The sequence below is a fragment of the Methylomonas koyamae genome, from assembly GCF_019669905.1.
In the GTDB taxonomy this organism is placed as follows: Bacteria; Pseudomonadota; Gammaproteobacteria; order Methylococcales; family Methylomonadaceae; genus Methylomonas; species Methylomonas koyamae.
In genome coordinates, this window is record NZ_AP019777.1 from 4,815,819 (window position 1) to 4,860,954 (window position 45,136).

At 55.1% G+C, this 45,136-nt stretch carries 40 protein-coding genes and 2 tRNA genes; 17 read left to right on the forward strand and 25 right to left on the reverse strand.

Going from position 1 to position 45,136, the window contains the following annotated elements:
* Window positions 1-177: 177 nt before the first annotated feature.
* From dnaN to MKFW12EY_RS21710, 6 genes are all read left to right on the forward strand, one after another.
* The gene (gene dnaN, locus MKFW12EY_RS21685; RefSeq protein WP_221053756.1) at window positions 178-1,281 is read left to right on the forward strand and encodes a DNA polymerase III subunit beta; all 1,104 of its coding nucleotides are present in this window, start codon (window positions 178-180) and stop codon (window positions 1,279-1,281) included.
* A gap of 13 nt (window positions 1,282-1,294) precedes the next feature.
* On the forward strand, window positions 1,295-2,368 hold the full coding sequence (gene recF / locus MKFW12EY_RS21690; protein WP_054759702.1) for a DNA replication/repair protein RecF: 1,074 nt from the start codon (window positions 1,295-1,297) through the stop codon (window positions 2,366-2,368).
* Between the two features lie 114 nt (window positions 2,369-2,482).
* On the forward strand, window positions 2,483-4,888 hold the full coding sequence (gene gyrB / locus MKFW12EY_RS21695) for a DNA topoisomerase (ATP-hydrolyzing) subunit B (RefSeq protein WP_221053757.1): 2,406 nt from the start codon (window positions 2,483-2,485) through the stop codon (window positions 4,886-4,888).
* A gap of 73 nt (window positions 4,889-4,961) precedes the next feature.
* Entirely contained in the window at window positions 4,962-5,795 is an 834-nt protein-coding gene (locus tag MKFW12EY_RS21700; protein ID WP_245006388.1) for a DNA adenine methylase, read from the forward strand.
* A complete protein-coding gene (locus MKFW12EY_RS21705) occupies window positions 5,792-7,780 on the forward strand; it encodes an ATP-binding protein (RefSeq protein WP_054759704.1) in 1,989 nt (662 codons plus the stop codon). The genes MKFW12EY_RS21700 and MKFW12EY_RS21705 overlap by 4 nt, the downstream gene beginning before the upstream one ends.
* Window positions 7,781-7,791: 11 nt before the next feature.
* On the forward strand, window positions 7,792-9,135 hold the full coding sequence (locus MKFW12EY_RS21710; RefSeq protein WP_221053758.1) for a hypothetical protein: 1,344 nt from the start codon (window positions 7,792-7,794) through the stop codon (window positions 9,133-9,135).
* Between the two features lie 288 nt (window positions 9,136-9,423).
* Here MKFW12EY_RS21710 and MKFW12EY_RS21715 read toward each other — a convergent pair whose 3' ends face one another.
* The 9 genes from MKFW12EY_RS21715 to MKFW12EY_RS21755 form a co-directional block, all read right to left on the reverse strand.
* Entirely contained in the window at window positions 9,424-11,814 is a 2,391-nt protein-coding gene (locus MKFW12EY_RS21715; RefSeq protein ID WP_221053759.1) for a hypothetical protein, read from the reverse strand.
* Between the two features lie 52 nt (window positions 11,815-11,866).
* On the reverse strand, window positions 11,867-12,730 hold the full coding sequence (locus tag MKFW12EY_RS21720) for an esterase/lipase family protein (RefSeq protein WP_054759708.1): 864 nt from the start codon (window positions 12,728-12,730) through the stop codon (window positions 11,867-11,869).
* A gap of 22 nt (window positions 12,731-12,752) precedes the next feature.
* Window positions 12,753-13,811 carry a DUF6765 family protein gene (locus MKFW12EY_RS21725; protein WP_221053760.1) on the reverse strand — a complete coding sequence of 353 codons (1,059 nt, stop codon included), beginning with the start codon at window positions 13,809-13,811 and terminating at the stop codon, window positions 12,753-12,755.
* Between the two features lie 17 nt (window positions 13,812-13,828).
* A complete protein-coding gene (locus MKFW12EY_RS21730; protein WP_221053761.1) occupies window positions 13,829-14,725 on the reverse strand; it encodes a glycyl-radical enzyme activating protein in 897 nt (298 codons plus the stop codon).
* A gap of 15 nt (window positions 14,726-14,740) precedes the next feature.
* Window positions 14,741-15,394 carry a hypothetical protein gene (locus MKFW12EY_RS21735; protein ID WP_054759738.1) on the reverse strand — a complete coding sequence of 218 codons (654 nt, stop codon included), beginning with the start codon at window positions 15,392-15,394 and terminating at the stop codon, window positions 14,741-14,743.
* 13 nt (window positions 15,395-15,407) lie between these two features.
* Window positions 15,408-18,380 carry a pyruvate formate lyase family protein gene (locus MKFW12EY_RS21740; protein WP_221053762.1) on the reverse strand — a complete coding sequence of 991 codons (2,973 nt, stop codon included), beginning with the start codon at window positions 18,378-18,380 and terminating at the stop codon, window positions 15,408-15,410.
* A 362-nt stretch (window positions 18,381-18,742) separates the two neighbouring features.
* Window positions 18,743-18,818 (reverse strand) — tRNA-Thr (locus MKFW12EY_RS21745).
* A gap of 305 nt (window positions 18,819-19,123) precedes the next feature.
* On the reverse strand, window positions 19,124-19,417 hold the full coding sequence (locus MKFW12EY_RS21750) for an EexN family lipoprotein (RefSeq protein ID WP_157199224.1): 294 nt from the start codon (window positions 19,415-19,417) through the stop codon (window positions 19,124-19,126).
* Window positions 19,418-19,635: 218 nt separating this feature from the next.
* The gene (locus MKFW12EY_RS21755) at window positions 19,636-20,037 is read right to left on the reverse strand and encodes a hypothetical protein (RefSeq protein WP_054759714.1); all 402 of its coding nucleotides are present in this window, start codon (window positions 20,035-20,037) and stop codon (window positions 19,636-19,638) included.
* Between the two features lie 254 nt (window positions 20,038-20,291).
* Here MKFW12EY_RS21755 and metG point away from each other — a divergent pair, with 254 nt between their 5' ends.
* The 4 genes from metG to MKFW12EY_RS21775 all read left to right on the forward strand — a co-directional run bounded on the left by metG (window position 20,292) and on the right by MKFW12EY_RS21775 (window position 24,594).
* On the forward strand, window positions 20,292-22,340 hold the full coding sequence (gene metG / locus MKFW12EY_RS21760) for a methionine--tRNA ligase (protein ID WP_221053763.1): 2,049 nt from the start codon (window positions 20,292-20,294) through the stop codon (window positions 22,338-22,340).
* A 10-nt stretch (window positions 22,341-22,350) separates the two neighbouring features.
* Window positions 22,351-22,923 (forward strand): RnfABCDGE type electron transport complex subunit B, encoded by a 573-nt coding sequence (locus tag MKFW12EY_RS21765; protein ID WP_054759715.1) that lies wholly within the window; start codon window positions 22,351-22,353, stop codon window positions 22,921-22,923.
* Window positions 22,924-23,106: 183 nt separating this feature from the next.
* A tRNA-Arg gene (locus MKFW12EY_RS21770) sits at window positions 23,107-23,183 on the forward strand.
* A gap of 106 nt (window positions 23,184-23,289) precedes the next feature.
* Window positions 23,290-24,594 carry a DUF6538 domain-containing protein gene (locus tag MKFW12EY_RS21775; protein ID WP_221053764.1) on the forward strand — a complete coding sequence of 435 codons (1,305 nt, stop codon included), beginning with the start codon at window positions 23,290-23,292 and terminating at the stop codon, window positions 24,592-24,594.
* A gap of 569 nt (window positions 24,595-25,163) precedes the next feature.
* Here the strand turns inward: MKFW12EY_RS21775 and MKFW12EY_RS21780 are convergent.
* Complete coding sequence (locus MKFW12EY_RS21780; RefSeq protein ID WP_221053765.1) at window positions 25,164-25,508, reverse strand: hypothetical protein; 345 nt, start codon at window positions 25,506-25,508, stop codon at window positions 25,164-25,166.
* A gap of 121 nt (window positions 25,509-25,629) precedes the next feature.
* On the opposite strand from MKFW12EY_RS21780, the gene MKFW12EY_RS21785 reads away from it, so the two are divergent.
* Window positions 25,630-26,097: a hypothetical protein gene (locus tag MKFW12EY_RS21785; RefSeq protein WP_172680229.1), complete on the forward strand. Its 468-nt coding sequence runs from the start codon at window positions 25,630-25,632 to the stop codon at window positions 26,095-26,097.
* 116 nt (window positions 26,098-26,213) lie between these two features.
* Here MKFW12EY_RS21785 and MKFW12EY_RS21790 read toward each other — a convergent pair whose 3' ends face one another.
* The 7 genes from MKFW12EY_RS21790 to MKFW12EY_RS21820 all read right to left on the reverse strand — a co-directional run bounded on the left by MKFW12EY_RS21790 (window position 26,214) and on the right by MKFW12EY_RS21820 (window position 33,317).
* The gene (locus tag MKFW12EY_RS21790) at window positions 26,214-27,065 is read right to left on the reverse strand and encodes a hypothetical protein (RefSeq protein ID WP_054759727.1); all 852 of its coding nucleotides are present in this window, start codon (window positions 27,063-27,065) and stop codon (window positions 26,214-26,216) included.
* 28 nt (window positions 27,066-27,093) lie between these two features.
* A complete protein-coding gene (locus tag MKFW12EY_RS21795; RefSeq protein ID WP_157199226.1) occupies window positions 27,094-27,264 on the reverse strand; it encodes a hypothetical protein in 171 nt (56 codons plus the stop codon).
* Window positions 27,265-27,321: 57 nt separating this feature from the next.
* Complete coding sequence (locus MKFW12EY_RS21800; RefSeq protein WP_221053766.1) at window positions 27,322-27,915, reverse strand: recombinase family protein; 594 nt, start codon at window positions 27,913-27,915, stop codon at window positions 27,322-27,324.
* Between the two features lie 823 nt (window positions 27,916-28,738).
* On the reverse strand, window positions 28,739-29,917 hold the full coding sequence (gene mltB / locus MKFW12EY_RS21805) for a lytic murein transglycosylase B (protein WP_245006389.1): 1,179 nt from the start codon (window positions 29,915-29,917) through the stop codon (window positions 28,739-28,741).
* Between the two features lie 17 nt (window positions 29,918-29,934).
* On the reverse strand, window positions 29,935-31,068 hold the full coding sequence (locus tag MKFW12EY_RS21810; RefSeq protein WP_221053767.1) for a PilT/PilU family type 4a pilus ATPase: 1,134 nt from the start codon (window positions 31,066-31,068) through the stop codon (window positions 29,935-29,937).
* 16 nt (window positions 31,069-31,084) lie between these two features.
* Window positions 31,085-32,122, reverse strand: a complete 1,038-nt coding sequence (locus MKFW12EY_RS21815) for a type IV pilus twitching motility protein PilT (protein WP_054759731.1) — start codon at window positions 32,120-32,122, stop codon at window positions 31,085-31,087.
* 172 nt (window positions 32,123-32,294) lie between these two features.
* Window positions 32,295-33,317: an SPFH domain-containing protein gene (locus MKFW12EY_RS21820; protein WP_054759733.1), complete on the reverse strand. Its 1,023-nt coding sequence runs from the start codon at window positions 33,315-33,317 to the stop codon at window positions 32,295-32,297.
* A gap of 198 nt (window positions 33,318-33,515) precedes the next feature.
* Between MKFW12EY_RS21820 and MKFW12EY_RS21825 the strand changes: the two genes are divergently transcribed.
* Both MKFW12EY_RS21825 and MKFW12EY_RS21830 read left to right on the forward strand, forming a co-directional pair.
* A complete protein-coding gene (locus tag MKFW12EY_RS21825) occupies window positions 33,516-34,139 on the forward strand; it encodes a TPM domain-containing protein (protein WP_221053768.1) in 624 nt (207 codons plus the stop codon).
* Window positions 34,136-35,644, forward strand: a complete 1,509-nt coding sequence (locus tag MKFW12EY_RS21830) for a TIM44-like domain-containing protein (protein WP_221053769.1) — start codon at window positions 34,136-34,138, stop codon at window positions 35,642-35,644. Before MKFW12EY_RS21825 ends, MKFW12EY_RS21830 begins: the two co-directional genes overlap by 4 nt.
* A 149-nt stretch (window positions 35,645-35,793) precedes the next feature.
* Here the strand turns inward: MKFW12EY_RS21830 and MKFW12EY_RS21835 are convergent, their stop codons facing one another.
* Genes MKFW12EY_RS21835 through MKFW12EY_RS21850 form a run of 4 tightly spaced genes read right to left on the reverse strand, consistent with a single transcriptional unit; the run spans window position 35,794 to window position 37,639 of the window.
* Window positions 35,794-36,147, reverse strand: a complete 354-nt coding sequence (locus MKFW12EY_RS21835) for a YciI family protein (RefSeq protein ID WP_221053770.1) — start codon at window positions 36,145-36,147, stop codon at window positions 35,794-35,796.
* Window positions 36,144-36,653 (reverse strand): SRPBCC family protein, encoded by a 510-nt coding sequence (locus MKFW12EY_RS21840; RefSeq protein ID WP_054763274.1) that lies wholly within the window; start codon window positions 36,651-36,653, stop codon window positions 36,144-36,146. The genes MKFW12EY_RS21835 and MKFW12EY_RS21840 overlap by 4 nt, the downstream gene beginning before the upstream one ends.
* A gap of 22 nt (window positions 36,654-36,675) precedes the next feature.
* On the reverse strand, window positions 36,676-37,149 hold the full coding sequence (locus MKFW12EY_RS21845) for a VOC family protein (protein ID WP_221053771.1): 474 nt from the start codon (window positions 37,147-37,149) through the stop codon (window positions 36,676-36,678).
* 7 nt (window positions 37,150-37,156) lie between these two features.
* The gene (locus MKFW12EY_RS21850; RefSeq protein ID WP_054763265.1) at window positions 37,157-37,639 is read right to left on the reverse strand and encodes a VOC family protein; all 483 of its coding nucleotides are present in this window, start codon (window positions 37,637-37,639) and stop codon (window positions 37,157-37,159) included.
* Window positions 37,640-38,056: 417 nt separating this feature from the next.
* On the opposite strand from MKFW12EY_RS21850, the gene MKFW12EY_RS21855 reads away from it, so the two are divergent.
* The 3 genes from MKFW12EY_RS21855 to MKFW12EY_RS21865 all read left to right on the forward strand — a co-directional run bounded on the left by MKFW12EY_RS21855 (window position 38,057) and on the right by MKFW12EY_RS21865 (window position 41,022).
* Window positions 38,057-39,343, forward strand: coding sequence for an amidohydrolase family protein (locus MKFW12EY_RS21855; RefSeq protein ID WP_221053772.1), 1,287 nt, complete (start codon window positions 38,057-38,059; stop codon window positions 39,341-39,343).
* Window positions 39,344-39,434: 91 nt separating this feature from the next.
* Complete coding sequence (locus tag MKFW12EY_RS21860) at window positions 39,435-40,037, forward strand: hypothetical protein (protein ID WP_221053773.1); 603 nt, start codon at window positions 39,435-39,437, stop codon at window positions 40,035-40,037.
* A gap of 166 nt (window positions 40,038-40,203) precedes the next feature.
* The gene (locus tag MKFW12EY_RS21865) at window positions 40,204-41,022 is read left to right on the forward strand and encodes a PP2C family protein-serine/threonine phosphatase (RefSeq protein ID WP_221053774.1); all 819 of its coding nucleotides are present in this window, start codon (window positions 40,204-40,206) and stop codon (window positions 41,020-41,022) included.
* A gap of 7 nt (window positions 41,023-41,029) precedes the next feature.
* On the opposite strand, the gene MKFW12EY_RS21870 is transcribed toward MKFW12EY_RS21865, so the two are convergent.
* The gene (locus tag MKFW12EY_RS21870) at window positions 41,030-41,722 is read right to left on the reverse strand and encodes an FHA domain-containing protein (RefSeq protein ID WP_221053775.1); all 693 of its coding nucleotides are present in this window, start codon (window positions 41,720-41,722) and stop codon (window positions 41,030-41,032) included.
* Between the two features lie 347 nt (window positions 41,723-42,069).
* Between MKFW12EY_RS21870 and MKFW12EY_RS21875 the strand changes: the two genes are divergently transcribed.
* Window positions 42,070-42,234, forward strand: coding sequence for a hypothetical protein (locus tag MKFW12EY_RS21875; protein ID WP_157198268.1), 165 nt, complete (start codon window positions 42,070-42,072; stop codon window positions 42,232-42,234).
* 211 nt (window positions 42,235-42,445) lie between these two features.
* On the opposite strand, the gene hemL is transcribed toward MKFW12EY_RS21875, so the two are convergent.
* From hemL to gmk, 3 genes are all read right to left on the reverse strand, one after another.
* Entirely contained in the window at window positions 42,446-43,723 is a 1,278-nt protein-coding gene (gene hemL / locus MKFW12EY_RS21880) for a glutamate-1-semialdehyde 2,1-aminomutase (protein WP_221053776.1), read from the reverse strand.
* A 193-nt stretch (window positions 43,724-43,916) separates the two neighbouring features.
* Window positions 43,917-44,381 carry a hypothetical protein gene (locus MKFW12EY_RS21885; RefSeq protein ID WP_054763484.1) on the reverse strand — a complete coding sequence of 155 codons (465 nt, stop codon included), beginning with the start codon at window positions 44,379-44,381 and terminating at the stop codon, window positions 43,917-43,919.
* Between the two features lie 22 nt (window positions 44,382-44,403).
* On the reverse strand, window positions 44,404-45,018 hold the full coding sequence (gene gmk / locus MKFW12EY_RS21890) for a guanylate kinase (RefSeq protein ID WP_054763485.1): 615 nt from the start codon (window positions 45,016-45,018) through the stop codon (window positions 44,404-44,406).
* Between the last annotated feature and the right edge of the window lie 118 nt (window positions 45,019-45,136).

Consider the following 45,136-nt stretch of genomic DNA (forward strand, 5'->3'; position numbering starts at 1 on the left):
TGTGGACAAGTTGTAGCCATTTTGACCCTTGCCGGTTTTCCACAAATCCTCAACAAGTACGGCGACGGTTAACTTACATGTTCAATATGAAAAAAAGTTATTGATTTTGAAAGGTAATTACAGCTTATCCACAGGTTTTTTCTTCGATAGTAATAACAATAGAGAAAAGATATTGATATGAAATTTATTATTGGCAGAGATCAAATTCTCGCTCCGTTGCAACAAATCGTCAGCGTTATCGAGAAACGGCAAACCATGCCTATCCTTTCCAACGTGTTGTTGCAAGCCAGCGACGACCAATTGGTGATGACCGGTACCGATACCGAAATTCAGATTGTCTCGAAGATAAATATCGAATCAATAATAAAATCCGGGGAAATCACGGTTCCAGCGCGCAAGTTTCTGGATATTTGCCGCTTGCTGCCGCCTGCGGCCGAAATCAGTTTTGAGTTACAGGACGACAAAGTGAAACTGATATCGGGGCGCAGCCGGTTCTCGTTGAGTACATTGCCGGCCGAACACTACCCGGAATTCAACGAATCGAACTACGAATACGATTTCGCATTGAATGCCGGCAAATTAAAGAAAGCGTTGGAAAAAACCGTGTTTTGCATGGCCAACCAGGATGTTCGCTACTATTTGAACGGCCTGTTGCTACATATCAGCAATTCCAGATTGAAATTGGTAGCTTCCGACGGCCACCGCCTGTCGATTTACGAGGATGATATCGGCCAGGCGACCGGCTGCGAATCCCGCATCATTTTGCCGAGAAAAGCGGTACAGGAATTAAGCCGCCTGTTGGACGATACCGAAGCCGAGTTGAATATCCAATTCTCCAACAACCACATCAAACTTTATTACAAGGATGTGGTGTTCTCGTCCAAACTGATAGACGCTAAATTTCCGGATTTCAGCAAGGTGTTCAACCAGAGCTTCATGTCGCCGCTGCTGATTCAAAAACAGTTGTTGCGCGAGGCCTTGACCCGGGTGGCGATTTTGTCCAATGAAAAGTACAAAGGCGTTACCTTCGATATTGCCGGCGACTCGTTGAAGTTAAGTACGCACAATCCAGAGCATGACGAAGCCGAGGAAGAGTTGGTTATCGATTACCAAGGCGATCCATTGACGATTTCGTTCAATTCGCAGTACATGCTGGATGCAGTGACCAATCTGGATTCGGAAATGGCGGTCTTGACCGTTGCCAGCAATGCCAGCAGTTGCTTTGTGGAAGAGCCCGAACAAGCCCTATTCAAATTCATCGTAATGCCGATGCGGATGTAAACAGCTTCTCGGGATGACTTTGTTAAAGTTGGATGTTCTGGCGGTGCGGAACATCCAGTCCGCCAGCATTTCGCCGTCGCCGTCCATCAACTTGATTACCGGGGCCAATGCCAGCGGTAAAAGTTCGTTGCTGGAGGCTATCTTCATCTTGGGTCGAGCCCGGTCGTTTCGGACCACCCATATCAAGCAAGCCATCGCCTTCGATCAATCGCAATTGACTGTCGCTGCGCAAAACCGCCTGCAAAACGGATCGGTCAGCCATCTCGGTATTCAAATCGACAACAAACAATGCGAGATCCGCATCGACCAGGAAAACCGGCAGAAGGCGGATTTAGCTTACGCATTGCCGGTGCAATTGATCCATCCTAAGAGCTACCGTTTGCTCGATTCGGGGCCGCAAATCCGCAGAGAATTTCTGGATTGGGGGATTTTTAACCACAACAGGAATTTTCTGCCTTGCTGGCGTAATTACAGTAAAGCCTTGCAGCAGCGCAATGCGCTACTGAAGAGTCGGCAAGTTCGGCAAATTTCGGCTTGGGATCGGGAACTGGCCGAGTACGGCCGGATGATCAAGGATTTCCGTCTGAGCTATTTAAGCGCTTTGCAACCGGTGTTTCTGGAAATGGCCGGCTATTTTTTACGGAGCGACGATGTGGCATTGCGCATCCTATCCGGTTGGGACGACAAATTGAGTTTGGAGCAAGCGTTTAAAGCCGATCTGGAAAAGGATATGCGTTACGGCTTCACCCATAGCGGTCCGCACCGCGCCGATTTCCAAACTTACCTGAACAAACGGCTGGCTAAAGATTATTTGTCGCGCGGTCAGCAAAAGTTGCTGGTATTAGCTTTGCTGTTAGCGCAAGTGACTTTGTTGAATCGGGATAGCCCCAATACCTGTTGCATTCTGATCGACGACCTGACGGCGGAATTGGATGCAGATAACAGGGCAAAATTGCTAAAATACTTGGCCGAGCTTGAATGCCAAATATTTATCAGCAGTACTGGAATAGCCGATTTCGGCGATTTAAGTAACATCGACAACTACAAGTGGTTTCACGTGGAACACGGCGATATTAGCCAGGTTTGATGTTTCACGTGGAACGAATAATAAAAACTAGAAACCTCCATCACCAACGCATGATCTGTTGAATGCCCGAGCAAACGACAAACCACCGTGCGGTACAACACACTGGATACCCTCATGAGTGAACAATACGACAGTTCGAATATCACAGTACTGAAAGGTCTGGACGCGGTCAGAAAACGTCCTGGCATGTATATCGGTGATACCGATGACGGTTCCGGTCTACATCACATGGTGTTCGAGGTTGTCGATAACTCGATAGACGAAGCATTGGCCGGTTACTGCAAAGGCGTCGATGTTGTCATCCATGAAAACGGTTCGGTGTCGGTGTCCGACGACGGCCGCGGTATCCCGGTCGATATTCACAAAGAAGAAGGCCGTTCCGCCGCAGAAGTGATCATGACGGTACTGCATGCCGGCGGTAAATTCGACGACAACGCCTACAAAGTCTCCGGCGGCTTACATGGCGTCGGCGTTTCGGTGGTAAATGCACTGTCCGAAGAATTAACCTTGAAAGTCCGCAAGAACGGCAAACTGCACATGCAGAAATACGTGTTGGGCGAACCGGTTGCGCCGTTGGCCGTTGTCGGAGACGCCGAAGGCAGCGGCACCTATATCAACTTCAAGCCCAGCCCGACCATCTTTACCAACATCGAATTCCATTACGACATTCTCGCCAAACGCTTGCGGGAATTGTCCTTCCTCAACTCCGGCGTCAGAATCTCGTTGCGCGACGAACGTAGCGGCAAGGAAGACGTGTTCGAATTCGAAGGCGGCATCAGCGCGTTCGTGCAACACCTGAATAAGAACAAAACGCCGCTGTTCGAGAAAGTGTTCCACTTCCAGGCCGAAAAGGAAGGCGTCACCGTCGAAGTGGCGATGCAATGGAACGATTCCTACCAAGAAAACGTATTCTGCTACACCAACAACATCCCGCAACGCGACGGCGGTACCCACTTGGCCGGCTTTCGCGCCGCGCTGACCCGTACCATCAACCAATACATCGAAAGCAACGGTCTGGCGAAGAAGGAAAAAGTTGCCACCACTGGCGACGACGCCCGCGAAGGCTTGACCGCCGTGTTGTCGGTAAAAGTGCCGGACCCCAAATTCTCGTCGCAAACCAAAGACAAACTGGTGTCGTCCGAAGTGAAACCGTTGGTCGAATCGACGATGAACGAAAAACTGCAGGAATTCCTGCTGGAGCAACCGCAAGTTGCTAAAGCCATCGCCGGTAAAATCATCGACGCCGCCCGCGCCCGCGAGGCAGCCAGAAAAGCCCGGGAAATGACCCGCCGCAAAACCACGCTGGACATCGCCGGCTTGCCCGGCAAACTGGCCGACTGCCAGGAAAAAGACCCGGCCTTGTCCGAACTATTCATTGTGGAAGGGGACTCTGCCGGTGGTTCCGCCAAACAAGGCCGCGACCGCCGTACCCAAGCCATCCTGCCGCTGAAAGGTAAAATTCTGAACGTGGAAAAAGCCCGCTTCGACAAAATGATTTCGTCGGAAGAAGTCGGCACCTTGATTACCGCGCTGGGCTGCGGCATCGGCAAGGACGAATACAACGTCGAAAAGTTGCGTTACCACCGCATCATCATCATGACCGATGCCGACGTCGACGGCTCACACATCCGCACCTTGCTGCTGACATTTTTCTACCGCCAATTACCGGAATTGGTCGAACGCGGCCATATCTACATCGCCCAGCCGCCGTTGTACAAAGTCAAGAAAGGCAAACAAGAACACTACGTCAAAGACGACAACGCTTTGAACCAATACCTGATTCAAATGGCGCTGGATAAAGCCCAATTACAGACCGACCCGGACACCCCGGTTATTCAAGGTCCGGGTTTGGAAAAACTGGCGACTGAGTTTGCTGACGTCATGAACGTAATCCAACGCCTGTCCAGACGTTACGACGACCTGTATCTGGAACAAATGACCTACATGCCGGTATTGAACGCCGATATCAGAGCCAACCCGCAAATGCTGACCGCCTGGTTTGCGCAACTGGAACGCAACCTGAACGCCGGCGACCATAAAGCCGTATTCAGTAGCGAGCTGAGTTACCGCGACGGCGAAGATTTCGATGTCACCGTCAACAAACGCCTGCACGGCATCACCAAAACCTTCGTCTTGCACGCACCGTTCTTCTCCGGCCACGATTACCAAAAAATCGCCGCCTACGTCGAACACACCACCAACATGTTCGGCGAACACTCGGTCATGCGCATGGGCGAACGCGAGCAACACGTCGCCAATTTCAAACAAGCCTTCGAATGGATGATGCGCGAAGTCAAAAAAGGCCAACACATCCAGCGCTATAAAGGATTGGGCGAGATGAACCCGGAACAGCTCTGGGAAACCACGCTGGACAGCAACAGCCGCCGCCTGCTGCAAGTCACGATCCAGGACGTCATTGCCGCCGACGAAATCTTCACAACGCTAATGGGTGACATCGTCGAACCCCGCCGCGACTTCATCGTCAAGAACGCGCTGGATGTGGCGAATTTGGATGTTTAGCTGGCTGATTTCTTAATCCGTAACAGATTTGGATGTATGGAAATGGTGTCGTAAAACCATTCGGTATCCGAGTGTGAATGAAAAACCAACAATATTGCCGTTTTTAAAATGGGCCGGAGGGAAACGTTGGTTTGTGCAACGTCATGCGGATTTTATCCCTAAGAACTTTAGAAGGTATATCGAACCTTTTCTTGGTGGTGGATCCGTGTTCTTTTACCTTCAACCAACTTCCTCACTACTTGGCGATACCAATCCTGATTTGATTGCCGCCTATAGCGGTATTAAAGAGAACTGGGAGGAGGTGGTGAAAAGTTTGCAATATCACAGTAGTCAGCATTCGGATGAGTATTTCTATTTAATCAGAGGCTCACATCCCACAGATGTTATCCAACGTGCTTCGCGAATGATCTATCTGAACCGGACGTGCTTTAATGGAATTTATCGCGTGAATCTTCGCGGTGAGTTCAACGTGCCTCGAGGCACAAAGGACTCTGTTTTGCTAACCAGTGATCGTTTTGATCAGATAGCAAAGCTACTTGAAGGTGCTGATATTCGTTCTGCAGATTTTGAGATTCTTATAGACGAGGCGCAGGCCGATGATTTTATATTTGCGGATCCGCCCTATACAGTTAGGCATAACTTCAACGGTTTCGTTAAATACAACGAAAAACTCTTCTCCTGGCAAGACCAGGAAAGATTGGCAAAAGCTTTGATTCGAGCCAAAAATCGTGGAGTTCATATCCTATCGACAAATGCAAACCATTCGTCGATTCGGGAGCTTTACGAAGATTGCGGTTTCAATCTAAATACAACTTCACGTTTTTCTTCTATCTCGGCTTCATCAAAGCATAGAAAGCAGTTTGACGAAATGATCATTTCTTTTACCTCAGGCGATGGACAGTCATGACAGATCTTTTTCAAATGGTTAACGCTACGGCAACCCGGGGTAATCCTATCGAGGCGCTAAGAATTTTCTTAGACCGGGAGGCGCAAGTAGAGGCAGCTCGTCAGGTCGATAAAATGCGCTTTGTCGGTTACGTCTTGGAGTTAGGGTACGATGAGGCGAAGATCATTACCAGCGATCCGTACAAACTTGCCGTTGGAGGAATTCCGCGCGGTTCGTTTTTGATAATGACTCCTGTCAGTGCAGGGAATGCTCCGCCCCATTTCACTCTGCTCCGTGTGACTGGAGTATCCCCTACACCCTTGAGTAATCAAGTACAACAAACCTATTTCGAACTCCATAAAAAGTCCATGCCTGAGCTCGACCGTTGGACTCAAAGTGAACTTCAGTGGGGTGCTCTTGATTGTGATGTATTGGGTATGTTCTACGCGGATCCTACCAATATGCAGCGCTTAGCATTCTCGGGTGATGTGAATAACGTGGTCAGTGCTCATCGCTACAAGGTTTTTGCTCCAGATGAAGCCTTGCTCAAAGTGATAGTTAATGGAACTGTTAAGCCAGAACAGCAGTTTGAGATCGGCAGGCTACGCACTATGGAATGCGGTCTTTCCAGTAACGGCGGCATTAGCAATATTCCTGTCAACATATCGATCAGGGACTTCCGTGGCTGTCGAACCGCCATGTTCGGTAAAACCCGGCTGGGTAAATCCAATGTCGTCAAACTTATTGCTCAGGGCATCTTGGAATCAACGAAGTCTGACAACAGCATTGGGCAGTTAATTTTCGACATCAATGGCGAATACGCTAACGACAACCCTCAAGATGGGAATAAATCAATTCGTTCAGCTTACGAATCCCGATGCGAAGTCTATGCATTAACAAAGAGACCAGCGACCCCGTCGAAACCGCTCCGTCTTAATTTCTATGAAAAGCCTGAATCTTGCATCGAAATCATTGCCTCGATGCTGGAGCAGGACAACAAGATGTCTAACTATGTCCGCAGCTTTGCTAACGTGAAGCTGCCATCTATTGAATCAATCGCGACAATGGGGCCAGACGAAAAGACTCGGCCAATTAGAAAGATTCAAATGTATTGGGCAATCCTTAACAAAGCAGGATTCCAAGCAGATGAGTCACGTCTGCGTATCAAAGGTCTTACATCCAGAAACGCGAAAAATTTTGACCCACATTTCAATAATTCACTCCGAACTGCCGCATATCAGGCAGTTCGAAATTCCGCTCCACCCAGTGAACCACAAAGCCTCGATGCATTGGTAAGTGAGCTTGAGGTAATTGCTCAATTCCGACGAGAAAACCCGAACGATCCTTCTCTCCAGTCATCAAGCGGTAAAGCAATGTTCGATGCTGATGATGCAGCGTTGCTTGAGTTTTTAAGTCCGGCAAGCGGTTCGGGCCCTACGATTTTGCGCGGATATATGGCATATCACGCTCCTGACGCGGGTGATTTTATTGCGGATATCCTGACGCTATTGGATGCTGGAAAGACCGTAATTCTCGACCTTGGTAATGCAACAGACCAGATACGGCGTTACTTTGCTGATATGCTGTCCAAAGCGGTCTTTAGTCATCAAGAACGGAAGTTCGTTGGCAACAATCTTGGAGGACATTTTGTTCAGCTCTATTTCGAAGAAGCCCACAACCTATTCCCACCTCAGTCAAAAGATTTGACTGGTGTGTATGCCAGGTTTGCGAAAGAGGGGGCTAAATTCCACATAGGCATGGTGTACTCAACACAATCACCTTCAACGATCAATAGTGAACTTCTAGCACAAACTGAAAATTTCTTTGTTGGTCATCTTTCAAGCCAGGATGAAACAAGGAGCCTCTCTCGAGTCCAGATAGCATTTTCAGGGATTGAGGACGACATTCTTCGGGCTAAAACTCCGGGTTACATGCGAATGCTGACTATGTCACATCGATTCGTTATACCGGTTCAAGCGCATCGCTTCGAAGCTACCTCATCTTAGGGAGTATTGCGATGCCATATTCAGCCGGAGCAAGATTGCCAGGGGAATCAGCCTCAAAACTCGGCCACTTGGCGGTTATCCAAAGTGATTGGGTACGCGCATTAGTGAATGAGTTCGAAGCTGCCAAGACTGAGGAAAAGGATCCAACAAATACGCTTTGGGAGACCTACAATTCAGAGGGTGTAATACCACTACGAAATGTTTGGGCAGTTGATGGCTCGTTTGTTTCTATTCAATCAGAACAAAAGCCTCCGCGAGAAGTTGCATTTGTTAAAGCAGCCTTGTTGACTGTTGATCGCGTCCGCCTCGAAGCGATAGACAAAGACCATCCTCATCCACTACTGCTCCAGGATGTCCTGACCGGAAGTGCCGTCTTCCACGCTACTGTTTTTCCGTTGAAGAACGTTAGAACAGTACTTGGTACTAACTACGATGCGGTAAGGCATATCGTTCGCGATTCGATGAAAATTGACGAGGGTGGCGCCTTCTATGAAACGCTGAAGTGGATTGCTTATAAGAAATGGGACAAGGCCAGTAAATCTACTTCGCCAGGGTTTCAGTGTCCCCACTGCCACGAGGATATTGTCCAAGGACTGCCACACGATGCAGACGAAGGTGTATGTCCAAACTGCTCGAAGACAGTATTCTTGACCGATATGATCGGGTTTCATCTCGATATGGACGAGGAAAGTGCTCCCGATTCCGTGGCATCTGCCTACATGTTGATTATGGAAACCCTGATGCTATTTACTGCAATTCGCGTGCTGTGGGGACATACCGACAAAAGTCTTGTCACTGACACCCTGTTTATCAAGGACGGCCCACTTACGCTGCGAAGTCAGTACTCGAAGTTAGTCCCAAACATTCGAGCCTTTTTACAGCACGCGAAAGATAACGCTAGACCAGTACATGTAATAGGTCAGGAAAAAAGTGGTGCCTTTTTCGATCATTTGGCATCAATAGTCCGCTTTGCGCAGCCACATGAACGTGACCAATTGCCTTCGTTTGCCGTGCTGTCGCACGAATTTGTACGCCGGGAAGTTCACCGATCCCCGGATCTTGCTAATCCTTACGGGAAAAGAACTAATTGGGGTGAGAAGATCTACCTAAAGATTGATCCGGGTACATACATGGTTTTGAACATACCAACGGGAGAATATCTGGATGATGTTTCGATGCCAACTAAGGAGCAGCTAATTGGACTGCAACGCATAATTGCCACGATCCCGAGTCTGGTTAGTCATAAGTTTGAGGGAGCTTTGTTTCCAGTGGAACTTGCAAATGGAATCGCATCGATGTCCAGTTACCCCTCTGCTAGTATTCTACAGAGATTTATCAATGAGCAGACACCATAAATGCTCCAGAACTTACGGTTGTTGATTCAGTCGTTCCTGTTTTAGAAATAAATAGTCTACCCAGCCAGCATTTAGGCTGAGTAGTATAAGCAGCATCGTACTAGCAAGCCTTGGCGTTAATGTTGCCGTACCATAAGAGTAACCCAGTCAGAACTCCTTCCAAAAAATCTAATTTTTTACACAAGTTATTGATTTTTTTTGAGCATTAAACTTTAGTCAAGCATTTAAATCGAAGTTTATTGGTAGTACAAACTCCACAAATCCCAAAGAATAATCTCACGCGCAAGTTCAACCTAACGTATTGATATCGAACCCTATCGCCTGCCGGTGTTGCTCCCAGGTGTTGTCCAGCAATAAAAAATAACCGAATAACTGATACTGGTATTCTGCCGGGTCGGTGGCGGAGTGGAACGGTACCAGCAAGGCGGTGGAATAAATCAGTTGTCCCAGGAATAAGCCTTCGGCGATTTCCACCAGTTCGTCCAGGCAGGTGCCTATCGGCGCCGGACCGCCGATCATCGGGTAGCGGTAATGGAACTGGAATACTTTCTTAGGCCGATCCGGCCCGTTGTTCATCGGCAAAATCGACTCCCTGTCGTCCACGCCCAAAAAGCTGTAACCCTGTCTGACGAACGGCGAAGGGCCGGAATCGGCTAGGCGCTGAATGGATGGCAACGGCGGGTGGTAGTTCATGTCCAATACCCGAAACAGCGCGTCGGTCGGCAGGATGCGCGAGTCCTGGATGTTATTGCCGAATAGCCAATGCTCGGCGGCCTCCCGTTCCCAGAAGGCGCGGTCTGCTTTGGACATGCCTTGGTCCCAACTGCTGTTGAGGTGGGCGGCGTAAGCGCCGGGCTGTTGCCAATAATGTTCTCTATTTTTCTCGACTAAGGCGTAATGCGGATAGCTGGCCGGACGGGCTTTTAGCCCTGCGACCCGCTGCGGATAGCGCTGGGCCAGGTCGTCGCTTTCGTCCAGCAGCATGCTCAATTTGCGGCCGCTAATGCGTTCGAAAGATTTACCGGCCCACGGGAAAATAAAGCGGCCGATATTGGCCCACACTGCGTTCAGCAAGTTCGGCGCGCGCGGATCGTTTTGCAGCTTGTCGGCCAGCGCGGCCGGAATCATGCTGTGTTCCTGCAACGACCGGGCGATATTGGCGATAAAACTGTCGCCAAAACCCCAATGCAAATTCAATGTGGCACCGTGGTAATAATCGAATCCGCAGCACGGATCGCTCTGTCCGTACCAGTCGCGCGCTTCCGGCGCATCGAAGCGGGTGTTGTAGCCTTTACCCTGACCTTGGAACATGCCATCGGCAATGCGCGGCGCCACGCCGCTGCGAAACAGCCGATTCAACACTTCAAAATGGCGCAGGTGATCGTCGAAACCGCTGGCCGCGGAAATTTTGCCTTGTTGGCGTTGCAACATCTGCAAAATGGATTCGCCCGGTTGCAGCAGCTCGCGGACGTCGCCATCGTCGGCTTTCGGCGACGGTTCCAGACAAAATGTGGTGAATTTACGCTGCAACTCGGGGTCGTCGCGCCAGCCGCTCTTCCAATCGATGCCGTCCGCCACGGCGCCCGGTTTGGCCGGTGCCGGGTGGTCGTAACCCAGCTCCTTCCAACCGCGTTCGCCGGGGCGCGGCCGCAGGTTGGGAAAGGCCGAATCCGCAAACGCCTCGCGGGCGCGAGCGGTATCTATCATCAAAAAGAAGCCGTTATTCTGATAACCGTAATCGAGCGAGGTATCGCCGCTATAGGCTTCGCCCAGTTCCCATTCCGGCGGTGGATCGCCGAATAACGGTATCCGCAGTGTGCCCAAACTGTAGTGGTGGGTGGCCATCACCAATTGGCCCAAATAAACGCCGTCTTCTATCTGCACCAGTTCGTCGATCAGCCGCGTCATTGGAAATGCCGGATGCAAATCGTGCCAACGGTAGTTGAGCTGGTACACCGCTTTACCGCGCATCTCCCCAACCACCGATTTACCCGGCAAGGACAGGAAAATCCCGCCGGTTTTCACATACGGAATCGCTTTTTCCTTGGCCAGGTTTTGCGCAAGCAACTGGCTATCGAAGCCCTGCGCTTTAGTATCCAACGGCCTATCCTGCAAATTCCAGAACTGGGTCAGCACCGGCATGCCCAAGCTTTGAATGAAATTGGGATCGTCCGGTTCGCGGAAAAAATTCCGGCCGATGCGAGTCGTTTCCGGATCGTAATTAAATATAGCCACCGGATCGTGGCCGCACTTGGCAGCGAATACCTCTGCGGAAACCGGCTCGAAGGTCTTGCCCATCCATAAACCGGTGCTGGCATATGTGACATTCCACAGCGTTGCCATCCATTCCAGATGCGCCAGCATCGACCGGTTTTCGCCGTGCTTGTTGGCGGCTTCCTTGAAATAGTCGCTATCGCGGATGGACATCGACACCCCGATCATCGGCCCGTCCAGCGGCGTGCTGGTGCCGCACTTGAATAAAGTCAGCAGTTTTTCGTGGATACCGTCCCATTCTTCGCGGCGCAGGTTGTCGCCCAGAACCTTGCGAAAGCGGCGCAGCATAGGCAGCGCGCCGTCTTGCAGATCGTTGGCGAGAATGGCATCGAGCGCATTCGCCAGCGCTTGCTGTTCTTGCTCCGACGCGGTTGGGAAATTGGCGACATTGAGATAGTTGTTCATGGTCCTTCCCCTGTGTTCGTTATATTTTTTTAGGCAGGACCTAAGCGCCCTGCTAAAAGCCTTGTTGTTTTAGGTCGCTGACGATGTCGAGATAGGCCGCCGGGATATCGAAATGGGTCAGCAGCACGCCGCGATAATCGACCAAATCGCCGTGCGACAAGCCCCGGTCCGGATTGCTAGCGCCAACCAGACCGCGAAAGCTGCCCCATTGGCAGGACAAAGTGGAAACCATGCCGTCGTTGTCGCCTTCTATGCGCTTTAGCAAAACCTGCGTGGCGGCAAATACGGGATCGTCGATGGCCCGGCGCATCAGGGTGCCGTAGCTTTGGTAATACACGCCCGCCATATCCGGCACTTGTCGGTTAAATTCCGCCAGGTAACTGCGCGTCAATTGGCGAATGGCCATGCCGGCTTGCGGGCTTTTGTCGCCGGTGATTCTGGCCAGGATGTCCATCGCGGCAAATCCGAATCGCTGCGCCAGGCGTTTGAAGAAATTGATGCTCAACAGGTTTTCGGTATCGGGAATGTCGCCGGCCACCAAGTCCGCCACAGCCGAGCCGCGATGCGGCGTGCAGACCGTGGTCAGGCTGGCGACCTTATCGGCCATATCCAGTTTCGAAATCAGATAGCGCGCTTCCAGGCCGCCCTTGGAGTGGGCGATGATATTGACCTTTGCCGAGCCGGTTTGGCTAAGTATCCTCTCGATAGTGGGCTTTAGCGCCAGCGCGCTGCTTTGATGGCTATTCCAGGCGTCCAGACCGCCCTGAAACACGCTGGCGCCGGCGGCTTCCAAGCGTTTCGGAATCCGGCCCCAGGAATTCAGCATCAACATATCGTCGCGGTAACCGACCCCGTGCAACAGGACGATGGGGTATAGGGTCCGACAGGGTAGCTCGGTTGCGGTGTTGGCGGTCATGGCTAGTCTCCCGCTGATCGGCTTAGCCGGCGCAGATGCCGTACTTGGGCAAAATATCGTGCAGCACGGTCAAACGATGCAGTTGCAGCGCGTCGTGAAACAGCTTCCAATGGCTTTGCAAAAATTGCGGCGTGTATTTATGGACGCGCATGTCCCAACTGCTGCCCAGCGCTTTTTCCTTCCAGGAATTGGTGCCCTCGGCGGCATAGCCGATCTCGGCGCTACCGAAGCCGAATTTTTCGCCTTTGAATCCATTCTTGACGATCTCCAGCCATTTGCCATGGCGGGCTTTATCTTCCTTGATTTTTAAATCGCGAAAGATTTTTTCCAGCAGGGCTTTGTCGGCGGCCGGCAAACCGGTTTGCGCTTTGCCCAGATATTGCTGCATGACTTTACACATTGCATCCGCGGCTTTGCAGAAGTCGGTGGTGTTATCGCGCTCGATCCAAACCCCGCGCCCGTTCCGATATTGCCAATGCAAAAACGGCAGGTCGGGAAAATCCCTGGCCCGGCCGTGGCCCAGCGGCGGAATCACATCATCCAGCAAATCCTCCAGCACATGCTGCAACTGTTTGCTATACATGCCGGAGCTTTTCAATTCCCGCGCGTGTTCCACTTCGTTGATTTCGTGTATCACTCCGGCAAAACCCTGGTGCGACCAGGTATCGGCATAGACATGCAGCGCTATGCCCAGACGATGCAGACTGTAGGGTTTGCCCTTATCGTCGATCGCCGCTTGCACCATTTCCTTGGCCGGCGGACTGTCCGGTAGACAGACGATTTTCTGGATAAAGGTCCCGTCCGGATCTTCGCCCGGCCCCTTGCCGCCGTTGCCCGGCAGAAAATGGAACGGCAACCAGATCATCAGGTTTTGGTCGTTGTTCAAATTGCCGATGTCGGTGCTTTTGTGCGAGGAATGGATCCTGGCGTAAAAGGCGTTGTTATCGAAATGGACCAAGCCTTCGCTGACGGCGTCGTCCACGTATTGCGCCGAATAGGCAATGATGTCGGCTTCCTGGTGAGCGAAGCCGGCGGTGCGGGCGGTGACATAGGTCACGGCATGATGGAAATCGGTTTGCATGACGACTCTCCTTGAAATCAGCAGGCCTGCAAGCTATCTATGCAGCGTTCAAGCTCGGCATCGCTCATAAAGGCGCCGCACCGGTATTCGGTATCGATCCCAAAGCGCTGCAGCTTGTCCAGCCATAATGGGTTGTAAGGCAGGGCACTGACTTGCTTGATCTGGTGCTCGCGCAAGAACTTGGCGATACCGCGCAGATTTTCATCGGTGGCGGTAATGCCGGGAATTAACGGAATGCGTACCTTGACCGGAACCGCGGCGCACTCGGTCAGGCGCAACAAGTTGTCCAGTATGGCCCGGTTGGAATGGCCGGTATGGCGGATGCTGGCAGCTTCGTCGATCAGTTTCAAATCGAAATAGATCAAGTCCAGCCACGGCAGCAGCAGGCGGGCAAAGCGGCCGAAGTTGAACATGCCGTTGGTTTCGATGGCGGTGCGAATACCGGCGGCTTTCAGTTTTTTGAAAAATTCGTGCAAAAAATTCATCTGCATCGTGCATTCGCCGCCGGACGCGGTAACGCCGCCGCCGGTGGCGTCGAAAAACGGCTTGTCGATGGCGACTCGATAAAACAGCTCATCCACGCTCAGCCATTGCCCAACCTGTTCCAAGGCATGATTCGAGCACACCGCCGCGCAACGTCCGCATCGATTGCAACGCTCCCAGTCGAGCCGCAGGCTCCGATCCGCCAAGCTTATGGCTTTGGCGTTGCAAGCCTTGAAGCAAGGCAGGCCGCAGTCCTCCGGATGGCATAACTCGGCGCGAAAGGATAGCGAAGGTCCCGCAGCGATGCCTTCGGGGTTTTGGCACCAACTGCAACTCAGCGGACAGCCTTTGAAAAACACCGTGGTGCGGATGCCCGGTCCGTCCTCGCTGGCATTGCGTTTGATATCGAAGATGTAAGCTGTGCCGTTCATCTTCTTGCTCCCAAATTAGGCCGCTTTAGGCAGGTCCAACGACAATTGGATATCTGTGGCGATTGCGCCCAGTTTGAACAGATGACCGACGTGGCCGGTCAGTTGCACCAGGTTCTCCAGCAGCAAACCGACCACGTCGACGCCGGAACGGCCCAGCAGACCGACTATGGCTTGCACGTCTTTAAAGCGCACTACCAGATCGACCTTACTGGGATCGTTCTCGATTTGGTCCGCCTGGTTTTCGTCCAGCACTTGGGTATCGACCAAGGCCAGCGAGTTTAGGGATTGTCCGAACGGGGTCTTGATATACAGCGCCTCGGGATTGGGGCAAAACCTCAGCAACACATTCATATCGTCGCCGCGTCGGCTGGTGCGGATCAGAAACTTGCCTTGATAGTAACGTTTGCCGCCCGGCACCATCGGATCGACGATCACGAAGTTTTCCTCGAAAAAGGCCTTGGCCTTGGCGGCTTGCGCGGCATCCAGATGGCAATCGCGCAATAAATAGCCAAACCCGAGGCGCAAGGCTACCGCCATGCCGCCGGCCAACAGTCGGCCCTCGACTTTGTCCAACACCGCCGGCAACTCGCCGGCATCAATGGCGGCATTACTGCCCAAGCGTAAGGTTTTTTGTAAATTGGGAAATAAACAGGGAAATCCGGCATGCATGACAGTTCTCCTCTTAAATCGCGTTGAGCGTATGTTGCTCGACGCCGCTATCCAATCCGAAATTGGCCCGTTGAATAATCTCTTTGCGCATCTGCGGACTCAGCGTGACGAAATAGGCCGAATAACCCGCTACCCGTATCATCAGATCCTTGAATGGCTCCAGGGCTTTGTGTTCTTCCTCGCCGGCGCCAGCCTGGCCGGCGGCTGTGGCGGCGCGGTCGGCAGCGACCAAATCGTTGATCGATGACACGCACATTTGCACCAGCACGCCGTTTTGGTCGGCAAAGGCTTTCATGTAGCGCGAGAACAACTCGGTGTCTTCTTCGAAATGGCCGCGATCGCGGGTGGTCAAACTGAGGTTGTAGGTGTAGCCGTTCTGCACGGTGTTGGAGTTCACCGATGTGACCGACAGCATGTGATCCAGCAAATTGACCGGCTCGCCGTTGGCTTTGACCACGCCCGGACACGGCGTGATGCCGCTGGCAAACGACTCGCCGCTACGCCGGCCGTTCGGCGTGGCTTTGGTCAACATGCCGAAACCGGCATGATTAGTCATGCTCCAGTAACCCGGCAGATAGCGCCCGCCACGATGGGTGCGGTATTGGCCGAACACTTCCTGTAACATTTCGGTCAACAGATGGGTGTATTTAACCGCTGTGGCATTGTTGTAAACACCGCCTGGGGTTTGATCGACGCCGGCGCCGTATTTGGGGGCCAGCCGGATCATCTCCTTGATTTTATTCAAGCGCTCGGCGCTTAAAGTGGGTAGCGGCAGCGGAGCGTCTTCGGGATGCAGCCAGTTTTGTAGCCATTCACGAAATGCCGCCCAGGCGCTTTTCGGTTGTAAGTTTTTTACGTCGAAATCGGCCTGCATCGCCGCCAGCAATTCGCCGGCCGAGATTTTGCCGCCGAACACCAAGCTGTCCAGCACGCAAAACGAATCGATCACATCGGCCAGACCGATCACCGCAATTCCCGCTGAATTGTATTTGGCGCCGCCGGCGGTCAGATCCCTAAAACTGGCGCCGTCGCTGTCCGGGGTGTTGGTGGGGCCGGTAAACAAGCCGGACAAAAATGGCGACTGCCGGGATTGCTCGTAGAAACGGCCGAAGTAATTGTTGCATTGCACGACGTGGCGGGCCATTTCGTTCAATTGAAATTTAAAGGCTTCGATAAACGCCTGCATGCTGTCCAGCTTGGTCAACGGCGAGGTGGTATAGCGTTCATTGCCGTAAAACAGATTGGGCGATTTCGGCGCCACGCCGTCGCTGCGATGTTTGCCGCCGTACAAGGCCAGCTCCAACACGGCCGGCAACACCATCAAGGTCGAGCCGGTGTTGCCGTAATGTTTGTGTGCGGCGTTTTCTTCGATGCAGCCGATGGAGGTGTAGTCGTAGGCATCGGCCAAGGCTTCTTCTGGGTTGATGCCGGCATGGGCGGCGTAATAACTGGACATCGCCGGCACTACGGCGGCGTCACCATGCAAAGCCGGCGTGGCGCGAGTCAGAATATTGACCTGGCAAATCCGTTTTAGATACGGGTCCATCACCTCGGCCGGCAGCGGATTGCCTTGGGCGTCGCGATGATGCACGTCGCGGTGGTAACGGGCATGCACGTTGGGGTCGCGGATCGACAAAATCTCGGTAGCCTTGAGGATGATATAGGTCATATCGTTGACCGCATCGAGCACCTGGCCATTCTGGTAACGGGTGCCGCCGACGGTCAGGGCCTGATTGGAGCCGCTACCGGCGAACAGCGTTTCGGAACCGGAGGTGGACAGTGGTACATGATCGGAACAATGCAGGAAGAAGTGGCTGACCAGTTCTATCGCCCGGCGAGTGCAATCGTCCTGTGCCTGGGGGCTATCCAGTTTTTGCCAGTCGGCCAGATAGAACGGATTGAGGATTTGATCCAGCCGGCCGATGGAAAAACCGAAATTGGTGTTTTCCTGCATTAACAGGTGGTAACAAATCCAGACCACCGCCAGCGCTTCGTGCAAGGTTTCGGCAGGTTGGGCCGGAACCTTCCGGCAGATGGTCGCCAGTACCTGATTGCCGGCCTGATCGGCGGCTTCGGCCAAGTGTTGGGCGTAAATTTTGGCGCCTTCGTAAACCTCGATCACGCCTTGCAGAAACTCTTTTTGCTGGGGCGTGGCGGCCGCGCCACTGGCGATGTCTTGCCGGGCACGGTCGATCAAACCGTCAAAACCGTATTTCAAAACCCGCTCGAAATCCGGCACCGTATGCGAAACGCAGGTGGCTTTGTCGGACAGGAAGAAGGCTACTCGCTCCATCAATTCCTGGGCTTTCGGGGTTTCTCCGGCCCTTTTCCGCAAGGGCGGATCTATCGATTCCGGATAATCGCCGCCGATCCGGTCGCGGTTTTCATAAGCAGCGCTATCGTAGTCGCTGTAACGAGCCAGTTCCTGTATCGGTTTTTGTTCCAGCCAGAACGGAAAAATCTCCCGATTCAGGCGGTCGGCCACTTCCGGGCGAATCTTGAACGGATTTTGGCTACGGGTGGTGACGGTTTTCAGTTCCGGCCAGATGCAATAGCCTATGGTGTCGGCGTAGACCACCGGACCGACAAAGCTGGTGGTGGTTTGGCCCGGCAGCAAGTCGTCGGGTTTAACGATTGCAGTTTTATTGGTGAAGATATGGCGTATTGCTTTGGCACGCCGGGTATAGGGTGGCAAGGCCTGATTTTCGGGCTTGCGCAGGAATTCGGTCAGCAAACGCGGCAGCTCGTCGCAAATCTCCGGCGTTCCTTCCGGCGCAAACAGCTTTTCGCGCCAAGCGCTGACTACCGGGAATTGCTCCAGCGTGATGTGGCGTAGCGCCAAGTCCTTCAAGGTTTTGACTTTCTCGAAGTCTGGGTTGGCGATGGGAAATAAATCGACTTTGCCGGACTCTGATGCCGGTCCTGCGGAACCCTTTTCGAGTTCTACCGAAATACCGCCGTCGGATGATGGATATGGAACAGACATGTTCGCTCTCCTTACAACTAGGCGATCCCTCGAAAGCGTGTGCCGACAGCTTGCGGCGTGATCGCCAGCTCCCTGCCTCGGCCATTTTTGTGATGGGCATCTAAATTATAGCGCAATCCTCAAGAAACGTAAGGAAATGCTTACCGCAAGTTTCCTCGATTGCCGCGAACCGGAAACTGCATAGCCGGACCGAAAATCGGAACCGCCTGCGAATAAAGCTTGGATGCGTTCATCCCGAGAGTCGGCTTAGCCTAACCCTGCGGCCGTTATCAGCGTTCAAGGTGGGTAACCATGTGGAAAGCGAGGGCGAAACGCTTACGCTTGGCGATTTTCAGATAATGTAAGATGTTGAAAAAACTAAATGGTGCCGGCAATAGGAATCGAACCTACGACCTTCGCGTTACGAGTGCGCTGCTCTACCTGCTGAGCTATGCCGGCTTTGGGATGCTTGAGACTGACTTTAGAGGGTAAACGGTTGACGGAACGTGCTATCGCACGCATCGTGCTGACCAATTTTAATCAAAACGGCGACGCTACCGCAATGCAATCGACGGTGCGCTAAATTGCAATACCTTTCGACAATCAACAGCCGCTATATTCTAACGCATTTGGCGGAGCCAGAAAAACATAAGGTAGGGTTCGATGGAAAAGTGGGGCGAAAAAATCTCCAGCCTTTGATAACGCGACATCGCGTAGGGGAGGCGCGAACTCGCGATGTCCGGAAAGGCTGGAGTAAGAGCGTATTAGTTTCCGCCTTTGAAAGTGATTTCTAACGCATGCAGCGCATTCGCGCAGTTTTCGTTGCTTTGGTTGCTTGGATTGTCATGGCAGACTTGGTTTTGGACTTTGGCCTCCTGGATATTGGCCACGTACCAAGCGACCGATTTTGCGTCTTCTTTGCCCGACTCATTGGCAACGGTCACATTCAGGGCAGCGGTTGAACCCAGCAGAACAACTGCGGCGGCTATCAGCATCACGTGTGATTTTTTCATAAAGACTCCTTGGCTAATTGGATTATCGGGAATGATTCCGCTCATGCGCACCTGCATGAGGTGGCGATAATCTAGCAAAGACGCCTAACGTTTAAAATGTGGCCTATTGCCGCGCGACAATATGTCTCTACACTGCGTGATATCACACAATTTTCGCTTAAGGCATCGGCATTGCAGCCGACTTGATACGTTAGATTTGCGGTGTGTGAAAAAAAGGAAGAAGGAGAAGCGCAATAAGCTGGGTTATTGCGCTTAAAGTGGACTTACTTGATTTTCAACAGCTCTTTGCCGTCGCTGGAAAAATGGCAGATACCGGCTGCGAAGTAGTTGCATTCTTCAGACTGGTCGAGTTTGGCGCCGTTCGGGGTAAGGTGGACTTTTACGGTACAGGAACGCGCTTCGCCTTCGATGTGCTTTTTCAAGACCAGCTCGTTTTCGCCGGCCGCTTTAGCGTCGCCGGATACTTGCGCGGAGCATGCGCTTTTGCCGACTTCATCGGGATTCGGTTCGAAATCCACATCGGCGGTTACGTTGTATTCGTTGCCCAGCTTGGTGACTTTCAAATGCTGCACATGATTGCCGTCGCGCAAGATGTAATGGTCGGTAGCGGCAAACACAGAGCCGGACGCCAGCAGAGCGACGGCCATAATCAAGCCTTTTTTCATGTTGTAACCTCATCTCTTTTTAAAATTATTCAAGCGGCGCCAGCCAGGCCCGGTTTGCTAACCGGCAGACTGGTGCAATGCTTGAGCGGGAAGCCTCGGCGATTGTACCGCACCGTTCGGCATAACCAAAGACTGGAAACCCCCGGCAACCGCAGCCGATGCGGCGGACGCCGCCACGCCGCTGGCGGCAATCCATGAAACCCCCGGCGATTTGTGCCATAATCCGCCCTCATTTTTTCCGGCCGATTTCCCCCATGTCCAAGCGAAAAATCCTAGTTACCAGCGCCTTGCCTTATGCCAACGGCCCGATTCACCTCGGCCATCTCGTCGAATACATCCAAACCGACATCTGGGTGCGTTTTCAAAAGCAACGCGGCCACGAATGCTTTTATGTTTGCGCCGACGATACTCATGGCACGCCGATCATGTTGCGCGCCGACAAGGAAGGCATTACGCCGGAACAGTTGATTGCCGACGTGGAAAAACAACACCGCGCCGATTTCGCCGAGTTCGGCGTCGGGTTCGACCAGTACCACAGCACTCATTCTCCGGAAAACCGGGAGTTTTCGGCCTTGATTTACCAGCGCCTGCGCGCCGGCGGGCATATCAGCCAGCGCAGTATCACCCAGGCCTACGACCCCAAAAAAAACATGTTCTTGCCGGACCGCTTCATCAAAGGCGAATGCCCTAAATGCGGTGCGGCCGATCAATACGGCGATAGCTGCGAAGCTTGCGGCGCGACCTATTCGCCGACCGAGCTGAAAAACGCGGTTTCAGCCATTTCCGGCGAGCGGCCGATCGAAAAAGAATCGGAACATTACTTCTTCGAGTTAGGCCATTTCGAGCAAATGTTGCGGGAATGGACCACTGCCGGCCACTTGCAACCGGAAGTCGCTAACAAAATGGCGGAATGGCTGGAAAACGGCTTGCAGCAATGGGATATTTCCCGCGACGCCCCCTATTTCGGTTTCGAGATTCCCGATGCCCCCGGCAAATACTTTTACGTCTGGCTGGATGCGCCTATCGGTTATATGGCCAGCTTCAAGCATCTGTGCGACCGGTTGGGCTTGAACTTCGACAGCTTTTGGCAGAAGGACAGCGACGCCGAGTTGTACCATTTCATCGGCAAGGACATCATTTACTTCCATGCCCTATTCTGGCCGGCGATGTTGACCGGCGCCGATTTCCGCACCCCCAGCGCCGTCTTCGCCCACGGTTTTCTGACGGTGAACGGCGAAAAAATGTCCAAATCGCGCGGCACTTTCATCAAGGCCCGCACCTACTTGGACCATCTGAATCCGGAATATTTGCGCTATTACTTTGCCGCCAAACTCGGTGCCGGCGTCGACGACATCGACTTGAACTTCGACGATTTTTGTCTGCGCGTCAATTCCGACCTGGTCGGTAAAGTCGTCAATATTGCCAGCCGCTGTGCCGGCTTTATTCACAAACGCTTCGCTGGGTTGTTGTCGAATACCTGCGCCGAACCGGCTCTGTTCCAGCAATTCGTCGACGCCAATACGGCGATTGCCGAGCTATACGAACGCCGCGAATTCGGTAAGGCGATGCGGGAAATCATGGCGCTGGCCGATAAAGCCAACCAGTACATAGACGAGAAAAAACCTTGGGTTATCGCCAAGGAAGAAGGCAAAGACGCCGAGCTGCACGACGCCTGTAGCATGGGCATCAACCTGTTCCGGATGCTGGTGGTTTACCTGCGGCCGGTGATTCCGGCTTTGGCCGCCAACGCCGAAAGCTTTTTAAATATTCCGCCGCAGGTGTGGCCCGACGTGGTGGAGCCGTTGCTCGGCCACCAAATCAATGCCTTTACGCCGTTGATGACGCGAGTGGAGCCGGACAAAATTGCAGCCATTGTCGAAGCGTCCAAGGAAAACCTGGAAAAAACGCCACCGGTCACACCAAAATCGGCAAAGGCGGAAGCATCAGAGCCGGCCGCCGGCATCGAACCGATCGCCAGCCCGATCGAGATCGACGACTTCGCCAAGATCGATTTGCGCGTCGCCCGCATCGTCAAAGCCGAAGCGGTAGAAGGTGCCGAGAAACTGCTGCAATTGACCGTGGATTTGGGCAACGAAACCCGCAATATTTTCGCCGGCATCAAATCGGCCTATACCCCGGAACAACTGGAAGGCAAACTCACCGTTGTCGTTGCCAACCTGCAGCCGCGGAAAATGCGCTTCGGCACCTCGGAAGGTATGGTGTTGGCGGCCGGACCCGGCGGTAAAGATATTTTCGTGTTATCGCCGGACCAAGGCGCACAGCCGGGCATGCGGATCAAATAAAGCCAAGGGCATGACTGCAACCGAAACCGCGCTAGCCGACCGTATCGACGCCGTTCTGCCGCAAACCCAATGCGGCAAGTGCGGCTACGCCGGCTGCCGGCCTTACGCGGAAGCCATCAGCAGCGGCGACGCGGACATTAACCAATGCCCGCCGGGCGGCGCTAACGGAATTCGGTTGCTCGCGGACGTGCTTGGGGTTGCGGCCAAACCGTTGAACCCGGCATTTGGCGTCGAGCGTCTACGGCTGATCGCGGTGATTAACGAAGCCGAATGCATCGGCTGCACCAAATGCCTGCCGCCGTGTCCGACCGATGCCATTTTGGGCGCCGCCAAACATATGCATACCGTCATCACCGAGCTATGCACCGGTTGCGAATTGTGCGTTGCACCATGCCCGATGAATTGCATCGCCATGGTGCCGGCCGATAATGCCGATTGGACTCCGGAGGACGCCGGCCGCGCTCGCGTTCGTTATCAAGCGCGCAACCGACGCTTGGCCAGGCTGGAAGCAGAAAAGGCCGAGCGTCAGCTGCGGCAAAAACAGATGCTGGCAAAACTGCGCTCGGCAAAAAAAACCGCTTAAGCGCAAGCCGGCCATGACTTTACCGGCTTTTGCCCGTATAATGGCGGCCTTTCTAAACACCTTTAGCTCACACTGGAACGAGCTGATTTACTTTCGGTAAACACAGCGCCGAATTGTAGGTTTTAGAATTACGGTCGAAGCCGATTGACCATATTAAATTATCGTTAGACCGCAAATCACATAGCGCCCGTAGCTCAGCTGGATAGAGCGCAGCCCTCCGGAGGCTGAGGCCAGAGGTTCGAATCCTCTCGGGCGCGCCATTTTATCAGTCTAACCCACTGATATTCCTGATTTTTCAGTAGCTTGCTAGGTATCGAGGTGTCACAAAAGGTGACACAAGGTCGGCATCTGGCTATGCTTGTTCGCATGAAATACCTTCATCAAAAGCACCCCAACGGCGTCTATTATTTCCGTAAGCGTGTCCCTGGTGACTTAGTCGAGAGGGTTGGTAAACGCTTGTGGATGCAGAGCCTAAAAACGAGCGACTTAATAAAGGCGCAGCTTGCCGCTAAACGCCTGGATCGCGATCTCGAAGCAACGTGGGCTAAGCTCCGCCTGCCTCCAGAAAGCCCCATAGTTGAGGCTCAGCGCATCTTTGATGCCTTAACAACACCCGAAGAAAACGCCGGTTTGGCTTTCGATTACATCGATCACCTAGCTGAAAAGCAGCCGCTTGCTTTAGTGGCTGAGTACGAAGGCTCCGCCCGAATGTTAGATGCTCCCACGGCTAACTTGACCCACACTGAGAAGAAAGTACTCGACCTTATAGCTGGCAGGCCGATCACTCTAACGGATGCCGTAACGTATTACATCGAAGTCAGCGGTAAGCGTGACGACCGGAAGTTCACGCAGTCGGTGCAGCAGGCCTTAACGTTCTTCGTTGATTACCTCGGCGATAGGCCGATCGACCAATATAAGCGCCGTGAGATTGAGGAGCGACTGGTTAGCGGTGTTCAATCAGAGGGACTGAAGACGGCGACTGTATCCCGACGCCTATCCTCCATAAAGTCAGCGGTAAATAAGGCGATCCTCAATTTCGAGTACTCATTTAAAAATCCATTCGAGAAGCACACCATCCCAGGTCTCAGAGATGATGAAGATTCCCGTACCAGCCTCACCCCAGAACAGCAGGCCGCCTTACTCGCCTTGCTTGGCAAGTCGGAAAACAGCGATACATTGAATGGTCTCCGCATCCTGTTCGATACGGGGATGCGTGTTTCCGAGTGCGTGGGCTTGCGGGTCGAGGATATACACCTAGAAGCCGATATTCCCTACATTAAATTACATCGTAACCCTTTGCGAAGGCTGAAGACCAAACAAAGCCAACGCTTAATTCCCTTGATTGGTTACGCCTTGGTAGGCATTAAACGCCAGCTTGAACTTAGTCAAGGCGGCGAGTGGCTGTTTCCCAAGTATGTCGATCTGAAGCGCGAAGAGGTTAAAAACGATGGTGCCTCCAATGCCATGAATGGGCGCTTGAAGTCACTCGGGTTTACATGCCATTGCTTGCGGCATAACTTAAAGGATCGTCTTCGTCTTGCGGACGTTTCAATGGATCACATACGCGAGCTTCAAGGCTGGAGCCGGGGGGATCAGGCCAGCCGGTACGGTGAAATGACGCTCCTCGGGGTGCTACAAGACAAGCTAAAGAGGATCGAAATTTTAAGCTGATTTCTGGGGTTGGGGGGTGTCTGTCTGTTAGTTCCCATAAATGGGATAAGTCATTGAAAAACAAGGATAATAATTGACGAATCCGCCTTAAATCGCGTAGTCTGTTATCTCACTTTAACAACTAGCTGGGGGACCTATGAGGTGGTATTTTTCTATAGAAGTTGAGCCAAGATCGTTAATCATTGGCCGCCATGATTTTTACCTTGTTGTGCATACGGAAGGGGTCAGCCTGCCGTTTCAAATAGAACGGGGTCGGCCCGGTGAGATTAGCTTCCATTGGCGCAGGCATACGCTTCATTACTGCAACAACGTAGTCTTCAACGCTCGGAAAAAGGCGGCGGAAATCTGCGCATAGTTTGTAACCTTCAGGGCTGTTCGCTGTCGTTCGTTCACGTTCAGCCCTGCCTTGGGTAGCCTGCCGGCCTCCTCGGGCTTCCTGGTGTATTCTCAACTAAGCCTGACTATGGGCCCCGCTTCGGATGGTGCCGACGGCCCCCGCATGGGGGACTTTGCGGTTTCGTCGGTATTCAGAAGACCACACGGAAATTTTCGACAAAATCAGGTTGGCTTCAATATTTAGGTAACAGGAGTGATGCGTTCCAGGTGGGAAGTACTCCGCCATACCAAGCCCCTTGTTTTTCATTACTGCGTAATCCTTTCCGGACTGGCTTGGCGTTATCAAGGTACTCAGTTAGCGCGCTCGGTGTTTTGTTGAGTGACGCCATAATGTCCGCCTCAGCTTGCCCAAGCATCGCCTCAAGTACCTCCCTTTGGGTTCTGCCTTGATGGCGCGCGAGTCGCTCTAGCTGGCGCTTGGCCGTGACACTTAGGATGATATTTAGGCGCTCGCCTAGTGCTTGCTCGCGCTGCCTGTCTCGGTATGCCTTCTGGATTTCTGCGTTACTTTTAGCCATATAGTCCCCTTTGCCAGTATTACTGCGTAATGTACAGCATGCGGTTATAAGTGGCTAGTATCAGTTGACTAATTCCTGTCCAAGCTTGAATATTAGGGACTTACTCAATATTGGGGGGTATATGTTGGAAAAGGAAGATATAGAAGGTTTAAGGCGGGCACGGGCTCAGTTAAGCGACTCTCTTTACCATGCTACAGCGCAGCGGTTGACGACCTTTCGCCATGTTTCTTGGGGTGTACTCGCTGGGGTGTTCCTTACTGCTGCGGTGATGGATGCGCCAGAGAAGATGGTACCGCGTTTGATCGGTGGCTTTGCCTTGTTCCTGTTTGTGACTTATAAGCTTTATGCACGTTCGGAATATAAAAGCAATTGGCTACAGGCTGAGCGGCTTTGCCCGCATAAAGTGCTTTATCCTGAGTCTTACGTGGAATTGCCCCCGGCGTCGCGCCCAAGTTCATCAACAGTTCTTGAAAAGCCAGAGAGTGGCCCACGCTCCAAAAATGGGGGCTGTCTATTTGAAATTGTTGTTGGCCTGATATTGCTGTACGGAGTTTATCTGGCAATTTATTCATTCGCACACCACAAATAAAACCCACAGATGCCTGGAGGCAGGCAAACTGCGGGCTTGAGGTTGCTCAGTTAGGTCCGGCTACCTGTACAAATGTACAGGCTAAAGGGATGTACAGCAGGTGCTCTGGTGGGTAACTAAAAGCCATACTCCATATCTCCATCTTCGGCTTCCCTATCGGTTTCTTCCTTGAGGAGCGTCTTTAGTTGTCCCACCAGTTCTGGGCTGTATTTCTCCAGAGCCATAAAGGTTATGACAGGATCGGCAGTCAATTGCTGCTTAAAATGGGTGCGTAGTTTGTCGGCTAGTCTTTGTGCCTTGCCTTCCATGATTGCCCGATAATCCACATCTTCACCATTACCCGGCCCCTGCTCATACCATCTTTGGGCATGTGTCCACCGCTCTAGTGGGGGCTCTGCGTATGTCTCGCGTAGGGTTGCAAGTACGTGAATCATTCTGCCGACAAGGCTGGTCGAACGGTTGGACATCTTGGCTATTTGTGACTTAGAGTAAACCCGTTCGCCGTTCTCCTTGGTAAGATTGACCAGCTCCCAAGCGTATTGGCTTTTATCCTTGTCGGACATGGGACGCTTGTCTTTTACGTTGGCGTCCCCAGCTTTGGCAAAGGCATCATAAATGCTACCCTCAAAGACCTTTACGGGGATGTTATCTTTCCAGGCCATCGCCTTGTAAGCTTCGTACCTGTGGTGGCCGTCGATACATGCCCAGGCATCGCCTACCCAGTAAATTAGTATTGGTGCCAATGGGTTACCCTGGTTGTGCTTTAGTGCCGACTCCAGCGTTTTAACGTGCTTTCGCCCGTCGATGGTCCCCAGGGTGCCCCCCGCCCTATGTTGAAATACTTCCTCAATTATCTCGATTTTCTTTAATGGTAGCTTAGTGGGCTGTTTGGTAGGGGGCTGGCCCTTCTCAATGCGTCGCTTGAGTTCTTCCAGGGCTGTAAGCCGTGCGGTTTTATTAGCGCTCATTCTGCTTCAGTGGCTTCAATAGGTCCCACTATCGGGCTTGGTTGTCGGCCTTGTGCTGTTCCAGTATTAAGGTCAGGCACTGATTATTGTTCAGGTGTACCCGATGTTCCCTTTCGTATTCCCGCTGGAAGTCCTTCAGGTAATCGAAGGCGGCAAGCGGTAGCGCAAAGGCTCGATAAATCTTAGGTTGCTGGCTCATTCTGCATTCCATGTAACATATTGAAAAAAATGGTGTTCTACTGCTAGAGGAGCCGTTTCAGGTCTTTGTTTCTGTGGTTGCTGCCTTCATCATTCGTTGCAGCGTGGATAGCGAAATATCCAGCGCCTTGGCTGTGTTTCGCCAGGATGAACCGGACGCGAGTAGGTCCTTGGCTCTGGCTTTTAGTTCGGCATTATCCACCTTCACAGGGCGCCCCAACTTAGCGCCGTCTGCTTTCTTCTGAGCCAGTTTCGCCTTGGTGCGCTCGCTGATAATTTGCCGCTCAAACTCAGAGATGGCGGCGAGCATGTTGAGTGTGAGGTTGGCTTGCGCGGAGTTATCCAGTGTGCCCAAGCCGAGTACATCAAGGACCGCGCCGCGATCAATCAAGGCCCTAACGGTCGCGATCACGTCCAGTATATCCCGTCCCAGGCGATCCAGCTTAGTGACTACCAGCGTATCCCCTGCGCTGAGTCTATCGTTTAACCGCTGGAATTGCTCCCGTTGCAGGGCTGGGACTTTGCCGCTCACGCCTTGTTCCGTAAAGACGCGATCCGGTTCTACCGTGTAGCCGGCTCCGGCGATCTGGGTTAGTTGTTGCTCGGTGGTCTGGTCCTTAGTTGATACCCTGAGATAAGCAAAGGTCGGCATAGTGGGTGCTCCCGTTATGTACTGAAAACGGGGTGTATTATCTCGGTACAGTGTATCTGTGTCAATACCCCATTAATGAACACAGTTTGAGTGTACCGATCCACGTGGTCAAAAACGAACGTTAAAGAATACGCTCGGTGCGGCTTGCTGCTGGTGAAGGTATCTCCAACGGGCGCGCTTGGCGCTTTATCTCGATTTGGTGTGCCGTTATCGATCCACTAGAACTTGGGTGGGAGCGCGGGCGGGGTTATGGGGGGCTTTCTGCGATCCTCGATATTCAGAAGACCACGCGGAAATTTACGATACTTTCGGTTGTTGCCTCTTTAGTTTAAAGGTAACACAACGGTATACACATAGCGCGTTGACTTACTGACTGGTATGTTTAAAATGCCTTTATCTTTCAATCACCTAGCTTGACGAGAAATCGTTATGCCGTGCTTCTCGGGCGCGCCATTTTATCAGTATAACTTACTGATATTCTTGATTATTCAATAGATTGCCAGGTACCAGGTGTCACAAGGGTGGCTCCGGCTATACTTGTGGACATGAAATACCTTCATCAAAAGCAGCTCAACGGGGTTTATTACTTCCGCCGCCAAACAGGCCTCTAACTCGACGCCTGGAAAGTCAGCCTTCGCACGTTAGACCACCCTTCCGCTGATTTGGCTAATATCGAAAATGAAGCCGCTGGCTTCGATAGCGGGCAGGCCGAACGGTCGGAAAAGGGTGCGAATTTAGTAAGCTGCTACGCCATTTCGCGACATAGTTTTAGGGAACGCCAAATCGATATCCGCAGGCGGCGTAAATGCCAACTTCGCCTCGATCAATTCTCGCCTAAGTTTGCAGGGGATCCGGCGAGTCGTTGGTAACCGCTCTTGATGGCCTGCGCCAGTTCGTGCACCGCCATTGCGTAATGCGTACTGTGGTTATAGCGGGTAATCACGTAGAAATTCGGATGGCCCAGCAAATATTCGTCGTTGCTTTGATGCCGGAGCAACACCAGCCGCAGCGGATAATCGCAGCCGCAATGGCCGGCCGGTTCGATACCGGCTTGGGCCAACGTGCCGAGCGGATATTCGTGGTCGATACCCGGTTCCAGGCTATCGATGCCGCTATAGCTGCCCCGGGTCCGGCTCACCACCGGTTGGCCGTCGCGCCAGCCGTGCTGGGCAAAATAATTGGCGACGCTGCCGATCGCATCCTCCGGATTCCATAAATCGCGGCGACCGTCGCCGTTGAAATCCACGGCCCACTGCAAAAAGCTGCTGGGCATGAACTGGCCCAACCCCATCGCTCCGGCGAATGAGCCGACCGGTTTGCCGGGATCGATACCTTCGCTACGCGCCATCAGTAAGAAGCTCTCCAGCTCGCTTCGGAAAAATTCGCAGCGGCGTTGGTAATCGAAACCCAATGTGGTCAGCGCATCGATCACCCGGTGGTTGCCGACGAAGCCGCCGAAAGTGGTTTCCACTGCCATGATGCCGAGAATGTACTCGGCCGGAACGCCGTATTGCTGGCTGGCGCGCTGCAAGGCGGCCTGGTGTGTGCGCCAGAACGCTACGCCGCCATCAATATGCCGGGTATCCAGAAACTGGGAACGGTAGCGGGTCCAGCCGCCTTTACTCGGTTTGCCTTTCAAACCTTGGTCGGATTTGGCCAGATAATCCAGCGTCCATTGCTTGCGCTTGGCTTGCGAGAACAAACCGTTCAAATATTCCCTATCGAAACCGTGCTTTTGCACCATCTGCTCGATAAATTGCGTCAGCGCCGGATAGCCGGCGTAATCGCCGCTGACCGCGCCGGCGCGGTAGCCGCCGACGCTGGCAAAAGGTCTCAGGTCGGGTCGGATATGGGCGGATTGGCTGGGCGGATTGGGTTTGACCGCTGCCGAGGCCCGCGGTTGGTTACGCGGCGGCTCGGAGGCGCAGCCGACCAGTGCCGCGGCCAACGCCGCGGCAGCGGCAAATTTGAATATCGGGCTAACAGAGATTAAGTGTGGCAAAAGGGCTGAATCCGGGTTTATTTATAAAGGCTGCCTCCGTCTTCGTCGTTCTCGGCCAGCGACATGCCGGCGGTTTCGAAATTGACGTTCTCGGCCCCCAGTTTGATCATCAGGCGGACTTCGTTGCGGGAGTCGGCAGCGTGTAGAGCATCTTCGTAACTAATTTTACCGGCTGTGTACAGATCGTAAAGCGCCTGGTCGAAAGTCTGCATGCCATGCTCGCGCGAGTTTTTCATCAGCTCCTTCAATTTATGCACTTCGCCTTTGCGCACCAGGTCGGCGACCAACGGCGTATTCAACAGAATTTCGATGGCCGGATAGCGGCCCTTGCCGTCGGCGCGTTGGATCAATTGTTGGGCGACGATCCCGCGCAGATTCAGCGACAAATCCATGAACAACTGGCTGTGCATGTCTTCGGGGAAGAAATGTAAAATCCGGTCCAGCGCCTGGTTGGCGTTGTTGGCGTGCAGCGTGCAGACGCAGAGATGGCCGGTCTCGGCGAAGGTAATCGCGTGTTGCATCGTCTCGCGGGTGCGAACCTCGCCGATCAGAATCACGTCCGGGGCCTGGCGCAGGGTGTTTTTCAAAGCCACTTCGAACGATTCGGTATCCAGCCCCACTTCGCGCTGGGTAATGATGCAGCCCTGGTGCGGATGGATGAACTCGATCGGATCTTCGATGGAAATGATGTGGCCGCTGCTGTTTTCGTTGCGGTGGCGAATCAAGGCCGCCAACGAGGTCGATTTACCGGTACCGGTCGCGCCGACGAACATCACCAGGCCGCGCTTGTGCATGATCAATTCTTTCAACACCGGCGGCAGATGCAATTCTTCCGCGCTTGGAATCGTGGTTTCGATCCGGCGCAACACCATGCCGGCGGAATCGCGCTGGGTGAAGGCGCTGACCCGGAAGCGGCCGAGCTTATGTGCGCTCAACGCAAATTGGCATTCCTTGGTGTTTTCGAATTCGTCGCGCTGGCGCTGCGACATGATGCCGAGTACCAGTTTCATGGTTTGGTCGCTGGTCAGCGGCGTCTTCGAGACTTCGACGACTTTGCCGTTGACTTTCATCGACGGCGGCCGGCCGGCGGTGATGAACAAGTCCGAAGCCCGTTTTTCCACCATCAATGCCAATAGCGCGTTAAAGTCCATCGGTCCTCCTCGCCAATTAGCGGAACATGTCTTTATTGACGGCTCGGGTCATCGCCGCTTTGGCGGTAATCAGGCCCTTGTCGACCAACTCTTTTAAATTTTGGTCCAGCGTCTGCATGCCGTCCTTGCGCCCGGTTTGAATCGCCGAATACATCTGCGCCACCTTAGCTTCGCGGATCAGGTTGCGGATCGCCGGGGTACCGACCATGATCTCGTGCGCAGCGATCCGGCCGCCGCCCACTTTCTTCAACAGCGTTTGCGATATAACCGCTTGCAACGATTCCGATAGCATGGCGCGGATCATGTCTTTCTCGGCCGCCGGGAACACGTCGATAATCCGGTCTATGGTCTTGGCGGCGGAGGTGGTGTGCAGGGTGCCGAACACCAAGTGGCCGGTTTCGGCCGCGGTCAGCGCCAAACGAATGGTTTCCAGGTCGCGCATCTCGCCGACCAGGATGATGTCGGGGTCTTCCCGCAACGCGGAGCGCAACGCTTCGTTGAAACCCAAGGTATCGCGGTGCACCTCGCGCTGGTTGATTAGCGACTTCTGGCTTTCGTGGACGAACTCGATCGGGTCTTCGACGGTCAGGATGTGGGCATAATCGTTATTGTTGATATGGTTGATCATCGCCGCCAACGTGGTCGATTTACCGGAACCGGTCGGTCCGGTCACCAGGATCAAGCCGCGCGGTTTGGTACACAATTCCTGGAAAAACTTGGGTGCATCCAGCTCTTCCAAGGTCAGGACTTTCGACGGAATGGTGCGGAATACCGCGCCGGCGCCGCGGTCCTGGTTGAAGGCGTTGACCCGGAACCGGGCCACGCCGGGCAAGGCGAAGGAAAAGTCGGTTTCCAGAAACTCCTCGTAATCGCGGCGCTGTTTGTCGTTCATGATGTCGTAAATCAGCGCATGCACTTCCTTATGGTTCAGCGCCGGGATGTTGATCCGGCGAATATCGCCGTCCACCCGTATCATCGGCGGCAAACCGGCGGAAAGGTGCAAGTCGGAGGCTTTATTCTTGACGGAAAACGTCAGCAGTTCGGCGATATCCATGGTCGATTCCCAACGGTGTAAATGTCGTTGCCAAGGATAGTACACAAATGGAAACAGGCGGCCGCCCGGGCCGCATTTTTCCGCCGCTTAGTCGGCTGTTCGGGCTTTTTAACCGGTATGGCATCGCCGGCCGGCGCCGCAGCGGCAATGGCGGCCGCGCTGCCGGTTCGCCTTACAAACCGTCCAAAATGCTTTTTTTCTTCTCGGCGTAGTCTTCGGCGGTGATCAATTCGGCTTCGAACAGTTTTTTCAGTTGCGCCAGTTTTTCCATCGGATCGGCGGATGCAGCCTGGGTGGGTGCGGCCGGCGCCGCGGCGGGTTGGTTCATCGCTTGCGCCATGGTTTGGCCGAAACTGATGCCGGCGCCCAAGCCCATACCCATGCCCGCGCCGCCGCCTTCGTTGCGGGCGGCTTCGCGCATCGCCTCCAATTGCTGGATGCGGGCGTAGTCCAGACCGACTTCCTTGGCGGCCTGGGCCTCGGCGGTCATATCGGCGATGCGATTGACGCGTTTCAAGGTTTCTTCGTCGAAGTCGGTGCCTTCGATCCGAAAATCGGTGAGGGCGAAGCCGAGCTCGGCGAACTGCGGCAACAACTTTTGCATCACGCCGGCGGCGATTTCCTCGCGGTTGGTGTCGATGTCCAGATAGCCGAAACGGCTGGTGGCCAGAAAATCGGCCAGCGGCTGGCTGAGGCGGGCGACGATGACGCTACGCAACTGCTCGGTGGTAAACAGGTTTTGTTCGCCGACCACGTTGACGAAAAACTGGGCGGGTTCGGCCAGGCGGTAGCTGTAATTGCCGTAAGCGCGCAGCCCAACCGGAAATTTGTAGGTCGGGTCCAGGTACTTGATCTGCGAGCTGGTGCCCCACTTCTGGTCCAGAATCACGGTCTTGCGGTAGAAATAGATGCCGACCTTGTACTGGCTTTCGAAGAATTGCATGAAGCTGGCAATCGTGGTCCAGAACGGGATGTTGTCGGTTTGCAGATTGTAGGAACCTTCGCTGTCGAACACCGCCTGCACCTTACCGCGGTAGACGAAAATACAACCCTGGCCGGGGCCGACGATTAGCGTCGAGGCGTTTTTGATTTCGTCGCCGTTGTCGGTCCATTGTTCGAACAAGGCGTTCGGTGCCGGATTTTGCCATTCGATGACCGAACGCAATTGGCGTTGCAAACCGTCGAAAAGTCCCATGCGTCTCTCCTGTGGATTTTGAATTGGGTGTTCGCTTGGCGCGCCCGCCGCGTGCGCATCGGCAGGCCGATGCTTAACCACGCCGTTCGGCAAAACGACTAGACTTAGCTGCAGAACGGGTTTGCCCGCCCCGCGCAGTCGACGTTATTCGGCGCACCGGTCGGCAAGCCAGAGTATAGATCAAGCTGGAACAAGCCTATGAAACAGTATTTGGCGCCGGCCTACCAAAGCCGGTTGTGGGACGCGATCCAAAACTTGGAAAACGGCTCGCAGGCCGAAGCGGTGGTGGTATTTCGCGCCCGCTCCGCCGACTATAACTCGGTACCGTTGCTGTGGGGCTTGGCGGCGGCTTGGTTGAGTTTCACCGTAATGATGTACGCGCCGGTTTATTTCGAAAACTGGTTGATTTATTACGCGCCGCTACTGGCGTTTGCCGCGGCCGCCGGCTGCGGCTCGCTGCCGGCGGCCAAGCGCTGCAGCGTGCGCCGGCCAGTGCGCGACAAGTGCGTCGAAATCATGGCCAGGGCCATTTTCCAAAAAGGCGGGATTCAGCATACCAAGGACAAAACCGGCTTCCTGGTGTATTGCTCGTTGCTGGAACGGCGGGTGTTTCTGCTGGCCGACCGCGGTTTGCAGTTGGCGGTGCCGCAGGAGGTATGGCAGGAGTTGCAAAGCGAGTTCGACGGCATATTCGGCGACAGCCAACCGGAACAAAGCCTGCTGCGGGCGCTGGAAAAAACGGCCGCGGCATTCGCCCGCTACTTGCCGGTGCAAGACGGCGACATCAACGAACTGCCGGACCGGCTGGATATCGACTTATGAAAAAGCTGCTCTTGATCCTGGCGCTGGCCGGCCTGGCCGTTTCCCAACCTTTGCCGGCCCGGCCCGGCGGCGGCCACTCCAGCAGTTCCCACAGTTCGCATAGCTCGTCGAGTTCGAGTTTTTCCCATTCCGGCTCCAGTTGGAGCACGCACGACAGCTCGAGCGGCGCGTCGGGCAGCGCCCACCCGATGTCGTCTTTAGAAGCTTTGATCCTGTTCATCGTCATCGTCGCGATCATTATCATCGTGATCCGCAGTCAGGCCGGCGCACGCAGCGTCGTGACGGCACCACCGGCCCAATACCGCGCGCAACGCCAGCAAAGCATTACCGAACAAATCGCGGCTTTGAAACAGTTAGACGCCAACTTCTCCGCCGTGGTGTTTTTGGATTTTGCTCATTCGCTGTACTGCAAGTTCTACGAATATTCCACCAAGCCCGAATTCAGCTACCTGTCGCCGTTCTTGAGCACCGAGTTGCAAGGGCATTTCGAACGTTCGCAGCCCTGGACCGTCAGCGAAATCGTCGTCAATAGCCTGCGCTGGTTGGAGGTCGGCACGTCCGGCAGCGATAGCGATACCATCACCGTAGAAATCGACGCCAATTACACGCTGGATTTGCAGGGCCGGCGTTCGCGTTATGCCGTGGTCGAGCGCTGGCAATTTTACCGGCGCAAAGGCTTGCTGTCGGCGGAGCCGGAAAAAATGCAAAGCGTGAGCTGTCCCCAATGCGGCGGACCGGCGCATTTCACCGACGCCGGCGTCTGCGGTTATTGCGGTGCCAGCGTGCAAAAAGGCGGCGCACAATGGTGTTTGGGCAAACGCGTCGTGGTCAGTACCCGCGCCGTGCCGGCGGTGGAAGGGCTGGCGGCTTACGCCGAAGAACAGGGCACCCAAGCCGTCACGGTCAAGCAAGCGGATTTGATCGAACAGATGAACCGCTGGCAGCAGCGCTACGGCATCGCCGAGTGGCAGCAATTCTGGGCGCCGTTCGAGAACGACGTGGTGCGCAATTATTTCGCGGCGATATACGGCCACTGGAGCCGGCGCGACTGGCAGGCGGCGCGGCATCTGTTATCGGACCGGCTTTACGAAACCAATGCCTTTTGGCAGAAAATGTACGTCGAACGCGGCTGGTTCAACCGTCTGGATAATCTGCGCGTCGAGCAAATCGTGCTGGCAAAAATCGACAGCGATAAATTTTACGAGGCCATCACGGTACGCATTTTCGCCGCCTGCAACGACTACACCGAAGACGCTGGCGGCAAGATCGTCGGCGGCTCGAAAACATCGCTCAGGCGCTTTTCCGAATACTGGACCTTCGTCCGCCGCAGCGGCGCCCAACGCCATGACAAGCCCTACAGCCTGAGCCAATGCCCCAGTTGCGGCGCACCGGCCGACAACATGGGCCAAAGCGGCGAGTGCGGTTATTGCGGCAGCAAGATCAGCACCGGCCAATTTTCCTGGGTCTTGTTTCTGATCGAACAGGACGAGGTGTATTGCGGCTGAGCTGGATGCCGCTCAAGTTGGCAAATTGCCGATCTTCGCTATATCCGCCAATCCAGCATCGGCAGCTCGGAGACTGTCGGGCCTGAAACGCTCAGCAGGACACAGTCCCAGCCCCAATTCCGCGCGTAAGGCATCGAGGCCGGCCCGATTCATTGCGGCAAACCCTCCAATTCGATCAACGGCCGGACTTCGACGGTACCCTTGCGCGCCATCGGGATGCGTTCCGCGGCGGCCAAGGCTTGGTCCAGGTCGGGAACGTCGATCAGGTAATAGCCGCCGAGTTGTTCGCGGGTTTCTGCGAACGGGCCGTCCGTGACCAGACGCTTACCGTCCCGCACTCGCACGCTGGTCGCCAGCGCGGTAGGTTGCAGCGGGCTGGCGGCGACGAATTGGCCTTTCGCCGCCAAATCCTGTGCCAGTTGCCGCGATTCGTCGTAACAGGCTTGGCGTTCGGCTTCGGCCAGGTTTTGTTCTTGGAAATAGATCAGCAACAGGTATTTCATAACGGCGTCTCCCGGCCTTGCAGATAAGCCAGCATTTGTTCCAGCGCCTTGCCCCAGCCAGCCTCGAAGCCCATCGCCGCGTGTTGCTCGCGGCCGGCCGGGTCGGCGTGCAGTACGGTGGCTCGATACCAGGTGCCTTGCGGGTGCTCGCTCAGTTCGATGATGCCGGTCATCGCAAACCCGCCGCAAGGCGCCGCATCAGCGGAACCGAACTGCTTGGGCCGAAAGCCCGGTAATAGCGCGTTGGTCCAGACCAGGCGCCGGTTTTCGACGATTTCCAGGTAGCAGCCGACATTGGGAAATTCGGCGCCTTCCGGCGAACGCATCGTGGTCAGAAAGGCGCCGCCGGGTCTCAAGTCGATTTCGCAGACTACGGTCTGCCACGGCAGCGGGCAAAACCACGGCATCAGGTGTTTCGGCACGGTCCAGGCCTGCCAGATTTGCGCTTTGGGCAGGTCGACGCTGCGTTCGAATACCAGGTCGAGTTGCGGATTGAATACAGCCATTGGGTGTCTCCTAAAAATAATGTCAGGCCGCGGCGGCGGCTCGTTCCAGTGCGGCGATGTCGATCTTGGCCATTGGCAGCATCGCTTGCATCGCTCTCGCGGCCTTGGCCGGATAGGGGTCGCCGAGCAGGCGGCCCAGGGCGGTCGGTACGACTTGCCAAGGCACGCGGAAGCGGTCGGCCAGCCAGCCGCATTGGTTCGGTCGGCCACCCTCGGACAGTTTGTCCCAGTAGTAGTCCACTTCGTCCTGGGTATCGCAGTTGACGACAAACGATATTGCCTGATTGAAACCGAATGCCGGGCCGCCGTTCAACGCGACGAACTCCTGGCCGTTCAGCACAAACCCGGCCGTCATCAGCGTGCCTTCCGGCAGCGGCGCTCCGGCCGGGTAACGGCTGAGGTTCAGCACTTTGCCGTCTTCGAATACCGACAGGTAGAAATTCATGGCTTGTTCGGCCTGGTCGTTAAACCACAGAAACGGCGTGATTTTTGCCATCGCCGCGTCACGCGCAGTCGCCGCCGGCGGCGAGCAGCGCATCCATCTTCGCTTGAAATTCGCTGCCGTCGACATCGGCAATATGGGTCGCCAACATCCATTGGTGGCCGAACGGGTCGCTAACGACGCCCATCCGGTCGCCCCAGAATTGGTCGGCTGGTTCCATCACCGGCGTAGCGCCGGCCGCGACGGCTTGAGCGAAGCCGGTATCGACGTCGTTCAGGTACATGTGCAGTTTCACCGGCGTGCCGCCCAGTTTGCTAGGCGACGCCGAGCCGGCATTCGGGTATGCGTCGGAAATCATGAAATGCGATACGCCGATCGTGAATTCGGCGTGGCCGATTTTGCCGCCCGGCATAAGCAGGCGCATGGTTTCGATGGCGCCGAACGCCTGTCGGTAAAACGCCAATGCGGCCGTCGCGTCGTCGACGGTCAGATAAGGGGTGACGCTTTGGTAGCCTTCGGGGATCGGTTTGACGGGTGTATTCATCGCGGTGCTCCGGTGAGGTGAAAATTAAAAGGTACGCCGCCTAGTCGAACGGCATACCTCCAAATCGACAACCCAGCATTTTTTTTTCGGCTGTCCGCCAACCCGGCCGAAACTCAGGTAGTTGCGGCCGTATCCCGCTAATGCCATTCCTATGCCCGCAGGCCGCCAAATAGCCGATAACCGGGGACTGTCAACCGAGCCCGGACGCATTCGGCAAATAAATCCGTTTGCCATAACAAAGGCTCCGTTCCGCATAAAACCGCGCCAAGTTAAACCGATAAGATAGCCAGCGGCCCACCCAGCGGAAATCGCCTAGTAACGCCATGATTTTATTGCGATTAGCGCCAGGCGGCATCCGGCGGGACCCGCCGGCGTCTACTCCGGACATAACTAAAACCCAATCGACAAGGACTCCTTATGCCACGCACCCAGAGATCGTTTACTTTCAATACCCTGGCTTTGGCCGTATTGGCCGCCTCAGGCCCGGGCTACGCCGCTACTGCCACCACCCCGGTATCCTGCAAATTGATCAGCGCCGACCGGCTGTTCGACGGCAACGAAGTGCAATTCAATAAAAGCGTGCTGGTGGTCGGCGACAAAGTGAAAGCCGTCGGCGATTACGCCAGCCTGAGCGGCCAATGCGCAACCCGTTACAATCTGGGCGACGCGACCATCATGCCGGGCTTTATCGAATCGCACGCCCACGTCACCTTTCAGAACGTCAGCAAAGACAAAATCCTGGAACACGGCATTACCACCGTGCAGGATACCGGCGGGCCGTTGCTGCCGCCGCAAGGCGGTAACGGCAGCCTGCGCCTGCTCAGCACCGGGCCGATTCTGCAAGCTCAGGGCGGCTATCCGTTGAATGTGTTCACGCCGGACGATACCGGCGGCGGTTACGATAAAGTCGGCCTGGCCATTGCCGCCAACGCCACGGAAAGCCAGGTCAGGGCCGTCGTACAGAATCTGGCGGCCGGCGGCGCCTCCGCGATCAAGATCGCGCTGGAACCGGGCGGCGAGGCCGGTGCGCCGTGGATGATGTCGCACGGCCACGGCGAAGTGCCGGCTGCGCCATGGCCGATATTGTCTCAGCAGCAAGTCGCTTGGATCGTCAGCGAAGCCCATAACCAGGGCAAACGCGTGCTGGCTCACGTCGGCGAAAACCGCGGCTTCGAGATCGCCTACGCCGCCGGCGTCGACATGCTGGCTCATATGCCTTGCGCGGCGCTCGACGCCAATTTGTTGCACTCCGCGGTACACGACGGCATGGAATTCATGACTACGATCGACACCTTGGCCTCGTGCGGCGATGGCCTATACCAAAATGCCCACGTGGTGGGCCACGTTTACCAGGAACATGCCGGCGAGGGCTTGGCCTTTCCAATGGTTTACGGTTCGGAAATCGCCCACGATAACGTGCCGTGGGGCATCAACGGCGAAGAATTGCATCTGATGTTGCACATGGGCAGCGGCGATTCTATCGATTTCGGCGACGTATTGAACGTACTGCGCTCGGCTACCTCGGCCGCTGCCGCGCGTCTGGCAACCGGCATTCCCGGACTCGGCACGCTATCCGCGAATGCGCCGGCGGATTTGATCGCGGTTAAGGGCAATGCGCTGGAACGCTTCAAATTGCTGGAATACCCCGACATGGTGATGTCCGGCGGCAAACTGGTGGTGAATAAATTCTCCCCGACTCGCTAATCGCCGGCCCGACTGCCCGTAACCGCACCGTCCGCGGCGCGGCGGGCAGTTCGCCGCTTCCATTCTTCAATCGCTTTTATCCGATACGGCCATGAAAAAACCATACCTCGCATTTGTTTGTTTCGCTTTATCCATGCTGCAACTCGGCCGGGCCGATGCCGGCGTTTTGCATTTCGACGACGTTACCGCCGATGCGGAAGCCGCCATCGCCGACGGCTACGCCGGTTTGAACTGGACCAACTTCTGGGTGCAGAACCCGCAACTGGGCCAGGTCGCGAATTTCGATTCCGGCTTTTACAACGGTGTCGTCTCGGCCGACTATTCGGCATTCAATGCCGACGGCGGTCCGGCCGGCATTTGGTCGAACAGCCTGTTCGATTTCCGCAGCGGATATTTCGCTGCCGCTTCGCGCTGGGGCATGCAGATTACCGCTAACGGCTATCGCGACGGCAATCTGTTGTACCAACAGCAATTGCTGGTCAACACCGACGCCGCACAGTTGTTCTCTCTGAATTTTGCCGGCATCGATTCGCTGGAGTTCGTTGCCAGCGGCGGCGAGGAATATCTCGGCGCCGGTTTCCATTTCACGCTGGACAACGCCGACATCGCGGCGCCGGTGCCGCTACCGGCGGCGGCATGGCTGCTCGGCTCGGCCTTGGCCGGACTGCTGGGCTTGCAGCGACGTAAAGCGTAAACCCGCCGCGATACGCCAAACGTCGAAACCGCCTACGGGCGGTTTTTTTGTGCGGCTTGCGCCATAGCGGTCGGCATTTCGGCGTACCGGCCTTGACAATTCGGCCGCTTACGGCCACTTTTCGATACCGGACTCCGCTACCTTTCCCTAGCCCAAGGATATTGCCATGCCGGCCGTACGCATTTTCAACCGTTATTTCGTTCATGGCGCCAGCGATCCGGGCCGAGTGCGCGAAATCAACGAGGACGCTATGTTGCTCAACGCTGAAATCGGCCTCTGTTTGCTGGCCGACGGCATGGGCGGCCACGGCCTGGGCGATGTCGCCAGCCAACGCACCGTCACCGAAGTCGAGCGTTTGGTTGGGCGGCATTTACCGGCCGCCGCGACCGGCGGTTGGTCGGCTTGGCTGGGACGCTGGCGCAACAAAGGCCAGCGCCAGGCCGACAACGGCCAGCTTGCGCGGCAACTCTATGTACTGGCCGACATTGTCCGCGAAGCCAACCGCGCGCTTTACCTGAGCAACCGAGAGCACGGGGCGGTAGACGGCACCGGCAGCGGCACCACCTTGGTCGGTTGCCGGCTGCTGCCCGGCATTGCGCAGATGCAGATATTCCACGTTGGCGACAGCCGTTTGTACCGCTGGCGCGGCGAGGCGTTGCAGGCCTTGACCGCAGACCATTCGCTGTACCGGCAGTGGCGCGACGGCGGCCAAATCGGCAGGCAACCGCCGGCAAACCAGTTGTACCAGGCCATCGGCCCCAATCCGGCGATAGACCCGGAAATGCAACAGGTCGAAATCGCGCCCGGCGACGGTTTTCTGATGTGTTCCGACGGTTTGACCGGCATGCTGGAGGAAGCCGAAATCGCCGCCATCTTGTCCGGCCTCGCTCCGGCCAATCTGGCAGCCAAAACTCAGGCTCTGATTGATGCCGCCAATGCCGCCGGCGGCAAAGACAATATCTCGGTGGTTTTGATCTGCCAGTGATGCCGTGCTATTGCTCGACGAATTTCAGCAGCACTTTTTTCACCAAAATATTGTCGTCGTTACTCAAGCGGACCTGATGGCCGACTTCGCGCCCGTTCAGGCGGATATGCTTGTTGACGACCGGGGTTAGATAGTAATGGTCGCCGAGGCGGATGATTTCGGCGATCAGTTTCGGGGTAAACCAGCCGCCCACCCGCACGTTGCACTGTACGCCCTTGCCGATCGTGTAGTAATCCTTGTTCAGCAACAATTTATTGATGTTGCGGGCTTCGCCGTGTATCAGCAAGGCATGGTTGCCGGTCCGTGCCGCCGCTGCGCCCGGCCCGGAACCGGCCGCCGGGTTGACCAGCAGCGTCCGGTCGAAATCGGCCGCTTGCCCGGCGTGGGCGGAACTGCCGGCCGATGAGGTGGGTTGGTCGACGAATTTCAAATCGTGTTTGCCGACGGTAATCACGTCGCCGAAACGCAGCTTTTGCCGGCCGGCGATCTTGGCGCCGTTCAAATAAGTGCCGTTGGTGCTGTTCATATCCTCCAACCACCATTCGCCGCCTTGGCGGGAAATCGCCGCATGCACCAGCGACACGCCTTTGTTGCCGATATGCACCTGGTTGTAACTGGCCCGGCCGATGCTGCAGGCCTGATCGCCGATCTCGACCACGTCTTGCAGCGAGCTGTTGAAGTAAATCTCGACAAAACTCATGTCTCCACCCCGGATTGATTGCGCAAACGCCACAAGTATTGGCCGGAGTCGGCAAAATGTCATGTTCTAATTTGCCGGGCGGCGGCCCAAGGCGGCTTCGAAAGTCGTGATTGCCCGCGATTTTTTTGGCCGAAATTTGAACGAGCGCACAAATATTTGGCTGCCTTTCGGCCGGTGCTAGGCCCGCGCCTTGCGCAATGCCGGGTTAAACCGTAATACTCGCGGCGGAATTGTGCGGCAAAATATCGGCGCGCTATTGAAAAACCGGTCTGACGCCTCCATGTCAGCGGGCCGGCCCCAGATCAAGCTGAGTAGCCTCGAAGATTTAGACTTAACGGAGAAAATATATGTTGAAGAAATGCCCTCATTGCAACCGCGTCAGCGACACCGACGATTTTTGCACCTTACACGGCAAGGCCCGCGTGACGATGAAACCGGTGATCGATTTCAAATCCACGGCCATTCAAGAGCCTAAAGTGCAAAAATCGGCTTCCGATCAAGAAGCGCTCTAATCCGGCCGCCTGCCGAGACTTAAATCCCGCCGGCCGGCCGGTTCGGCGGCGATTCACTCTGGAGCAGCCCGCGGTCGCGGGCCGGCCCAATCATAACCCCAGTTGCAAGCCAGCAGTTGCGAATCCCCGCCGGCAGTTTTCCTACTTTGCCTATTCGCCGCCGCTCCGGCCTGTGTCGGATAAACGCACGCAGAGCAACCCGTTCCGAGCCCTAAGCCTTAAACGCCGCGGCAGCCGCCTCGATTGTGGCCTGCAAATCCTCATCGCTATGGGCGGCGGAAACGAAGCCGGCTTCGAACGCCGACGGCGCCAGATACACGCCTTGATCCAGCATCGCATGAAAGAAGCGTTTGAAGCGTTCGACGTCGCAAGCCATCACTTGAGCGAAGCGGCTGATGGATTTTTCTTCGCTGAAAAACAGGCCGAACATGCCGCCGACCTGGTTGGTGGCGAACGGGATGCCGGCATGGTCGGCTGCGGCCTGCAGGCCTTGCAGCAGTATTGCGGTTTTGGCGGACAAATCGTCGTAAAAGCCGGGTGCCGCAATCAATTCCAGGGTTTTCAGGCCGGCCGCCATCGCCACCGGGCAGCCGGACAGGGTACCGGCCTGGTAAACCGGGCCGAGCGGGGCCAGATGTTCCATGATCCTGCGGCTGCCGCCGAAGGCACCCACCGGCAGGCCGCCGCCGATGATTTTGCCCAGCGTGGTCAGGTCCGGCTTGATGCCGTAGCGGCCTTGGGCGCCCTGCAAGCCGACGCGGAAGCCGGTCATCACTTCGTCGAAAATCAACACGCTGCCGTATTGGTCGCACACCGCGCGCAGCGCTTCTAAAAAGCCCGGCTCGGGCGGGACGCAGTTCATATTGCCGGCCACCGGTTCGACGATGATGCAGGCGATTTGTTCGCCGAGTTCGGCGAAGGTTTGTCTGACCGCGTCGTTGTCGTTATAGGCCAGCGTGATGGTGTCGGCGGCCAGCGCGGTGGGCACGCCCGGCGAACTGGGTACGCCCAGCGTCAGTGCGCCGGAACCGGCTTTGACCAGCAGCGAGTCGGAGTGGCCATGGTAGCAACCCTCGAATTTGACGATCTTGTCGCGGCCGGTGTAGCCGCGCGCCAGCCGCAGCGCGCTCATCGTGGCTTCGGTGCCGGAACTGACCATGCGCACCATATCGATCGACGGCAGCAGTTCGCAGACCTTTTGCGCCATGACGGTTTCGATTTCGGTCGGCGCGCCGAAGCTGAGGCCTTTTTCGGCGCTGTGCTTGACTGCGTCTATCACTGCCGGATGGGCGTGGCCCAAGATCATCGGCCCCCAGGAGCCGACGTAGTCGATGTAGCGCTTGCCTTCGCTGTCCCAGACGTAGGCGCCCTGGGCGCGGTCGAAATACACCGGCGTACCGCCGACGCCCTTGAAGGCACGTACCGGCGAATTGACGCCGCCGGGAATGACTTGTTGGGCTTGGGAAAAAAGTTCGCTGGATAGTGTCATGGTCTGTGCAATCCGGTTGGGGTTGATCGAGCCTAAAGCGCAAGGCTGGCGGGAATATTTTTGGGTCGGCGGAAGCTGAAATACCGCCGGGGTTCCGCGGTCGGCGACCGGCCATGGCCGCCAACGGCAGCAGGGTCGAATCGGGCCGCCGGCGCCGGCGGTGTTGCCGGACGCAGCCGCGGCCCGTTTGCCGTTAGTTGGCGGAATTATCCGACGGTTTGCCGAACAAATGCGGACCTTTCGGCTGCGGTTTGTTTTGCAAGCAGAAATACGCGGCGGCATCGAATTTGATGCCCAGGGTCTGGGTATCTTCGTGGTCTTCGATGTATTTTTCGGCATCGATTTCCGACAGGTCTTTTTTGATATGTTCGGCGATGCAGTCGCAAGTTTCTTTAAAGCGCGGTTCGTCGACGTCCTTGTTGGTCGAATTTTTCAATTCGCGCTCGACGCATTTGGCCGAGAACTCCTTTTCGAACAGGCGTTTTTCCGAACCGGAGGCTTCGCCGGTATCGTCGCGGTGCACGGATTTCTTCACGGCAGCGGACTTGGCGGTTTTCGGGGCTTCGGCACCGGATTTATCGTCCGAGCATGCCGACAACAGCAACAAAACAGGAAGCAGAGCGAGGGCAAAAGCCCGTTTCAACGAAATGTTTTTCATGGTGTGTGCTATGTAATAGGTTTTAGTTGAGTAAGTCCTGTAATAACCCGACCAGATTTTGTTGCTGGACGTCTTGGCGCAAACGGTTGGCGACGATGATGCTTTTCAACTGACTCAGAGCCAGTTCGAAATCGTCGTTGACGACCAGATAATCGAACTCGGGATAGTGGCTCATTTCGGTCACCGCGTCGCGCATGCGCCGGGCGATGACTTCGGCATCGTCCTGGCCGCGGTTTTGCAGGCGTTGGCGCAGTACTTCGATCGACGGCGGCAAAATGAAGATCGATTGGCTGGCCGGAACCATGCGCCGCACTTGTTGCGCGCCTTGCCAGTCGATTTCCAGAATCACATCCAGGCCCGACGCCAGATTGTCTTGCACGGTCTGCTGCGCAGTGCCGTAAAAGTTGTCGAACACTTGCGCGTGCTCCAGAAACGCCTGGTTTTCGATCATGGCTTTGAATTCGCCGACCGAAACGAAAAAGTAATCGCTGCCGTGGCGTTCGCCGCTGCGCATCGGCCGCGTGGTATGCGAGACCGACACCGTCAAACCGTCCAATTCGGCAAACAGTTGTTTGACCAAGCTGGTTTTGCCGGCTCCGGACGGCGCGGAAATGATATAAAGTCTGCCCGTAGTCATTTATTTATTTGGGTTATCCATGCGGCAGCCATTCTTTTCTGATAACGCCCAAGAGTCAAGCCCTGCCGCGCGCTGTGGTATGATGCAGGGCTCTGCTAAGCCCCCTTCTTGAATGCCG

Excerpts from the sequence above, each read along its gene's own strand:
- dnaN (WP_221053756.1), top strand. The coding sequence starts at position 178 with ATGAAATTTATTATTGGCAGAGATCAAATTCTCGCTCCGTTGCAACAA.
- recF (WP_054759702.1), top strand. The coding sequence starts at position 1,295 with ATGACTTTGTTAAAGTTGGATGTTCTGGCGGTGCGGAACATCCAGTCC.
- gyrB (WP_221053757.1), top strand. The coding sequence starts at position 2,483 with ATGAGTGAACAATACGACAGTTCGAATATCACAGTACTGAAAGGTCTG.
- MKFW12EY_RS21705 (WP_054759704.1), top strand. The coding sequence starts at position 5,792 with ATGACAGATCTTTTTCAAATGGTTAACGCTACGGCAACCCGGGGTAAT.
- MKFW12EY_RS21710 (WP_221053758.1), top strand. The coding sequence starts at position 7,792 with ATGCCATATTCAGCCGGAGCAAGATTGCCAGGGGAATCAGCCTCAAAA.
- MKFW12EY_RS21715 (WP_221053759.1), bottom strand. The coding sequence starts at position 11,814 with ATGAACAACTATCTCAATGTCGCCAATTTCCCAACCGCGTCGGAGCAA.
- MKFW12EY_RS21720 (WP_054759708.1), bottom strand. The coding sequence starts at position 12,730 with ATGACCGCCAACACCGCAACCGAGCTACCCTGTCGGACCCTATACCCC.
- MKFW12EY_RS21725 (WP_221053760.1), bottom strand. The coding sequence starts at position 13,811 with ATGCAAACCGATTTCCATCATGCCGTGACCTATGTCACCGCCCGCACC.
- MKFW12EY_RS21730 (WP_221053761.1), bottom strand. The coding sequence starts at position 14,725 with ATGAACGGCACAGCTTACATCTTCGATATCAAACGCAATGCCAGCGAG.
- MKFW12EY_RS21735 (WP_054759738.1), bottom strand. The coding sequence starts at position 15,394 with ATGCATGCCGGATTTCCCTGTTTATTTCCCAATTTACAAAAAACCTTA.
- MKFW12EY_RS21740 (WP_221053762.1), bottom strand. The coding sequence starts at position 18,380 with ATGTCTGTTCCATATCCATCATCCGACGGCGGTATTTCGGTAGAACTC.
- MKFW12EY_RS21750 (WP_157199224.1), bottom strand. The coding sequence starts at position 19,417 with ATGAGCGGAATCATTCCCGATAATCCAATTAGCCAAGGAGTCTTTATG.
- MKFW12EY_RS21755 (WP_054759714.1), bottom strand. The coding sequence starts at position 20,037 with ATGAAAAAAGGCTTGATTATGGCCGTCGCTCTGCTGGCGTCCGGCTCT.
- metG (WP_221053763.1), top strand. The coding sequence starts at position 20,292 with ATGTCCAAGCGAAAAATCCTAGTTACCAGCGCCTTGCCTTATGCCAAC.
- MKFW12EY_RS21765 (WP_054759715.1), top strand. The coding sequence starts at position 22,351 with ATGACTGCAACCGAAACCGCGCTAGCCGACCGTATCGACGCCGTTCTG.
- MKFW12EY_RS21775 (WP_221053764.1), top strand. The coding sequence starts at position 23,290 with ATGAAATACCTTCATCAAAAGCACCCCAACGGCGTCTATTATTTCCGT.
- MKFW12EY_RS21780 (WP_221053765.1), bottom strand. The coding sequence starts at position 25,508 with ATGGCTAAAAGTAACGCAGAAATCCAGAAGGCATACCGAGACAGGCAG.
- MKFW12EY_RS21785 (WP_172680229.1), top strand. The coding sequence starts at position 25,630 with ATGTTGGAAAAGGAAGATATAGAAGGTTTAAGGCGGGCACGGGCTCAG.
- MKFW12EY_RS21790 (WP_054759727.1), bottom strand. The coding sequence starts at position 27,065 with ATGAGCGCTAATAAAACCGCACGGCTTACAGCCCTGGAAGAACTCAAG.
- MKFW12EY_RS21795 (WP_157199226.1), bottom strand. The coding sequence starts at position 27,264 with ATGAGCCAGCAACCTAAGATTTATCGAGCCTTTGCGCTACCGCTTGCC.
- MKFW12EY_RS21800 (WP_221053766.1), bottom strand. The coding sequence starts at position 27,915 with ATGCCGACCTTTGCTTATCTCAGGGTATCAACTAAGGACCAGACCACC.
- MKFW12EY_RS21810 (WP_221053767.1), bottom strand. The coding sequence starts at position 31,068 with ATGGACTTTAACGCGCTATTGGCATTGATGGTGGAAAAACGGGCTTCG.
- MKFW12EY_RS21815 (WP_054759731.1), bottom strand. The coding sequence starts at position 32,122 with ATGGATATCGCCGAACTGCTGACGTTTTCCGTCAAGAATAAAGCCTCC.
- MKFW12EY_RS21820 (WP_054759733.1), bottom strand. The coding sequence starts at position 33,317 with ATGGGACTTTTCGACGGTTTGCAACGCCAATTGCGTTCGGTCATCGAA.
- MKFW12EY_RS21825 (WP_221053768.1), top strand. The coding sequence starts at position 33,516 with ATGAAACAGTATTTGGCGCCGGCCTACCAAAGCCGGTTGTGGGACGCG.
- MKFW12EY_RS21830 (WP_221053769.1), top strand. The coding sequence starts at position 34,136 with ATGAAAAAGCTGCTCTTGATCCTGGCGCTGGCCGGCCTGGCCGTTTCC.
- MKFW12EY_RS21835 (WP_221053770.1), bottom strand. The coding sequence starts at position 36,147 with ATGAAATACCTGTTGCTGATCTATTTCCAAGAACAAAACCTGGCCGAA.
- MKFW12EY_RS21840 (WP_054763274.1), bottom strand. The coding sequence starts at position 36,653 with ATGGCTGTATTCAATCCGCAACTCGACCTGGTATTCGAACGCAGCGTC.
- MKFW12EY_RS21845 (WP_221053771.1), bottom strand. The coding sequence starts at position 37,149 with ATGGCAAAAATCACGCCGTTTCTGTGGTTTAACGACCAGGCCGAACAA.
- MKFW12EY_RS21850 (WP_054763265.1), bottom strand. The coding sequence starts at position 37,639 with ATGAATACACCCGTCAAACCGATCCCCGAAGGCTACCAAAGCGTCACC.
- MKFW12EY_RS21855 (WP_221053772.1), top strand. The coding sequence starts at position 38,057 with ATGCCACGCACCCAGAGATCGTTTACTTTCAATACCCTGGCTTTGGCC.
- MKFW12EY_RS21860 (WP_221053773.1), top strand. The coding sequence starts at position 39,435 with ATGAAAAAACCATACCTCGCATTTGTTTGTTTCGCTTTATCCATGCTG.
- MKFW12EY_RS21865 (WP_221053774.1), top strand. The coding sequence starts at position 40,204 with ATGCCGGCCGTACGCATTTTCAACCGTTATTTCGTTCATGGCGCCAGC.
- MKFW12EY_RS21870 (WP_221053775.1), bottom strand. The coding sequence starts at position 41,722 with ATGAGTTTTGTCGAGATTTACTTCAACAGCTCGCTGCAAGACGTGGTC.
- MKFW12EY_RS21875 (WP_157198268.1), top strand. The coding sequence starts at position 42,070 with ATGTTGAAGAAATGCCCTCATTGCAACCGCGTCAGCGACACCGACGAT.
- hemL (WP_221053776.1), bottom strand. The coding sequence starts at position 43,723 with ATGACACTATCCAGCGAACTTTTTTCCCAAGCCCAACAAGTCATTCCC.
- MKFW12EY_RS21885 (WP_054763484.1), bottom strand. The coding sequence starts at position 44,381 with ATGAAAAACATTTCGTTGAAACGGGCTTTTGCCCTCGCTCTGCTTCCT.
- gmk (WP_054763485.1), bottom strand. The coding sequence starts at position 45,018 with ATGACTACGGGCAGACTTTATATCATTTCCGCGCCGTCCGGAGCCGGC.